The sequence below is a fragment of the Citrobacter gillenii genome (genome assembly GCF_013337685.1).
GTDB lineage: Bacteria > Pseudomonadota > Gammaproteobacteria > Enterobacterales > Enterobacteriaceae > Citrobacter > Citrobacter gillenii.
Window position 1 is genome coordinate 460768 of sequence record NZ_SUQN01000001.1, and the last position, 57671, is coordinate 518438.

Here is a 57671-nt window from a genome sequence, read left to right on the forward strand (position 1 = left end):
AACTATTTTGACTCGCCTCATAGAGTGAACGCTGTTCCTATACTCTGCTGCCGGTGTCTCTATTCTCCTTTTTTAATATCCCTTAGCGTGTCGCTATTAAAATAAGGGAGCCAAATATGTCGTGGATGAGAAAGAACGCACTATGGTGGGCATTCGGTGGAGCCGTTGCCATGGCCTTTGCCATTTGGGGAACGTGGCAAGGCGTGCATTACACCAGTAGCACCGAGTTTTGTTTGTCGTGCCATTCGATGCGTACGGTGGGGGAGGAATATCAGACCAGCATACATTTTCGCAATGCCTCCGGCGTGCGTGCCGAGTGTAAGGATTGCCATATTCCACCAGGCATCGTTCCGACGCTTCTGCGCAAAACGGAAGCCTTGAACGATCTCTACCATACGTTTATTTCACCGTCGATTGATACGCCTGAAAAGTTTACCGCCAAGCGGGCAGAACTTGCTCAGCGGGAATGGGCGCGAATGAGCGCCAATAATTCAGCGGCCTGTAAATCCTGCCATAGCTATGAGGCGATGGATCACGGCAAGCAATCGACGAATGCAGCGGCACAAATGACCGCAGCGGCGGCGAAAGACAGCAACTGCATTGACTGTCACAAAGGTATTGCCCATCACAAGCCTGATATGAGTAGCGGCTTTCGCGATCGGTTTAAGCAACTCCAACGCCAGGGAGAGACGCCGTCGGAGGCGACCACGCTGTTTTCGTTAGGCGAGAAAGCCCTGACGGCAACGGCTGGGAGTCCCGCCGGTAAAGCGCTACTTTTTCCGGCCACCGAAGTCAGAGTTCTGAAAAAAGAGGGCAGTAATGTCCAGTTGGAAGTGACGGGGTGGCGTGAAAGCAAAGGTCGTGGGCGGGTGATCACGCAGTTTATGGGCAAACGCGTTTTCTCCGCGGTGCTTGATGATTCCCTGATGGCAAACGTAAAAATTCTGCAAACCCAGGTTGACCCAGATTCGCACCAGCAGTGGCAGCAAGTGAGCGTGACCGCATGGACCTCCGTGCAGGGGCTTATCACCAGTATTGCACCGGTGTGGGAATACTCGGAACAAATGCTGCAATCCACCTGCAGCGCCTGCCACAGCACACCGCCGACCATCCGTTATACCGCCAATGGCTGGATTGCCGGACTAAAAGCGATGTCGACCTATTACCGGCTTAATCCGGTGGAAGAACGCACGCTGTTGAAATACCTCCAGACGCACGCCAGCGATGTGCCTGCCCCCCAATAATAAAGAGGATAATGTATGGATATTCACGATTTTAATCCGTCCCGTCGCCGTTTTCTGAGCGGTATGCTGGCGGTAGGTGCCGCCAGTGCGCTGGCGCCGAACCCGCTGATATCAAAGGTATGGGCGGCAGGAGAAAACCCTGAACAGTGGATCCAGTCCGGCTCGCATTACGGCGCTTTTGAAGCCAAAGTGGTCAACGGCGAGTGGACCGAAACCCGGCCCTTTAAACACGACAAATATCCGTGCGATATGCTGAATGCAGTACGTGAAGTGGTCTACAACCCTTCGCGAGTCCGCTACCCGATGGTCCGTCTAGACTGGTTACGTAAGCGTGAAAAATCAGACCGCAGCCAGCGCGGTGATAACCGTTTTGTGCGGGTCAGTTGGGATCGGGCGCTGGATCTGTTTTACGAAGAGCTGGAACGGGTGCAAAAAAACTACGGATCTTCCGGCGTATTTACCGGGTTGGCCGACTGGCAAATGGTGGGCAAATACCATAAAGCAGGTGGCGCAATGGACAGGGGGCTCGGCCTGCACGGGAGCTATGTCACCACCGTTGGCGACTACTCGGCGGCGGCTGCACAGGTCATCTTGCCGCATGTGATTGGTTCGCTGGAAGTCTACGAGCAGCAAACCTCGCTGCCGCTGGTGATTGAGAATACCCATACCATCGTGTTGTGGGGCTGCGATCCGATTAAGAATTTGCAGATAGAATTCCTGGTACCCGACCACGAAGCGTTTGGCTACTGGCAGCAGATTAAAGAGGCGGTCGCACAGGGCAAAATGCGCGTCATCAGCGTTGATCCGGTGCGCAGTAAATCGCAAAACTATCTGGGTGCTGAACAACTGGCGCTGCGACCGCAAACCGATGTTGCTTTGCTGCTGGCGCTCGCGCACACCTTGTATGAAGAAAAACTGTACGACACGGCATTTATTAACGATTACACCGTCGGCTTTGAACAGTTTTTACCGTACCTGACGGGCGAGACTGACAAGCAGCCGAAAAATGCCGAGTGGGCAGCCCAAATCTGTGGCCTGAGCGCAGAACAGATCCGCGACTTCGCTCGCCTGCTGGTGAAAGGCCGCACGCAGTTTATGGGCGGCTGGTGCGTCCAGCGTATGCACCACGGAGAGCAGTATCCCTGGATGCTGGTGGTGCTGGCGAGCATGGTCGGACAAATTGGTTTACCGGGCGGCGGCGTAGGATTTGGCTGGCACTACAACGGCGGTGGAACGGTAACGTCGGTCGGGCCTGTGCTGTCGGGGCTGGGAAGTATTAACAATCCCCCAGAGGCGAAATATAAAGCGGATTTTCGTGGCGCATCGGCGCATATTCCCACCTCGCGTATCGTCGACTGCCTGCTTGCGCCGGGTAAGAAAATTGCCTTCAACGGTGAAACGTTAACCTGGCCTGATATCAAAATGGCCGTCTACAGCGCGGCCAATCCGTTCCATGCGCAGCAGGATCGCAACCGCATGATTGAGGCATGGAAGAAGCTGGAAACCGTCGTGGTGTTAGATCACCAATGGACTGCATCCTGTCGTTTTGCCGATATTGTCCTGCCCGTCACCACGCGTTTTGAGCGTAACGACATTGAGCAGTTTGGCACCCATTCGAATAAAGGGCTGATGGCGCTGCATCAGGTAGTCAAACCACAATTTGAAGCGCGTCATGACTTTGATGTGTTTGCCGGGCTGTGTAAGCGCTTTGATAAAGAAGCGGTATACCGTGAAAACCGCGATGAAATGCAGTGGGTACAAGCGCTTTATGACGAAGGCGTGAAGATGGGCGCGTCTCTCGGCGTTACCTTACCGGACTTTAACACCTTCTGGAAAGGGGACGGATACGTTGAATATCCGGCGGGGCAGCCGTGGGTGCGTCACGGTGAGTTCCGCGACCAGCCCGATCTTAATCCGTTAGGCACCCCGTCGGGGCTTATTGAAATCTACAGTAAAACCATCGCGGGTTTTCAATATGAAGATTGTCCAGGACACCCGGTGTGGATGGAGCCGTTTGAACGTAGCCATCAGGGCAAGACGAATAAATATCCGCTGCATCTGCAATCCTGTCACCCGGACAAGCGTCTGCACTCGCAGTTATGCTCAAGCGAGGCGTTTCGTAACACCTACGCGGTGGCCGGCAGAGAACCGCTCTACATCAGCGAGCAGGATGCAACCGCCCGCGGTTTAAAAGCCGGAGATATTGCTCGCGTCTTTAACGCCCGAGGTCAGGTGCTGGCGGGCGTAGTGATTAGCGCCGATTTTCCCGCTGGCGTGATCCGCATTCATGAGGGCGCGTGGTATTCCCCGCAGGAAGGCGGGAAAGCCGGGACGCTATGCACCTATGGCGATCCGAATGTCCTGAGTGCGGATATTGGAACATCGCAGCTGGCGCAAGGCCCTTCCGCGCATAGCGTGCTGGTAGAAGTTGAACGCTACCAGCAGAAGGCCCCGCAGGTGACGGCTTTCGGTGGTCCTGAGACAGTGAAAGAGGAGGGGGCCAGTGCCGCATAATCACATTCATCAGCAACGGGCCGCGGTGTATCAGTGGTTTTCGCAACTGCTGTTTCGTGAGCTGGACGAGAAGCAATTAGCCCGTCTTGAGAGCGAGGAGAGCCGGGAGTGGATGACCTCACTGACGGGGATCCCCGGACTGGCTGCTGACGTCAAAAAGTTAGAGCGTAGTCTGGCTCAGATACTGCGGCGCGAATGCCGACAACTGGAGCTGGCGGCCGATTTTGCTTCACTGTTTTTGCTGGCCCCTCCACAGAGCGTGTCGCCTTATGCAGGGCATTACCCGCACACGACGGCACCTGAAGAACGACGGCAAATGAATGTGCTGTTAGTCGAACAGGGACTGGCTGCGCGGGAAAATGAACCTGCCGATCATATTGCGGTACAGCTGGCATTAATGGCGAGAATGGTGGGCAAAGAGCAGAGCGTCTCTGAGCAATATTACTTTTTGCATCATCATATTATGTGCTGGGCATCATTGTTCCGGGATAGCTGTAAGCATCGCGACGGCAAGGGCTTTTACCCTCAGGCGGTTAATGTCATCGTGCGTTTTATGCGCGAGGATGAGCAGTATCTGGAATCATTATTGATGGATGATTTTTATCTCAGCAGTCAGCGCTGAAAACAGCAAAGGGACAGCCTGTGCTGTCCCTTTTAGTCTGTGTCTTAGCAGAAACGTTAGTCTGCACGCCCCATATAACGGCGTTCTTCGATATGAATGCGGATTTTCTCACCGGCACTCAGATACTCAGGAACCAGGATCACCAGGCCGGTGGTCAGGGTGGCTGGCTTGTTACGTGCACTGGCTGACGCACCTTTAATGCCAGGTGAGGTTTCAACAATCTCAAGGTCTACGGTCTGCGGCAGTTCAAGCGCCAGCAGTTGGCCGTCCCAGGTCAGCACCTGCATGTCCGGCATTCCGCCTTCCGGGATAAACAGCAACTCTTCTTCGATCTGGTCTTTGGTGAAGGTATACGGGGTATAGTCTTCTTTATCCATAAAGACATATTCGTTGCCATCGACGTAAGAGAAATCAACGCCACGACGGCTCAGGGTGACGGTATCCACGATATCGTCGCCTTTGAAGCGCTCTTCGACTTTCAGGCCGGTACGGACATCAGAAAAACGCATTTTGTACAGCGTGGCTGCACCACGCGCGCTCGGTGATTGAATATCAATATCTTTTACAATCAGCAGCTTGCCGTTGTAGTTCAGTACCATACCTTTTTTAATTTCGTTCGCTCTTGGCATCGAAAAAATCCTGTAGTGAGGAGTGTCTAAAATATCGCGTCAAACTACTCGCGCCGGGTCATTCAGGCAAGCGGAATTCGCACTTTTGCGGGTGCAAAAAAGGTGGTACTGTTCGCTACCTACACAATCCGCGGGTTTACCTTAAAGAGAATATTGTATGGAATGCCGTCCGGATTGTGGCGCATGTTGCACTGCGCCTTCTATCTCCAGCCCTATCCCCGGCATGCCTGAGGGCAAGCCCGCCAATACGCCATGCGTTCAGCTTGATGAATTCCTGCGCTGTAAAATTTTTGGTTCCACACTGCGGCCAAAAGTGTGTGCAGGCTTACAGCCCAGCGCTGAAATGTGTGGTCAGACAACGCGCCAGGCTATGGTGTACCTTATTGAGCTTGAAGCGCTCACCGCACCTTAAACGTCTTTGATCCGCGCCAGGCAAAAGACCGTGGCGATAATCATCACCAGCGCAAACCAGAACACCGCATGGTAGTTCCAGATTTCAGCGGCAATACCGGCCAGCGATCCGGCAATAATCCAGCCCACGCGGATGGTGTTGGTGTAAAGAGTGGTTGCAGAACCCGCCTGTCCTGGCATTAAGTCCTGGAAATAGAGCATGCCAATACCGCCGAGGATACCGATGTAAATCGCGTTCAGCAGCTGCAAGCTGAGCAGAATGACCGGCGAATGCGCCAACAGCATTCCGGCATAAAAGAAGAAACCGGCGACCACGGCGATCCGCATCAACAAACGCTTGCCCAGACGTTTAGCAAAGTATCCGGCAATGAGCATCGTCGGTATTTCCAGCCCGGCGGCGGTGCCCATCATAATGCCTGCGAGTTTTTCCGGCAGATGCAGTTCGTTGATGATAAACAGTGGCATATTAATGATGTACAGGCTGTTGGTGCCCCACATTAATGTGCAGATAGCGAACAGCAACAGCGTATCGCGCCGGTTACGACGCGGGGCTTCCACCGCGCCCGTGGCGAGGGAGGCATTTTTGTTCATCGACGGTAAGAACAACCACACCATGACGCCGCAGACGATAAACGCAACGGCGGCACTCAGATACATCACCGTAAAGCTGAAACCCATAGCCAGCGCGTAAGCTAACGGCGGGCCAATCACCCATGCCAGCGAAACCTGAGCACGCAAAATAGAGCTGAACATGACGGCTTCCCGGCCCGTGCGGTCAGCATGCTCGCGGGCGAGGGCAAACATTTGCGGGTTAGCGGTCGATCCAAAGCTACTGAGGAAGACGCCGACAAACAGCAAAATAAAATAGTTACGGTTCCAGGCAAACAGCACACAGGCCAGCATCCCCAGTACGCAGCAAAAAACGATCAGATTTTTGCGATCGCCCTTCTTATCAGAACGCCCAGCTAAAAACTGGCTTACCAGGATGCCGATGACAGCGCTACCGGTAAAAAAGAAACCGACCATACCCGGACGGGCATGAACTTCATCGGTCAGAAAAAGGCTGAGCGTAGGGGTCTGCAATGCGCCGGCGATACCCGTAAGAAAAGCGACAAGCAGGAACGCCGAAGACGTTAAATCAAACGACTTGGGGGAGGCGGCTACCGGGGTGTTATGCATGTTTCAATATCTGTGATGTGAAGAGACGCGGAGTTTACGCTGCCTGTCAGAAAATAAACAGGGCGCGAAATCAAAATCGGCATGAAAAATCAAAATAGCATTTCAGTCTCTAAAAACAGTCTGCTGACGATGCTGAAATCGATAACTTAGCTTCCTTTCTATGTCAGCAATTATTGATGCACAGAAGAAAAAATGTGCGTTATATCTAAATTCAGCAAGCAAATTGCTAACTTTACTTGCGTGCTGAAGCAGAAAGCGCAAAACTTCTTGAAACGTTTCAGCGTCATCTTTTCTTAAGTGTTGGAGTTGGGTGGCGCCTTTTTTCTCATGTTAGCTGAATCGTTTCAATTCGGCAGGAGAGGAGAACCATGTTCCAGTTATCTGTTCAGGATATTCACCCGGGCGAACAGGCCGGAAATAAAGAAGAGGCCATTCGCCAGGTTGCTGCCGCGTTAGTGCAGGCTGGCAACGTGGCGGAAGGCTACGTCAACGGCATGCTGGCGCGCGAGCAGCAAACATCTACTTTCCTCGGCAACGGTATTGCTATTCCTCACGGTACCACGGACACCCGTGATCAGGTGTTGAAAACCGGGGTGCAGGTATTCCAGTTTCCGCAAGGTATTACCTGGGGTGAAGACCAGGTTGCATATGTGGCTATTGGTATTGCGGCCAGCTCCGACGAACATCTGGGTTTGCTGCGTCAGCTGACACACGTACTCAGCGATGATTCGGTGGCTGAACAGCTGAAATCCGCCACCACCGCAGAAGAACTGCGCGCGTTGCTGATGGGTGAAAAGCAGAGTGAACAGCTCAAGCTCGACAACGACATGCTGTCGCTGGACGTGGTCGCCGGTTCGCTGGTCACGCTGCAAGCCCTGAACGCCGCGCGTCTGAAAGAAGCGGGTGCGGTTGATGCTAACTTTGTTGCCACGGCTATCAATGAGCAACCGCTGAACCTCGGCCAGGGGATTTGGCTGAATGATTGTGCTCAAGGCAATCTGCGAAGCGCAGTTGCGCTCAGCCGAGCGGCAAATGCCTTCGACGTAGAAGGCGAGACGGCCGCGCTATTGGTGACCGTCGCGATGAATGACGATCAGCCCGTGGCAGTGCTCAAGCGCCTTAGCGATTTGCTGCTGGAAAATAAAGCTGACCGCTTGCTGAAAGCGGATGCAGCGACCGTACTGGCCCTGCTGACCAGTGATGATGCGTTAACTGATGATGTGCTGAGCGCAGAGTTTGTTGTGCGCAATGAGCATGGTTTACACGCCCGTCCGGGCACCATGCTGGTGAATACCATTAAACAATTTAACAGTGAAATTACCGTGACAAATCTTGATGGAACCGGAAAACCGGCAAATGGACGCAGTCTGATGAAAGTTGTGGCGCTGGGCGTGAAGAAAGGACATCACCTGCGCTTTACCGCCCAGGGCGAAGATGCTGAACAGGCGCTGAAAGCGATTGGCGAGGCCATCGCAGCCGGTCTTGGGGAGGGCGCATAATGAGCAGACGTGTCGCAACTATTACCCTGAATCCAGCCTATGACCTGGTCGGCTTTTGTCCGGAAATTGAACGCGGTGAAGTGAACCTGGTAAAAACGACCGGCCTGCATGCCGCGGGTAAAGGCATCAACGTTGCCAAGGTACTGAAAGACCTGGGGATCGACGTCACGGTGGGTGGTTTTCTGGGTAAAGATAACCAGGATGGCTTTCAGCAGTTGTTCAGCGAACTGGGGATTGCCAACCGTTTTCAGGTGGTGCAGGGGCGTACCCGTATTAACGTCAAGCTGACTGAAAAAGACGGTGAAGTTTCTGACTTCAATTTTTCCGGTTTTGAAGTCACCCCGGCGGACTGGGAACGCTTTGTGAATGACTCCCTGAGCTGGTTGGGCCAATTCGACATGGTCTGCGTCAGCGGCAGTTTGCCAACCGGCGTGAGTCCGGAAGCCTTCACCGACTGGATGACGCGCCTGCGCAGTCAGTGTCCATGCATTATCTTTGATAGTAGTCGTGAAGCGCTGGTTGCAGGTTTGAAAGCGGCGCCATGGCTGGTGAAACCCAACCGTCGTGAGCTGGAAATCTGGGCGGGCCGTAAGCTGCCAGAAATGAAAGATGTGATTGAAGCTGCGCATGCGCTGCGTGAGCAGGGTATTGCGCATGTGGTGATTTCCCTCGGTGCGGAAGGTGCATTGTGGGTTAACGCTTCTGGCGAATGGATTGCTAAACCGCCGTCAGTTGAGGTTGTCAGCACCGTAGGCGCAGGGGATTCGATGGTTGGCGGTCTGATTTATGGCCTGCTGATGCGTGAGTCCAGCGAACACACTCTGCGTCTGGCGACTGCCGTTGCCGCCCTGGCGGTAAGCCAAAGCAATGTCGGCATTACCGATCGTCCTCAGTTGGCCGCGATGATGGCGCGCGTCGACTTAAAACCGTTTAACTGACAGCAGGAGAGGCATAATGAAAACGCTGCTGATTATTGACGCTAATCTCGGCCAGGCTCGCGCTTACATGGCGAAAACCCTGCTTGGAGCGGCGGCACAAAAAGCGCATCTGGATATTATCGATAATCCGAATGATGCAGAGATGGCGATTGTCCTGGGTGACACCCTCCCTAACGACAGTGCGCTGAACGGCAAAAAAGTTTGGCTGGGAGATATCTCCCGTGCGGTGGCGCATCCTGAACTGTTCCTGAGCGAAGCGAAAGGTCATGCGAAACCCTACAGCGCACCGGTTGCGGCAGCGCCTGTAGCTAGCAGTGGCCCCAAACGCGTGGTGGCGGTAACGGCCTGTCCGACCGGCGTGGCGCATACGTTTATGGCGGCGGAAGCCATTGAAACTGAAGCCAAAAAACGCGGCTGGTGGGTGAAGGTTGAAACCCGTGGTTCAGTAGGCGCAGGCAATGCGATCACCCCGGAAGAGGTGGCGCAGGCCGATCTGGTGATTGTGGCGGCGGATATTGAAGTTGATCTGGCGAAATTTGCCGGAAAACCGATGTACCGCACCTCTACCGGACTGGCGCTGAAGAAAACCAAGCAAGAGCTGGATAAAGCCGTAGACGAAGCGACGCCGTACCAGCCTGTAGGGAATGGGCAGTCCGGAGCAACAGAAGGTAAGAAAGAGAGCGCAGGTGCATACCGTCACCTGCTGACCGGCGTGTCTTACATGCTGCCGATGGTGGTTGCCGGTGGTCTGTGTATTGCACTGTCTTTTGCCTTTGGTATTAAAGCATTTGAAGAGCCGGGCACACTGGCTGCGGCGTTGATGCAAATTGGCGGCGGTTCAGCCTTTGCGCTCATGGTGCCGGTTCTGGCGGGTTATATTGCATTTTCCATCGCTGACCGTCCCGGTCTGACGCCGGGTCTTATCGGCGGTATGCTGGCGGTTAGTACAGGTTCTGGCTTTATTGGTGGGATTATCGCCGGTTTCCTTGCCGGTTACGTGGCGAAACTCATCAGCACCAAGCTGAAGCTGCCGCAAAGTATGGAAGCGCTGAAACCAATCCTGATCATTCCGCTGCTATCGAGCCTGGTGGTTGGGCTGGCAATGATTTACCTGATTGGTAAACCGGTTGCCGGTATTCTGGAAAGCCTGACCCACTGGCTGCAAACCATGGGAACGGCGAACGCAGTGCTGCTTGGGGCGATTCTTGGCGGCATGATGTGTACCGACATGGGCGGTCCGGTCAACAAAGCGGCGTATGCTTTCGGTGTCGGCCTGCTCAGTACGCAGACGTATGCACCGATGGCGGCTATTATGGCGGCGGGGATGGTTCCCCCTCTGGCGCTGGGTCTGGCTACGCTGGTGGCGCGTCGTAAATTCGACAACGCACAGCGTGAAGGGGGCAAAGCGGCTCTGGTGCTGGGCCTGTGCTTCATCACCGAAGGGGCGATCCCGTTCGCCGCCCGTGACCCGATGCGTGTGCTGCCATGCTGCATCGTCGGTGGCGCGTTGACCGGCGCACTGTCGATGGCGGTGGGTGCGAAGCTGATGGCGCCTCACGGCGGCCTGTTTGTGCTGCTGATCCCTGGCGCGATTACGCCGGTAGTGGGATACCTGCTGGCGATTATTGCCGGTACGCTGGTAGCGGGTCTGTCTTATGCCTTCCTGAAACGTCCAGAAGAGGACGCGGTGGCGAAAGCATAATTTCTGCTGCTGATACAAAAGGGCCGAATCATCGGCCCTTTTTTATTCACTCAATCCACCCGATCAGGCGGCGGCAGAATCGGTTTGCTGTGCTTTCAGCCAGGCGATTTCTTCCGCCCAGATATCTGGATTGATGGTTTCCAGCACCAGCGGAATGCCGTCAAAACGGTCATCCTGCATAATCCAGCGGAAGGCGTCGTGACCGATATTGCCTTCACCTAAGCTGTGATGGCGGTCAACGCGGCTGCCAAACGTGCTTTTGGCATCGTTCAGGTGCATCCCACGTAAATAGTTAAAGCCGACAATACGTTCGAATTCGGCAAAGGTCTTTTCACACTCGGCGGCGCTTCGCAGATCGTATCCGGCGGCGAAGGCGTGGCAGGTATCAATGCAGACGCCCACGCGGGATTTATCTTCTACGCCATCGATAATGGCGGCCAGATGCTCAAACTTAAAGCCAAGATTGCTGCCCTGCCCGGCGGTGTTTTCAATAACTGCGGTTACGCCCTGGGTCTGCGCGAGGGCAATGTTGATGGACTCGGCAATGCGTGCCAGGCATTCGTCTTCCGGGATCTGCATTAAATGGCTGCCCGGATGAAAGTTAAGCAGGGATAACCCCAGCAGCTCGCAACGCTGCATTTCATCAATAAAGGCATCGCGTGATTTTTCCAGCGCCTCGCTGACCGGGTGGCCGAGGTTAATCAGGTAGCTGTCGTGAGGAAGAATTTGTGCGCTGCTAAAGTGATACTTTTCGCAGGCCGACTTGAAGTCATCAATGACGTCAGTAGTCAACGGCGCGGCGCGCCATTGGCGCTGATTTTTGGTGAACAGGGCGAATGCGGTGGCATCGATTTCTGCGGCGCGAATAGCGGCATTGGCCAGACCGCCAGCGGCGCTTACGTGCGCTCCAATATATTTCATAATTGATTCCCCAAATAGTTCGAGTTGCAGGACAAAACGCAATACGTTTTGAGCAGCGCCTGCAACTCGAAATATGACGGGAAAAACCCGCCATACTCAAATACAAAAGGGGAGAGTATAGCGGGTCAACGGGGGTTAGTCGTGTTTGATTATGCCATTACGCTGTGAATCAAAACGTTGATTGCACCACCACCGACAATCAGCCAGACAAACAGCACCAGCGCCATCAGTAACGGTTTGGCACCGGCCTTTTTCAGCGCGCTGACGTGAGTGGTCAGCCCAAGTGCGGCCATCGCCATTGCCAGCAGCACGGTATCGAGGGTGACCAGCATGTTCACCACAGACTGCGGCAGCAGGTGGAACGAGTTAAATATCGCCACCACAATGAACAGGATGGCAAACCACGGAATGGTGATTTTGCTCTTTTCGCCGCCGTTAGCCGGAGACAGTTGTTTCACACGAGCGGCCAGCAGGATGAGGAACGGAGCCAGCATCATGACACGCAGCATTTTGGCAATAACGGCTGCGTTTTCTGCATCCGGGTTAATCGCATGTCCGGCAGCGACAACCTGTGCGACTTCATGCATGGTTGACCCAATGTAAATCCCATAGGTTTCAGGGCTAAACCAGTGCGAAAGCAACGGATACATCGCCGGGTACAGGAAGATAGCAATGGTACCGAAGATGACCACGGTGGCGACAGCGACCGTCACTTTACTGGCTTCTGCTTTCACGACCGGCTCTGTTGCCAGTACCGCCGCGGCACCACAAATGCTGCTCCCGGCGCCAATCAGCCAACTGGTGTGTTTGTCCAGACCAAACACCTTCTGGCCGAGGAAGCAGGCAAGCATAAAGGTGCTGGTCAGCGTCAACGCATCGATCACAATCCCGCTGACACCCACGTCAGCAATCTGCGAGAAGGTGAGACGAAAGCCGTAAAGGATGATCCCCAGTCGCAATAAATGTTGTTTCGCAAACAGTACGCCGCCGTCACAGCTTTTCCAGATGTGCGGATAGACGGTGTTGCCGAGGACCATCCCCAGTAAAATGGCTAAGGTGAGGGCGCTGAACCCGGCCCCCGCAACCGCGGGGATAGAACCACCCCATAACGCGGCTCCGGTGATGACTGCGCTCAGGGCAAGCCCCGGAATAAAATGCCACACTGTACGTCGATGATTCTTTAGGGCGAGTTCGGTCATAACCCCTCCTGTCAATGGAATGATTTCTTGGAGAAAATAGTAAGGTGAAGTGGTTTAAAAATAAAATTGATTATATATTTATAATTAATCTGAATAAGTGGTAAACACGGGCCATCTAGAGGAAAACGACCATGCATATCACCCTGCGACAACTTGAAGTATTTGCCGAGGTACTGAAAAGTGGCTCGACAACCCAGGCCTCTGTCATGCTGTCATTGTCGCAATCCGCAGTGAGCGCAGCGCTGACTGATTTAGAAGGCCAGCTTGGCGTACAGCTGTTCGATCGCGTAGGTAAACGTCTGGTGGTCAATGAGCACGGGCGTTTACTCTATCCCCGCGCGTTGGCGCTGCTTGAGCAAACGGCCGAGATAGAACAGCTTTTCCGGGAAGATAATGGGGCGATTCGCGTCTATGCCAGCAGCACCATCGGCAATTACATTTTACCTGCCATGATTGCCCACTATCGTCATGATTTTCCCGATCTGCCGTTGGAACTGAGCGTGGGGAACAGCCTGGACGTAATTAATGCCGTACTGGATTTCCGGGTCGACATTGGACTGATAGAAGGGCCATGCCACAGTACGGAAATCATCTCAGAACCCTGGCTGGAGGATGAGCTGGTGGTGTTTGCTGCACCGACGTCACCGCTGGTAAAAGGTCCCGTTACGCTGGAACAACTGGCGGCTTCACCGTGGATCCTGCGTGAGCGCGGGTCCGGTACGCGTGAATTGGTGGATTACCTACTGTTATCTCATTTGCCGCGATTTCAGATGGCCATGGAGTTGGGTAACTCCGAGGCCATTAAGCATGCTGTGCGTCATGGGTTAGGGATTAGCTGCCTGTCACGTCGGGTGATTGAGGAGCAGCTACAGGCGGGAACGCTGAGTGAAGTGCCTGTACCGTTACCGCGTTTAGTCCGTACTCTTTGGCGTGTCCATCACCGTCAAAAACATCTCTCCAATGCGCTGCTGCGCTTTTTACGCTACAGCGACCAGCAGTAGGGCGGCGATATTTTTTCAGGCAGCATGCCGACTATTTTCGGCTTTACTTATAATCCACGGCCAGTCATGAAGGTCTCTTATAACAGCGTATTTGTGCCGGAAGAATGCCATTTCGTCTGCTACAATCGCGCCTCATTTTTTGGATGGATAGCATTTTCCCATGGTTTCCGAAACTAAAACCACAGAAGCGCCCACGCTACGTCGTGAACTGAAGGCGCGCCACCTGACGATGATTGCCATTGGCGGTTCCATCGGTACGGGTCTTTTCGTTGCATCTGGTGCAACCATTTCTGCGGCGGGTCCAGGCGGCGCGCTGTTTTCCTATATTCTGATTGGCCTGATGGTGTACTTCCTGATGACCAGTCTCGGTGAACTGGCTGCGTACATGCCGGTTTCTGGTTCGTTCTCCACTTACGGTCAGAACTATGTAGAAGAAGGCTTTGGCTTCGCGCTGGGCTGGAACTACTGGTACAACTGGGCGGTCACCATTGCCGTCGACCTGGTCGCTGCGCAGTTGGTGATGAGCTGGTGGTTCCCGGATACGCCAGGCTGGATCTGGAGTGCGCTGTTCCTGTGCGTCATCTTCCTGCTGAACTACATCTCTGTTCGCGGTTTTGGTGAAGCAGAGTACTGGTTCTCGCTGATCAAAGTCACCACCGTTATTATCTTCATCGCGGTTGGCGTGCTGATGATTTTCGGCATCTTCAAAGGCGCTCAGCCGGTGGGCTGGAGCAACTGGACTACGGGAGATGCACCTTTCGCCGGTGGCTTTGCAGCCATGATTGGTGTGGCGATGATCGTCGGCTTCTCCTTCCAGGGTACTGAACTTATCGGTATTGCGGCGGGTGAATCTGAAGATCCTGAGAAGAACATTCCGCGCGCGGTGCGTCAGGTGTTCTGGCGAATCCTGCTGTTCTATGTGTTCGCGATCCTGATTATCAGCCTGATTATTCCGTATACCGATCCAAGCCTGCTGCGCAACGATGTGAAAGACATTAGCGTCAGTCCGTTTACGCTGGTCTTCCAGCACGCGGGCCTGCTTTCTGCGGCTGCGGTAATGAACGCTGTGATCCTGACCGCGGTGCTGTCGGCGGGTAACTCCGGTATGTATGCCTCAACGCGCATGCTCTACACCCTGGCATGCGACGGCAAAGCGCCGCGTATTTTCGCCAAATTGTCTCGTGGCGGCGTCCCGCGTAATGCGCTGTATGCGACCACGGTGGTGGCAGGTTTGTGTTTCCTGACCTCTATGTTTGGCAACCAGACCGTGTACCTGTGGCTGCTGAACACCTCCGGTATGACGGGCTTTATCGCCTGGCTGGGGATTGCCATCAGCCACTATCGCTTCCGTCGCGGTTATGTGATGCAGGGGCGTGATATAAACGATCTGCCGTATCGTTCAGGCTTCTTCCCGCTGGGACCGATCTTTGCGTTCGTGCTGTGCCTGATAATCACCCTGGGGCAAAACTACGAAGCGTTCCTGAGAGACACCATTGACTGGGGTGGCGTGATGGCGACCTATATTGGTATTCCGCTGTTCCTGATTATCTGGTTCGGCTATAAACTGACCAGAGGGACGCGTTTCGTGCGTTACAGCGAAATGCAATTCCCGGATCGCGTGAAGAAATCGTCTTAAGCATTTTGGCAAGAAATAACAAAAAACCCCGGCAGGGTAAATGCCGGGGTTTTTTATTGCGCCAAACTTAGAAGTTATAGGTCAGGCCAACCGTGTAACGACGACCATCGAGTATGGTGTCATAGGTCTCGTAATCGATTTGCTTATCCAGCACGTTGTACACGCCAGCGGTGGCCAGCACATCCTTGCTCACGTAGTAACGCACACCAACATCGACTTGAGTATAGGACGGTGTCCCTTGAGCCATCGACGTACGGCTCAGGTACTCAGAGGTTTTCCCGCGCAGGTTCAGACGGCTCCAGAATCCGAGATCCTGCGTGGCCTGCCAGTCCAGCGTGGTGTTAAACATATGCTTCGGCATTTTGTTTAACGGCTGACCGGAGAACTGACCGCTTTTCTGTTCAGATTCGGTGAACGTGTAGTTTGCCGTCCAGTTGAGATCGGAGGTGATTTTCCAGCCGAAGGTGGATTCTACGCCGCGCATATTGGCTTCATCGACGTTAACGCGATCGCTGACAAAATCATAGTGGGTTCCGCCGATGGTACAGGCCGGATCGGCGCTGCTGTTACAGCGGCGAACTTCGGTGATCTTGTCTTTGAAGTCGGTGTTGAACAGCGTCACGCCCGCGTTGAGGTCGTTGCCGTTATCCCACAGCAGGCCGATTTCTTCGCTCAGGCTCTTTTCCGGTTTCAGATCCGGGTTGCCCACAATGATGCCGTTCAGACGACCACCGCCAGTCACCTGTCCCCAGCTTGCTGACGACTGGCGCAGATCCGGCGCGCGGTAACCTGCAGACACGCCGCCTTTCAGGGTCCATTGATCGCTGAGATGCCATACGCCGTAGCCGCGTGGTGTCCAGTTATCACCGTAGTTTTCATCTTTATCCATACGCAGGCCGCCGGTCAGCGTGAAGGTATCGGTTACGGCCCATTCATCTTCAGCAAACAGCGCCCAGCTCCAGCGGGTCAGCTTGTTCAGACCGTCTGCCGCTTCCAGCTGGTTACCATTATCGCGCAGTTTTTCATAACGGTACTGTCCGCCTGCCGTCAGGGTATGTGCCCCGAGGAAAATCTGGTTCTGATTGTTAAAAATAGTGTTATAGGACTTCATCTGACGACCCGGGTTATCGGTCTCTTCCTGCTGAATATAGCTGGTGGTGTTGAAGTCGTCGTAGTAACCGCTGTGGGTTAATGAATATGTCGTGTGCACATACTTGTTTTCGCTTTTGCTGTTTGGCTTACAGCTTCCGTTGCGACAGCTTTCTTCTGCTGTGGATTTACCTGGCGTACTGTCGCGATCCTGCAGTTCACGGGCGTAATCGAAGTCAATGTCGTTTTTATCATCCGGCGTAAGGTTCAGGGTTAATCCCCCATTACGCATACGCTGTTCGTTATAACCATTGACGATTTCATCTTCGGCACGGTGAGAGAATAACCCGGTGACTTTTGCGCCGAGTAATCCGTCAATCAGCGGCCCGGACGCATAGGCGTTAGTCTGGTAAATATCGCCGGAGTCACGGTCTTCCTGGAAGGTGGCGTCACCATGTAGAGAACCACTCCAGCCTTTGGTATTCGATACCTTTTTGGTGATCACGTTAATCACCCCGCCCATTGCATCGGAGCCGTACAGCGATGACATGGGGCCACGGATCACTTCGATGCGTTCAATGGATTCCAGCGGCGGCAGCCAGCCTTGTTCAATGCCGGAGTTATCGCTGTTCGGTCGCGTGCCGCGTGTGCTGATCCGCTTACCGTTGACCAGGAAGAGCGTGTACTGCGAGGCCATCCCGCGGATGCTGATATCACTGCTGCTACCGCCACCCGTGACGACGACGCCAGGCACGTCTTTGAGCGCATCGGTGACATCGCGGTAGGCTTTATCCTCAATTTGCTGCTTGGTGATCACAGAAATAGAGGCGGGGGCATCCTGAATCTTTTGCTCGAAACCGGTCGCGGTGACCACTACGGTATCCTGGTCAGCGGCATAGACGAGTGATGGGAGGCTGGCGACGCATACTGCGGCAGCAACGGCCCTAACGTGAGGTATAGTCATTTGTATCATTCCATTTAAATGAATCTAACTGCGTGTCATGTGAAAGGCCATGACAATTGTATGTATTTGTCTTTTAAGGACTCTTTTCAGTAAAGAAGCGGAGGGATTGTACAAAAGTATGAATTTTTGTAAACACAAATGATAATAGAAATCATTTGTGTTTGATGTGATATTATGGGAAGTGTTTATAAAATCAAAGAGATAGCTGTTAAATAAAAAAGGAGAAAAAGTGAAGGAATGATGGAGAAACAAAGAGGGCTTGCGCCCTCGGGGGGTTACTTCAGCAGATACTGCGCGTGGAAGCGCAGGTGATCTTCAATGAACGACGCAATAAAGTAATAGCTGTGATCAAAGCCTGGCTGGATACGTAACGTCATTGGCCACGCGGTCTGACGGGCTACCTCCGCCAGTACGGCGGGCTGGAGCTGATCGGCAAGGAACTGATCGCTATCACCCTGATCGATAAGCGTTGGAATTGCCTCTTCCGGTTTACTGGCTAACATTAATGCGCAGCTGTCCCATTCGGCCCAGGTCGATTTATCCTCGCCCAGATAGGCGCTAAACGCCTTCACGCCCCACGACACGCGACAGGGGTTAACAATCGGTGCAAAGGCGGAAACGCTGGTGTATCTGCCGGGATTTTTCAGCGCCATAATCAATGCGCCGTGACCGCCCATGGAGTGTCCGCTGATGGCGCAGCGCTCGCTGACGTTAAAATGCGCTTGGAGAAGCTGCGGCAGCTCATCCCGCAAATAATCATACATGCGGAAATGCGCGGCCCAGGGAGCCTGGGTAGCATTGAGATAAAAGCCGGCGCCCTGGCCTAAATCGTACCCGTCATCGTTCGCAACGTGTTCACCGCGTGGGCTGGTATCCGGCATCACCAGTACGATCCCCAACTCAGCCGCAATGCGCTGCGCACCCGCTTTGGTGGTAAAGTTTTCATCATTACAGGTCAGGCCCGACAGCCAGTACAGTACCGGAGGCGGCGTATTTTCGCACGGCGGTGGGAGAAAAATGCTGAAGGTCATGGTGCAATTTAAGGTGGCGGAATCATGACGCCAGCGTTGCTGCCAGCCTTCAAAACAGCGGTGCTCTTCGAGCATTTCCATGCACGGCTCCTTGTTGTGTTGAATCTGAATATGTTTGCGAATTCACCATAATACAGATAATTCATGATGCCGTGAGTAACTTTCACTTCCGCAATGGGCAAACATACATCATCATCTATATAACCTCGCGTTAACACTCCGTATCGACCCGATCGAGCGGTGCATGAAAGCCACACGCTGAAAGGCGGTGCCAATTTCAATAATTATCGCGGTGAATACTGGATTATGTGCGCAGCCTCACGCACAATGTTCTGGCTGTGACACAGCCTAAAAACTTTGCCCCACGCAGGGCAGAGGCGCCACACCTGCAGGAGAAGAATAAATGTCATCACTCAGTAAAGAAGCGGCCCTGGTTCATGAAGCGCTGGTTGCGCGTGGTCTCGAAACACCGCTGCGCCCGCCCGTGCAAGAGATGGATAACGAAACGCGCAAACGTCTTATCTCCGGCCATATGACCGAGATTATGCAATTGCTCAATCTCGATTTGAGCGATGACAGCCTGATGGAAACGCCGCATCGCATCGCAAAAATGTATGTCGATGAGATTTTTTCCGGTCTCGATTACGCCAATTTTCCTAAAATCACCGTCATTGAAAACAAAATGAAGGTTGATGAAATGGTCACCGTTCGTGATATCACGCTGACCAGCACCTGCGAACATCACTTTGTCACTATCGATGGCAAAGCGACGGTGGCGTATATCCCGAAAGAATCCGTGATTGGTTTGTCGAAGATTAACCGTATCGTGCAATTCTTTGCCCAGCGTCCGCAGGTGCAGGAGCGTCTGACCCAACAAATCCTGACCGCACTGCAAACCCTGCTGGGTACCAATAATGTGGCGGTGTCGATTGATGCGGTGCATTACTGTGTGAAAGCGCGCGGTATTCGCGATGCGACCAGCGCCACTACGACCACCTCACTGGGCGGATTATTTAAATCCAGCCAGAATACGCGTCAGGAATTCCTGCGCGCTGTACGTCACCACAACTGACAAGGGCAGGACCATGGAGCGTAATGTCACGCTGGATTTTATTCGTGGCGTTGCCATCCTCGGGATCCTGCTTCTCAATATCAGCGCCTTTGGTTTGCCAAAGGCGGCATATCTCAACCCGGCCTGGTCTGGCAGCATTACTTTATCGGATGCCTGGACCTGGGCGGTGCTCGATCTCTTCGCACAGGTGAAATTCCTCACGCTGTTCGCTCTGCTCTTCGGCGCGGGCCTGCAAATGCTGCTGCCACGCGGAAAACGCTGGATCCAGTCGCGACTCACGCTGCTGGTCTTACTGGGGTTTATTCACGGCTTACTATTCTGGGATGGCGATATCCTGCTGGCGTATGGCTTAATCGGCCTGATCGGCTGGCGGCTGATTCGTGATGCCCCATCGGTAAAAAGCCTGTTTAACACCGGTGCTCTGCTGTATCTGGTGGGGATCGGCGTACTGCTGCTGCTGGGTTCGATTTCTGGGGGGGAAACCAGTCGCGCCTGGACACCGGATGCCTCCGCGTTGCTGTATGAAAAGTACTGGAAGATTAATGGTGGCATGGAAGCGATGAGTAACCGCGTGGATATGCTGTCAAACAGCCTGCTGGCGCTGGGGGCGCAGTACGGTTGGCAACTGGCGGGGATGATGCTGTTGGGTGCCGCATTAATGCGCAGTGGCTGGCTGAAAGGGCAGTACAGTTTGTCGCATTATCGACGTTCAGGCATGCTGTTGGTGGTGACCGGTATGGCAATCAATCTGCCTGCGATTATGCTGCAGTGGCATCTCGACTGGGCGTACCGCTGGTGTGCTTTCCTGCTACAAGCCCCGCGTGAACTGAGCGCGCCGTTTCAGACCATCGGCTACGCTGCATTGATGTTTGGTTTCTGGCCGCAACTGAATCGCGTTAAGATTGTTATCGCTATTGCCTGCGTAGGACGCATGGCACTGACTAATTATCTGCTGCAGACGCTTATCTGCACCACGGTGTTTTATCAGTTCGGTTTGTTTATGCAATTCGACCGGCTGACGCTGCTGTTTTTCGTTATTCCCGTCTGGGCTGTTAACCTGCTTTTCTCCGTCATTTGGCTGCATTTTTACCGGCAGGGCCCGGTGGAGTGGCTATGGCGTCAATTAACCCTGCGTGCTTCAGGGACATCATTGCCGCGAACATCCAGATAACGATCTGGATCACATTCATTAACAAAATGGATGTAACCGTTTTCATTCCTGTGACATGACTCACGCAGTCCTGTACCTCGTGCTGACAAAATACACAGCCTGGGGTGTCCGTGGGCAACCGCAATCTTAAACAGGGCAGTGAATATGGTAACCATACGTGATGTGGCACGGCAGTCTGGCGTTTCTGTAGCGACGGTTTCCCGCGTACTGAATAACAGTGCGTTGGTGAGTCCTGACACCCGTGAAGCGGTAATGAAGGCTGTGACACAGTTAGGCTATCGACCCAATGCCAATGCGCAAGCGCTGGCGACGCAGGTGAGCGACACCATTGGGGTCGTGGTGATGGATGTATCAGATTCGTTTTTTGGTGCATTGGTGAAAGCCGTGGATCTGGTGGCTCAGCAGCACCAGAAATATGTGCTGATTGGCAACAGTTATCATGAAGCTGAAAAAGAACGTCATGCCATCGAAGTCCTGATCCGCCAACGTTGTAATGCCTTGATTGTCCACTCAAAAGCGCTGAGCGATCGCGAGCTAGGCGAGTTTATGGAACACATTCCGGGCATGGTGCTCATCAATCGCATTGTGCCGGGTTACGCCCATCGCTGTGTCTGCCTGGACAATATCAGCGGAGCTAAAATGGCCACCCGCATGCTGCTCAATAACGGTCATCAACGTATTGGCTACCTGGCGTCAAGCCACCGAATTGAAGATGATGCGATGCGCAAAGAGGGCTGGATGAGCGCGTTGCAGGAACACGGTATTACGCCAGCGGAAAGCTGGGTAGGTACCGGTTCACCGGATATGCCGGGGGGCGAATCAGCCATGGTGGAGTTGTTGGGGCGCAATTTGCAGCTGACGGCGGTTTTTGCCTACAACGACAACATGGCTGCCGGAGCGCTGACGGCGTTAAAAGACAACGGCATCGCCATTCCATTACACCTGTCTATCATTGGTTTCGATGATATCCCGATTGCCCGTTACACTGACCCTCAACTGACCACCGTGCGCTACCCCATTGCGTCAATGGCGAAAATGGCGACAGAGCTTGCGCTACAAGGGGCGGCGGGTACGCTGGATCCGGCGGCAACGCACTGTTTTATGCCGACACTGGTGCGACGTCATTCTGTGGCGTTGCGACAGAATGCGGTACCGATCACTAACTGATAATGTCACCTGATGTAACCGCTTTCAATCTGTGAGTAAATTCACAGTATCTTAACAATGCGATAGCTATGATGACACTGTTTGTTGCGCTGTAACTACTATGTAACGGTGAATAATCACTTTCATCGAGGTGTGGGCGTCTTAAACAACAATTAAAGCCTGTTTTTGGAGCGTTGCCAGACACGGAAGAAATATTTTTAAAAGTGAGCTTCGGCGTTCAGTAACAGTTTAGTAACGTTCTGTCCCGCCGAGCATTTATCTCAAGTACTACCCTGCATAATAAAACCGGAGATACCATGAATAAGAAGGTGTTGACCCTGTCTGCTGTAATGGCAAGCATGTTATTCGGTGCGGCTGCGCACGCTGCTGATACCCGTATTGGTGTGACGATTTATAAGTATGACGATAACTTTATGTCTGTGGTACGTAAAGCAATCGAAAAAGATGCCAAAACGGCGCCAGATGTACAGCTGCTGATGAATGACTCCCAGAACGATCAGTCTAAACAAAACGATCAGATTGATGTGTTGCTGGCAAAAGGCGTGAAAGCTCTGGCGATCAACCTGGTTGACCCGGCAGCAGCGGGCACGGTCATTGAGAAAGCACGCGGTCAGAACGTTCCTATCGTGTTCTTCAACAAAGAGCCTTCTCGTAAAGCGCTGGACAGCTATGACAAAGCCTTCTACGTCGGTACTGACTCCAAAGAATCCGGCATCATTCAGGGCGATTTGATTGCTAAGCACTGGGCGGCAAACCCGAACTGGGACCTGAACAAAGACGGTAAAATTCAGTTTGTTCTGCTGAAAGGCGAGCCGGGACACCCGGATGCTGAAGCACGTACCACCTACGTGATTAAAGAGCTGAACGACAAGGGCATTAAAACTGAGCAGTTGCAGTTAGATACCGCTATGTGGGATACCGCTCAGGCGAAAGATAAAGTTGATGCGTGGATGTCCGGTCCAAATGCTAACAAAATTGAAGTCGTTATCGCGAACAACGACGCTATGGCAATGGGTGCGATAGAAGCGCTGAAAGCACACAACAAAACCAGCGTACCGGTATTTGGTGTGGATGCATTGCCAGAAGCACTGGCACTGGTTAAATCTGGCGCAATGGCCGGTACCGTGCTGAACGATGCTAACAACCAGGCGAAAGCGACTTTCGATCTGGCGAAAAACCTGGCAGCCGGCAAAGGCGCAGCGGATGGCACGACCTGGAAAATCGAGAATAAAATCGTTCGTATTCCTTACGTCGGCGTCGATAAAGATAATCTGGCAGAGTTCACCAACAAATAAATACTCCGTCTGTGGGCGCAATTTGGTTGCGCCCTTAATAACACGCTTTGCAAGGCCAACAAGGTATAATTATGGTCAGCACTAATACTCAGTCGTCAGGCGAATACTTGTTGGAAATGAGCGGCATCAACAAGTCCTTTCCGGGCGTTAAGGCTCTTGATAATGTTAATTTAAAAGTCCGCCCACATTCTATTCATGCCTTGATGGGCGAGAATGGTGCTGGAAAGTCGACATTATTAAAATGTCTTTTTGGGATCTATCAAAAAGATTCCGGCAGTATTTTATTTCAGGGTAAAGAAATCGATTTTCATTCTGCTAAAGAAGCGCTTGAAAACGGTATTTCAATGGTACACCAGGAATTAAACCTGGTTTTACAACGTTCTGTGATGGACAACATGTGGCTGGGGCGTTATCCCACCAAAGGCATGTTTGTCGACCAGGATAAAATGTACCGTGATACCAAAGCGATATTTGATGAGCTGGATATTGATATCGATCCGCGTGCGCGTGTCGGTACGTTATCGGTTTCACAAATGCAGATGATAGAAATTGCCAAAGCATTTTCGTATGACGCCAAAATCGTCATCATGGATGAACCGACCTCATCGTTAACCGAAAAAGAGGTTAATCATCTGTTCACCATCATCCGTAAGCTGAAAGAACGTGGCTGCGGTATCGTATATATTTCTCACAAGATGGAAGAAATCTTCCAGTTGTGCGATGAAATCACCGTCCTGCGTGATGGCCAGTGGATTGCCACCCAGCCGCTTGAAGGGCTGGATATGGATAAGATCATCGCCATGATGGTGGGACGTTCGCTGAACCAACGTTTCCCGGACAAAGAGAACACGCCTGGTGAAGTGATTCTTGAAGTACGCAATCTGACGTCGTTACGTCAACCGTCAATTCGTGATATCTCTTTTGATCTGCATAAAGGGGAAATCCTCGGTATTGCCGGTTTAGTCGGCGCAAAACGCACGGATATCGTTGAAACCCTTTTTGGTATTCGTGAAAAATCATCGGGTACGATTACGCTCCACGGCAAAAAAATTAATAACCACAGCGCCAATGAAGCCATTAACCATGGTTTTGCGCTGGTCACGGAAGAGCGCCGTTCAACCGGTATTTATGCCTATCTGGATATTGGATTTAACTCGTTAATCTCCAATATTCAGAACTATAAAAATAAAGTGGGTCTGTTGGATAATTCCCGCATGAAGAGCGATACCCAATGGGTTATTGACTCAATGAGGGTAAAAACACCTGGCCATCGTACGCAAATTGGTTCCCTGTCCGGTGGTAACCAGCAAAAGGTGGTTATTGGTCGTTGGTTGTTAACGCAGCCAGAGATACTGATGCTGGATGAACCCACGCGAGGAATCGACGTTGGTGCAAAATTTGAAATTTATCAGTTAATTGCAGAACTGGCGAAAAAGGAGAAGGGGATTATTATCATCTCCTCTGAAATGCCGGAACTGCTGGGTATTACCGATCGTATTCTGGTTATGAGCAATGGTCTCGTGGCTGGAATTGTTGACACGAAAACAACAACGCAAAACGAAATCCTCCGTCTTGCGTCTTTGCACCTTTAAGATTAGGGGCTCCTCATGAGTGCGTTAAATAAGAAAAGTTTTCTTACTTACCTGAAAGAAGGCGGAATTTACGTTGTTCTTTTAGTTCTGCTGGCCATTATTATTTTCCAGGACCCCACATTCTTAAGTTTACTGAACTTGAGTAACATTCTGACCCAATCCTCGGTGCGTATTATTATCGCGCTGGGCGTAGCCGGACTGATTGTTACCCAAGGTACTGACCTGTCAGCCGGGCGTCAGGTTGGCCTGGCGGCGGTGGTTGCCGCAACGTTGCTGCAATCTATGGAGAACGCCAACAAGGTGTTCCCGGAAATGGCCACTATGCCGATCATCGTGGTGGTACTGATTGTTTGTGCCATCGGTGCCATTATCGGCCTGGTGAACGGTATCATCATTGCTTACCTGAACGTGACGCCGTTTATTACTACCCTTGGTACGATGATCATCGTGTACGGGATCAACTCACTGTATTACGATTTCGTTGGGGCATCGCCTATTTCTGGCTTTGACAGCGGGTTCTCCACCTTTGCGCAGGGCTTTATTGCGCTGGGCAGTTTCCGACTCTCCTACATCACCTTCTATGCGCTGATTGCGGTGGCCTTTGTTTGGGTACTGTGGAATAAGACCCGCTTCGGTAAAAACATTTTTGCCATTGGCGGTAACCCGGAAGCGGCGAAAGTGTCGGGTGTTAACGTTGCGCTGAACCTGCTGATTATCTATGCGCTGTCCGGGGTGTTCTATGCCTTCGGTGGTTTGCTGGAAGCAGGGCGTATCGGCTCGGCAACCAACAACCTCGGCTTTATGTATGAGCTTGATGCCATTGCGGCCTGTGTCGTGGGCGGCGTGTCGTTCAGTGGCGGGGTCGGTACCGTCTTTGGTGTAGTGACCGGTGTGATAATCTTCACCGTCATCAACTATGGCCTGACCTACATCGGCGTGAACCCTTACTGGCAGTACATCATTAAAGGCGGCATTATTATCTTCGCCGTGGCGCTGGACTCACTGAAATACGCGCGTAAGAAGTAACGATAGACAACAAAAAGCCCGGGGCAGAGAAATGACTGCACCGGGCTTTTTGTTACTTGTGTTACAGCGTTACTGCATGTGCTTTCTCACCTGTTTTGAATTTGACCTCGCCTAAATCGATGCAGGCGACCGGACAAACGTGACCACACAGCAAGCAGCCGACGCATTTTTCCGTGTCGCAGTGCGGTGTACGGGTCTGCTCATCCCACTCCATCGCCTGATGTCCTCCGTCATAGCAGGAGATATAGCAGCGTCCGCAGCCGACGCATTTTTCGAGGTTGATATGGGGGTAGACGATGTAACTACGGTCAAGATCTTCAGCCGGAATAATATTGGCATTGGCAAGACCGACCATCTCTTCCAGTGAGTTAAACCCCTGATCGGCAAGATAGTGTGACAGTCCGCTGGTCATATCTTCCACAATACGGTAGCCGTACTGCATGATCCCGGTGGTGACCTGCAGCGTGGCTGCGCCTAACAGCAAGAATTCGGCGGCATCTTCCCAGGTTTCAATACCGCCAATGCCGCTAATCGGGAAATCATGCAGTTCTGGGTGTGAACGCAGTTGTTGGATAAAACGCAGTGCGATGGGTTTTACCGCCTTCCCGGAATAGCCAGAAATACTGGATTTCCCGTTGACCACCGGCATGCCGATCTTCCGCTTCAGGTCGATATTGGTGATGGATTTTACGGTGTTAATGGTCGCGATACCGTCAGCGCCTCCGTGTTTAGCCGCCAGAGCGACTTCGCACATATCACCGATATTAGGCGTCATTTTGGCTAACATCGGTAGAGAGGAACCGCGTTTAACTGCCCGACAGTATTTCTCAACCAACTCCGGGCTTTGCCCGACATCGCTGCCCATCGCATGTGAAGTCATCTGCGGACACGAGAAGTTGCACTCAATCATATCTGCACCGGCTTCTTCAACCAGTCGTGCCAGCTCCTGCCATTGCTGCTCATTTTCGCCCATGATTGACGCAATCAGCACCTTATCAGGGTAATGTTGTTTCAGCTTACGAATGGCGGCCAGGTTCTCTTCCAGCGGATGTTCGGCAATCTGCTCCATATTCTTGAAGCCGATAAAGCCGGTATCTTCTTTTGTCAGATGGTCAAATCGTGGGGAGACTTCGTTGGCAATAAAAAAACCAATTGTTTTAAACACAATGCCGCCCCAGCCGGTGTCATAGGCTTTGGCGCACATCTCAAAGCAGTTGCCTACCGGAGAAGAAGAGAGGCAAAACGGGTTGGGGAATTTTACGCCGCAAAAGGTAATAGAAAGATCTTTCGTTAACATGAGCAAACCCCCTCTAAATAGTGATGAATTGCCTGAGCGGCTTCTTTACCGGTTTTCACGGCAGACACCACGGTTTTATCTCCTTTGACAATATCGCCAGCGGCGAAAATAACCGGATCGGCGGTTTGATAATTGTGGGTTTCAATAAGATTACGTTGCGCTGTTAACGCGTGAAACGCATCCAACTGTGCGTGTTGGCCGACGGCGAGAATAATATGCTCGGCTTCAAGAGAGAGTTCCCCTGGCAGACGCACGTGTTTAAAGGTGACTTTATTTCCGGCAACCGCTACCGGCGTAAAACCGTCGATGATCGACACGCCTAATGCCTGCGTGCTGGTAAACTCTTTGTCACTGGCGGGAAATTCAGCTAATTCTTCACGAGCGACACAGGTAACTGACGGGCAGCCGAGAAGTTTCAGCGTGCTGGCGACATCCATGGCGACATCGCCCCCGCCGATAATTAACGCACTCTGCGGTAAGGTGATATCACCGTGCGCCTGTCGCGCGCGTTGCAAGAAATCGACGGCGATCTCAACGTTATCCGCCTCATCAAACAATGGCAGGGTGGAACCATAAGACATCCCAACAGTCACCAGCACGGCGCGATTTTCAGCTTTGAGTTGTTCGACGGCGATCGTGTTGCCGACTTCGCAATCGCACTTGATGGTGACGCCCATTTCAACGATACGGGCAATCTCAAGATCCAACACGGATTGAGGCAGGCGAAACTCAGGAATGCCAAAGCGTAGCCAGCCACCCGGCTGAGCCTGCTTTTCGTAGATCGTTACGTCATAACCCAGGTTACTCAACGTCACGCTGGCCTGCAACCCAGCTGGCCCTGCGCCGATAATGGCGACTTTGCCACGTGTTTTGGTTGCCGGTTGATAAATTTTCATCGCAGTCTGCTGTTCAAAATCGGTAATAAAACGTTGCAGCCGTGCAATATCGATCGGTTTATCTATTCCTGAGCGCGTACATCCACGCTGGCATAATTTTTCGGTGGGGCATACCCGAGCACAAATGGCGCCGAGCGCATTATTTTCGCGAATAGTTTCGGCTGCCCCCTTAAAATTGCGAAAATAGATGGAGCGGATAAATTTCCCTGGGTCAGTTTGTGCCGGACAATCCTGACTACAGGGGGCATCGTGACATAATAAACAGCGCGAGGCCTCTTTTATTGCTAATAAGGGGGTGAAAGCGGGCGTTAGCTCATCCAGATAATTTTGTTGTGGCATCTTTTCTTCCTTAATGCTTGAGTAAATTAAGGCGAACTGTTAATAACAAAATATAAAAATAAAAAAGCCTTTCTTAAGGCTAAGCATTGCAGGAAGAGTATTCTGTGAAAGGTTTCACAAATAAAAGATGGTGTGAGGGAAATGCCGATAAGCAGCATTAATCCCTTATGTTAAAATAGGAATTATTATCATAATATTAGCTATTCTCAAGCGCTAATATTAATAACTGGATTTTATCGATAAAAGATTAAATAAATCACCATGCCAAAAGATAAACATCCGCATCCGGCGTAAACAAGAACGTATGACCAGAATTGCAGCGGTTCTTGATGACGATAGGCATAAACGGGTTCACGGGCGTTCTTCTTTATTTTATCCACCGCACCTGTACGCCAGCCCTTCCAGGCTTCACGAAAACAAAATACAGGGATTAACAGAAAGGCTAAAACGACGAAGAGGGTTTGCACATCCATGCTTATTTTCCTTGTTTCTTTTGTAATTCTAACAATTGTTCAGGCGTGACCGCCGGGTAGCCCTGCGCATCATCCGGAACCTGGTGCAGGGCCGGGATGGGCACCAGCGGACCTAAAAAACGCGGCTCACGTTTAAAAAGATAGAGATCGGCCAGGGCGCCAAAACGTGCGCCAAATTCGCGTACGCGTACGGTCAGCATATCTTTTGGCGACGGTACCGCGTAGCACTGGGCTTGAATGCCCATATGCAGCGCAATAAACAACGCGCGCTCGCAGTGGAATCGCTGAGTGATAATGATGAAATCGTTGGTATCAAATACTTTGCGGGTGCGCACAATGGAGTCAAGTGTACGGAAACCGGCGTAATCAAGCACGATGTCGGCAGGATCGACGCCAGCGGCAATCAGATCTTTACGCATCGTCATCGGTTCGTTGTAGTTTTGCTGGGCATTGTCGCCGCTGAGCAGCAGATAATTCACCTTACCGCTGTTATACGCGTTTAATGCGCCCTGAATGCGGTAGCGGTAATACTGGTTAATCACGCCGGTGCGATAGTATTTCGCGGTGCCTAATACCACGCCGACCTGACGGTAGGGTAAATCCTGCAATTCGTCGTAGATATAGGGTGCCGTCTTCCAGCTCATCCATCGGTCGAGGCCAAGCACCGTCAACAGCAGTAAGCCTATCAGGACTAACAAGCTGTAAAACACGCGCTTTAACATGTAGATAACTCGGCAATGGGATGGAATGTTAATCAGGCTACTGTACTCGACGGCGTAGCGCAAGAAACAGCAGTCTGATTGAGGGGATTTTCAGCAATACTGTTTAGAGCATGTAGGTCAGATAAGACGCTAACGCGTTGCCATCAGGCTATGGCGATAATGCCGGATGGCGGCGTTGGCTTATCCGGCCTACATGACGACCTTTTTACGCTAGCAAAACGCGCTCGATGCGGTTGCAGCCCAGAGCTTTCAGGGTAGCGGCAGTGGCATCCCACTGGATCAACGGCGCATCGGCTTTTTCTGCCAGTACGGCGCGTTGAATATCCGGATAATCGTAGCCGTTCAGATTCAACAGGTTTAATGCACCCTGCAGCGGAGGCAGAGTGGGGTTAAAGGCGGCGTTTTCAGCGTAGCTACCGCTGAAGATTTGACCGTCTTTGCATTCCAGTGCCACACCGCTTGGGGCGTTGCTGTACGGCATATGGCAGCGGTTGGCTGCGGCGATCGCCGCCTGCGTCAGCGCGTCACCTTGCAGCGCAAAGCCGTGATCCTGCTCATCCATCAGCAATGTTTTGATGTCGAGATCTTTCGGACCAAAAGCATCCGGCAGGTAGTCACGCAGCGCGTGCGGCTCACGACCCGGCAAATGAATGCGTAAATCCAGCCCGCTGTTCAGCTCGTTCATAAACTGACGGCAGTGGCCGCAGGGGGTGTAGTTGACGGTAATGGCGGCGAGTCCCTTTTCTCCGCGCAGCCAGGCGTGACTGATGGCGCTTTGCTCGGCATGAACGGTTTGCTGCATCGTCGCGCCGAGGAATTCCATATTGCCACCAAAATACCAGTTGCCACTGACGCCGCGCGCAATGGCACCAACGTTAAAATGGGACAGATCGGTACGTGCGCAGGCGGCAGCCAGCGGCAGCAGAGCGAATGCCAGCGCGTCTTCGTCCAGTCCCGATTCGCGTTTCAGCAAAGAGACCTGCTCCGCAGTCAACATGGCGGGGAAATGGACATCCGCCAGAAGGGGGGCCAGGGCTGATTGCACGTTACCCGCGAGTTGGGCGAAAGCAGTTTGAAAACGTGGATGCATGGCGATGCCTCATAACAATGTAATGGAATCGTAGTTTACGGGCCTGTTACGGCTTTATATGTGATCCAAATCTCACTGTGTATGCAACTCATGAAACTTAAATGAAAAATGTGCAACGCATCGCAAATAAATGAACTAAAAATGGCGCTAACCGACTACAGCCAGAATCACCGGGAACAGGAAGGGGGCCACCAGCGAGGTGATGATCCCGCAAATAACCAGTGCCAGGGAACTGAACGCACCTTCCTGGTAATCAAGCTCCGCGCAGCGTGCCGTACCCAGGGCGTGTGACGCGGTCCCCATTGCCAGTCCACGCGCCGCCTTGGTGCGTATGCGCATCGCATTTAACAGTGTGTGGCCAAACACGGCACCCAGGATCCCGACAAAGATGACGCAGACGGCGCTGATAGCAGGAATACCGCCGATGCTACCCCCCACCGCCATGGCGATCGGCGTGGTGACCGATTTAGGCATTATAGATGCGGCAATTTCTGGCGATGCCCCCATCAGTAACGCAATAGTGGTCCCGGTGACCATCGCCACAATGCTACCAGCAAAGCAGATGGCAATAATGGATTTCCAGCGGGCGCGGATTTGGTGCAGCTGTTCGTACAGCGGGTATGCCAACGCGACCACGGCAGGTTGCAGTAAATCGTTCAGCACTTCGCTACCTTTGAAATAGTGATCGTAGGGAATGCCGGTCAGGATCAGAAAAGGAATAATCACCACCATGGCAACCAGCAGCGGGTTCAGCAGCGGCATTTTGATCCGCATTGCCAGCTTACGTGCGCCAAAAAATACCGCCAGCGTGAGGGGTAACGACCACCAGATATACGCCATCATTCTTTTGATCCTTTTTGCCCAACGATTTTGCGTTCACCGTGCACAAGGTGTGAGCTCCAGCTCACCACCAGGAAAACGACCAGCGTACTGATGGTGCAGGACACTACGACCGGTCCAAACTGCGCGCGCAGCAAGTCAAAGTACTGCATGATCCCGACGCCAATCGGGACAAACAGCAGCGCCATGTAACGAATCAGGACGTAGCAACCGGGGTTAACCCATTTCGCTGGCAGTATCTGTAATGCCAGCAGAACAAACAGAATCAGCATGCCAATAATGCTACCCGGGATGGTGATAGGCAGCAGTGAGGCAAGAAAAATACCCGCATACAGGCAGGCATAAATCAGGATAAACGCGCGTAAATATTGCCAGATAATGTTCAGTGACTTGCTCATAGTAGAAACCCTTGACGAGACCTATTCATCATACAATTAAACTTAAAAACGTGCTACCGATCACATCATGAATTCTAAGCATAGTGGAAATAGATAACTGGAACATCAGGCAATAGCCCCAATCGACAGGGCGATGCCTGTGTGCTGCTGACAGTGCTTTGATCTCTTGTACGGAGACGCTACCATAGCGCCTCTCTTTTTTGCAGGTAACAATATGCGTGTTTTACTGGCGCCGATGGAAGGCGTGCTCGACTCACTGGTGCGCGAGCTGCTGACTGAAGTTAATGATTATGATCTGTGCATCACCGAATTTGTGCGCGTGGTGGATCAGCTCCTGCCAGCAAAAGTATTTCATCGGATCTGCCCGGAGCTGCATAACAACAGCCGTACCCCATCCGGCACGCAGGTGCGCATCCAACTGCTGGGGCAGCATCCACAATGGCTGGCAGAGAACGCGGCCCGCGCGGTTGAGTTGGGGTCGTACGGTGTCGATCTGAACTGTGGCTGCCCGTCAAAACTGGTTAACGGCAGCGGTGGCGGCGCAACGCTATTGAAAGATCCTGAACTTATCTATCAGGGTGCGAAGGCGATGCGCGAGGCGGTGCCGGGTCATTTGCCGGTAACGGTGAAAGTGCGCCTGGGCTGGGACAGCAGCGACCGGCAGTTTGAAATCGCCGATGCCGTTCAGCAGGCGGGTGCCAGCGAACTGGCGGTTCATGGCCGCACCAAAGAGCAAGGGTATAAAGCGGAGCATATCAACTGGCAGGCTATCGGTGAGATCCGCCAGCGTCTTACGATTCCGGTTATCGCCAACGGTGAAATCTGGGACTGGCAGAGCGCGCAAAATTGTATGGCGGTCACCGGATGTGATGCGGTGATGATCGGACGCGGGGCGCTAAATATCCCGAATCTGAGTCGGGTGGTGAAATACAACGAACCGCGGATGCCGTGGCCCGACGTGGTGACATTACTGAAAAAATACACCCGACTGGAAAAACAGGGGGATACCGGGCTATATCATGTGGCGCGTATTAAGCAGTTGCTGGGATATTTACGCAAAGAATATGCCGAAGCGACGACGCTGTTTCAGGAGATTCGCGCTCTCAATAATTCGCCGGATATCGCGCGGGCGATTCAGGCCATTGAGATTTAACCGGTTATTATATTACTGGCCGGAGACGGCGTTTACGCCGCCATCCGGCATTGATGTCAGAAAATCATCTTAAACACGCCAGTCACCACCAACAGTCCAATCAGAAAAATAATTAAAATAGCCCACAGCAGAATTTTCATTAGCCTTCCCTTTTTGGTAAGTTCAAATTTAGTATAGGAAACTATTGAAAACTCTGCCTGCAGGCACAGTTATGCCGGCTTACGTGCGCTGAGCAGAAACACCATCGGGCGCTCTTTCTCTTCATCCAGCGCGGGGTTGGCGGCAATCTGTTCAGCAGACGGTCCCCACTCGTCAACACAGACAATCTCAAACCCGGCGCCAATAAGCGCGTTGATCCAGGTTGCCAGCTTGCGGTGTTGTTTTTTTACCCCTTCAGCAAACCAGTTGCTGATGCGTTCACCTTCCTGCTGATAGTGATTCACCGGCCAGGAGAGTTGCCCGGTTTTGTCTTTTATCCAACCTTGGGTGAGGGGCGCTGTATAAATTGGGTGTTCTGCCGAAAAGACCAACATTCCGCCTGGTGTTAACGCCTGGTAAATGGTTACCAATAATCGCTCTATATCCTGCAAATAGTGCAAGGCGAGCGAGCTATAAACCAGCTCAAAGGAATCCGCGGCCAACGTCAGCGCGTCAAGATCTTCGCGCTGGTACGAAATACCCTCTCCGGTGGTCATGTTGCGAGCCTGGGTTAACATTTTCTCTGAAATATCTAAGCCCACGACGCTTGCCGCGTGGTTATCGCGTGCGTAGCGGCAAAACCAGCCGTATCCGCAGCCTAGATCGAGAATGCGCTGACCTTGTAACGGAGGGAGCATGGCCTGTAATGCTGGCCATTCGGGCGCGCCGTCGAGTCCTTTTACGGAGCGGTCCAGCGTGGCATATCCGGCAAAGAAGTGCGGATCATCATAGATATTTTGTGACATCGTGCCTCCATTCATAAATTATTAGAATTATTTTATCCGTATTATTAAACGGGAATATATTTTTCTAATTATATATTTTGATGTCCAAAGATGTATTGCCACGCGTAACTAAAAAAGCATCTGCGACAAGTCGTACTCTTTGCACATCATTTCTTACCAGTATATCCCCATGAATCGTAATTCTGTGCTTCTTGCAGCGGCATGCTTGCCGCTTTTTATTCTGCTGCCCGGTTGTGCCCCAATGCACGATACCCGCCAGTCGCTCTCACAGCAGACGCCCGCTGAAAATGTGGATTCTACGTTACCCGCGGCATTAAAAAATGGTTGGCCGGATAGCCAATGGTGGAAGGCATATCACGATCCCCAGTTGAATGCGTTGATTGACAGCACATTAAAGAATTCGCCTGATATGCAGGTGGCAGAGCAGCGTATCCAACTGGCAGAGGCGCAGGCGAAGGCCGTTGAGGCGCAGGATGGTCCGCAGATTGATTTCTCGGCAGACGTCGAGCGCCAGAAAATGTCGGCAGAAGGCTTGATGGGACCGTTTGCCCTCACCGATCCGGCGGCGGGCACCACCGGGCCGTGGTACACCAATGGCACCATGGGATTAACCGCTGGCTGGAACCTGGATCTGTGGGGTAAGAATCGGGCGGAGGTAACAGCACGCATTGGTGCAGTCAAAGCGCGTGAAGCTGAGCGCGAGCAAACCCGACAGCTGTTGGCGAGCGGTGTCTCCCGCTTATACTGGGAATGGCAGACGCAGGCGGCGCTGAAGACCGTGCTGACGCAAATCGAAACCGAGCAGCAAAATGTGATTACCGTCGATCGCGAGCTGTACCAAAACGGGTTGACCTCCTCGGTAGAAGGCGTTGAAACCGATATTGATTCCGGTAAAACGGAGCAGCAACTCAACGACGTCAACGGGAAAATGAAGGTCATCGAGGCGCGGTTGAGCGCGCTGACCAACACGCAGTCCACCTCGCTGAAGCTGCATGCCACCACGATGCCGGTCGTCGAAAGCCAGTTGCCGTCCCAGTTAGGTTATTCCTTGCTGGCCCGCCGACCGGATCTGCAGGCGGCTCACTGGTACATTGAATCTTCTCTGAGCAGTATTGATGCGGCAAAAGCGGCATTTTATCCCGACGTTAACCTGATGGCCTTCCTGCAGCAGGATGCTTTACATCTGAGCGATCTGTTCCGCCATTCTGCCCAACAAATGGGGGTCACAGCCGGATTAACGCTCCCGATCTTCGACAGCGGCAGGTTGAATGCGAATCTCGACATCACCAAAGCGCAAAGTAACCTGACCGTGGCCAATTACAATAAAGCGGTGGTTGATGCGGTGAATGATGTCGCGCGTGCGGCAACGCAGGTGGATACGCTGGCGCAGAAGAATCAGCATCAGCTGCAGATCGAACATGACGCGCAGCGGGTAGTGGGGCTTGCGCAGGCGCGGTTCAACGCCGGGATTATCGCCGGCTCCCGCGTCAGTGAGGCAAAAATTCCGGCACTGCGTGAACAGTGTAACGGCCTGATACTACAAGGTCAGTGGCTGGATGCGTCTATTCAGCTCACCAGCGCCCTGGGTGGCGGATACCACGCATCCTGAGAGTCTGGCCCGGCAGATTCAGGCTGTCGGGTCGGTTTTTTGTTTATTGCGCCGTTTCATCCACCAGCGGACCGCCACCACCAGCCCAACAACCAGAATCAGCCATACCCCATGCTTGATATGCTGGTCGAGGCTGTGCAGCCACGGCGCGACCACTTCTCCACCCACATAACCAAGGGTAGTAAACAGCAATGCCCAGACCAGTGCGCCGAGAATATTCAGCGGTAAAAAGATTTTCGGCGGCAGGTGACTGGCACCAATCAGCAAGGGGCCAATGACCCGAAAGCCATACATAAAACGTGTCCCGACCACGAACAGGTATGGGCGCCGCTGGATCATTTTCTGTGCATACTGAATTTTTGCCCGATGACGCGAGAAGCGACGGAGAATGTTGCCGCCGTAACGACGACCAAGCAGATACAGCAACTGATCGCCAATCATTCCCCCCAGCGCGACAGAGACAACAACCAGCGGAAATTTGAGTAATCCCTGATGCGCCGCCACGCCGCCCAACAGGGTAATGGTTTCGCCTTCGGCCAGGCTGCCAATGATGAGCGCCGCATAGCCGTACTGGGCAATAAGATTGTTTATATCCATACGTCTGTATGACCTCCACAACCATTAGCATACACCTGATGAATTGTTGATGCCGGAAAAGCCGTCACCCAGCGCATCGGTATTTTTACCGTGTACATAAAATAATCAAAAGCTGAATTATACTTGAAGTGTTGAGGTCTGGAGCTGACAAGAAGGGGGCGGTATGAACCATGTCTGGGGGCTATTTTCCCATCCCGATCGTGAAATGCACGTGATCAACAGCGAAAACGAAAGTGTTTCGCATCACTATACCCACCATGTTCTGCTGATGGCGGCCATCCCGGTCATTTGCGCATTTATTGGCACCACGCAAATTGGCTGGAGTTTTGGCGACGGCAACGTATTGCAGTTATCCCTGTTGACCGGATTTGCGATGGCAATTCTGTTTTACGGTGTGATGCTGGCCGGCGTGGCCGTGATGGGCAGGGTTATCTGGTGGATGGCACGTAACTATCCGCAGCGTCCGTCGCTGGCACATTGCATGGTCTTTGCCGGCTATGTCGCCACACCGCTGTTTTTAAGTGGGTTGGTGGCGCTGTATCCGCTGGTCTGGCTGTGTGCCTTAGTCGGAACTATAGCGCTGTTTTACACCGGCTATTTGCTGTATCTCGGCATCCCGACATTCCTGAATATCAGCAGAGAGGAAGGACTCAGCTTTTCCAGCTCAACGCTGGCAATTGGCGTCCTGGTGCTCGAAGTTCTGCTGGCGATTACGGTTATCCTGTGGGGGTACGGATACCGATTGTTCTAAGCTAACAACCTGTCTACTCTGCGTTGCTGGTGTAAAAGCCAGCAACGCAGCATTTCGAGATGATTCTCCGGTGGCGGCAATGCTGCCGGGTGGTTATGATGCCTGCGCTAGCTTGAGATTATTCTCTATCTCGGGCGGTGTGCGTTGTGACGTGCGTGAACCATTATCAGAAATCTCATCATGCTTAAATTTCGAGTTTCATTATTAAGCCTTGCCCTGGTGCTGGCAGTTCCTTTTGCACCCCAAGCCGTGGCGAAAACGGCGGCTACCGCAGCGGCCTCTCAACCCGAGATTGCGTCTGGTAGTGCGATGATTGTTGATTTGAATACCAATAAGGTCATCTATTCGAACCATCCGGACCTTGTGCGTCCGATTGCGTCGATCACCAAATTAATGACGGCGATGGTGGTGCTGGATGCACGACTGCCGCTGAACGAAAAGCTGAAAGTAGACATCAGCCAGACGCCAGAAATGAAAGGCATCTATTCTCGTGTACGGCTGAACAGTGAAATCAGCCGCAAAGACATGCTGCTGCTGGCGCTGATGTCATCGGAAAACCGTGCGGCGGCAAGCCTGGCGCATCATTATCCTGGCGGTTATAACGCGTTTATCAAAGCGATGAATGCCAAAGCGAAATCACTGGGGATGACTAAGACCCGCTTTGTGGAACCGACAGGGTTATCCATTCATAACGTGTCGACCGCCCGTGACCTCACTAAATTACTGATTGCCAGCAAACAGTATCCGCTGATTGGTCAGTTAAGTACCACGCGTGAAGACATGGCCACCTTTGCCAACCCGGCCTATACGCTGCCGTTCCGCAACACCAACCATCTGGTGTATCGCGATAACTGGAATATCCAGCTCACCAAAACCGGCTTTACCAACGCGGCGGGTCACTGTCTGGTGATGCGCACGGTCATCAACAACAAACCGGTGGCGCTGGTGGTGATGGATGCGTTTGGTAAATACACCCATTTTGCCGATGCCAGCCGTTTACGTACCTGGATAGAAACTGGCAAGGTGATGCCGGTTCCGGCGGCGGCACTGAGCTATAAAAAGCAAAAAGCCGCACAGATGGCGGCGACGGGTGAACAAACTGCGCAGAACGATTAAACCGTAGGCCGGGCAAGCGAAGCGCCCCCGGCAACGTGCCCGATGGCGCTTACGCTTATCGGGCCTACGATTCTTTCCAGAACTTCTGTTTACTGGTTTTACCGATCCCTGGGTTCATGCTGTTGGTCGGATCGTTGGCGCGATAAAAACGCGTCAAGGTTTCCGGCGCTTTGTACAGGTGTCCCACATTGTGCTCTGCCGGGTACTGCGCCCCGCGAGCCTGCAACAGTTCCAGCATTTGCTCTTTCAACGCATGCGCATCCACACCTTTCTTCACAATGTAATCCTGATGGAAGACATAGCACATAAAGTGTCCGTAATAGAGCTTATGCACCAGCTTACTGTCGATCTCGGGCGGCAGATGCTCATACCATTCCGTGTCGTTACGGCGCAACGCAATATCCAGCGCCAGAATATCTTCGACCTCATCGGCATGGACGGCCTGATAGCGAATCGCCGCTCCGGCTGCAGCAAAGCGGTGTAAAAAGGCTTTACTGCCTTCTTCCGGCGTACAGGCAAAGAAATCGCCCTCGGCCGTTTTGAAAAACTCGGTCAACCAGCTTTGTGCTTCGGCCACGCCGCCACCGGCCATTTTTAACAGCAGGTGGTGTTCGTATTTATCGCGCCAGCTTTTCATCCGCGCCGGTAAATGGCTGGGGAATAAATGGCCAAATTTCTGCATGGCACGGTCGGTAAAGTGCGGGCGGAAAATTTTCACTTTTTCCAGCATCGCGTCGGTGCGACCTTTCAGGGTAAAGAAGAACGGCATTTTGTCGGTGCCGAGCTTGTCTATCATCAGAAACGTATCTTTGCCGTACTGCTCGGCGATATCGTAGATATCACGGTGCATGTACTCACCGGCGACCGGCAGGTGTTCGAACTTTGCCAGAATATGACGGCGGATCTCCGTCAGCACCTCTGGCTGATTGGTACCGATATAAAACACCTGCTGATTTTTCTCGGCTTCAAAGGTGTCGAGGCGCACCGCAAACACCGCCAGTTTTCCCGCGCAGCCGGAAGATTCAAACAGCCGGTCCGGGTCGGCGTTATAGCGTGCGGGAGTATCGGCTTCGATATCTCTGACGCGGGTAACGTAATCGTGATCGTGCGCGTGACGCCCGTCGTGATGCACATCGTCATCTTTAATGCGTTCGTCATCAAGTTTGCTGAGGATCTGTTCCGGCGTCTGGCCAAGTTCGATACCCAGATGGTTGACCAGCTGTAATTTGCCTTGTTCGTCAATTCGCGCAAACAGCGACATCTCGGTATATGCCGGGCCGCGCTGTACCAACGAGCCGCCGGAGTTGTTGCAAATCCCACCAATCACCGATGCGCCAATGCATGAAGAGCCAATCACCGAATGCGGTTCGCGACCAAATGGCTTGAGTGCTTTTTCCAGCGAATAGAGCGTGGTGCCGGGATACGCCAGAACCTGTTCGCCTTTGCCGATGACGTGCAGTTTGTCGAGGCGCAGGGTGCTGATAATAACAATCTCGCGATCGTAGTCATTGCCGCTGGGCGTAGAGCCTTCGGTTAGCCCGGTGTTGGCGGCCTGCATCAGGATAATTTTGTCGGCGACGACGCAGGCGTTCAGCACACGCCACAGTTCCAGCAATGAGCCAGGAAAGACAACGGCTAACGCCTCGCCCTGACCTGAGCGGAAGCCCTTGCGATAGCGGGCCGTTTTAGACGGTTCGGTAAGCAGGTGCGAATGACCCACCAGACGGGCCAGTTCGTTAAGCAACGCTTTATTATCGGTTGTTGTAATGGAAGACATTCTCCACTCCTTGTGGTGGGCAAAAATATCAGAAACAAGCATAGCGCTCTGTATGACAATACGCTTTCTCATTCAGGTTGTCTCTGAATTGGCTGTGCTTCATTCATCCCGGATTTCAAAATTAGGAGAATAACCTTAGCTTTCTTTATCTCTCCCGTTTAGGCTTACGGCAAACTGCGGTTTTTGTTATATTTTCGCTGCCTCGTCGGGAAAAAATAAAGAGAGAATCAACATGAAATGGCTTTGTTCTGTAGGTATCGCGGTGAGCCTGGCGTTTCAGCCAGCGCTGGCGGACTCCTTGTTTGGTAACCATCCTCTGACCCCTGAAGCACGGGATGCATTTGTTACCGATTTACTCAAACAGATGACCGTCGATGAGAAGATCGGCCAACTACGTTTGATAAGCGTCGGGCCGGATAACCCGAAAGAAGCCATCCGTGAGATGATCAAAGACGGGCAGGTTGGGGCGATTTTTAACACCGTTACCCGCGAGGATATCCGTAAAATGCAGGATCAGGTGATGGAACTCAGCCGCCTGAAAATCCCTCTCTTTTTCGCCTATGACGTACTGCACGGTCAGCGCACCGTGTTCCCGATAAGCCTCGGTCTGGCGTCATCGTTTAATCTGGATGCGGTCAGAACGGTGGGGCGCGTTTCTGCCTATGAAGCCGCAGACGATGGCCTGAATATGACCTGGGCGCCAATGGTTGATGTCTCGCGCGATCCGCGCTGGGGACGCGCCTCAGAAGGTTTCGGGGAAGATACTTATTTGACCGCCACGATGGGCAAAACCATGGTCGAAGCGATGCAGGGTAAAAGCCCGGCCGATCGCTATTCGGTGATGACCAGCGTCAAACACTTCGCCGCCTATGGCGCGGTAGAAGGCGGAAAAGAGTACAACACCGTGGATATGAGTCCGCAGCGGTTGTTTAACGACTATATGCCACCGTACAAAGCCGGGTTAGACGCCGGGAGCGGGGCGGTGATGGTGGGTCTTAACTCGCTGAACGGCACCCCTGCGACTTCTGACGCCTGGCTGTTGAAAGATGTGCTGCGCGATGAGTGGGGCTTTAAAGGGATTACCGTTTCCGATCATGGCGCGATTAAAGAGTTGATCAAACACGGCACCGCCTCCGATCCGGAAGACGCGGTGCGCGTGGCGATCAAGTCCGGCATTAACATGAGCATGAGCGATGAGTATTACAGTAAGTATCTACCGGGCCTGATTAAGTCAGGTAAGGTGACGATGGCTGAACTGGACGATGCCGCGCGTCATGTGCTGAACGTCAAATATGATATGGGGCTGTTTAACGATCCGTACAGCCATCTGGGGGCCAAAGAGACTGACCCGCAGGACACCAACGCGGAAAGCCGTTTACACCGTAAAGACGCGCGTGACGTTGCCCGCGAAAGTCTGGTGCTGCTGAAAAACCGTCTGGAAACGTTGCCGCTGAAGAAATCGGGGACTGTGGCAGTCGTGGGACCACTGGCGGACAGCAAGCGTGATGTGATGGGCAGTTGGTCGGCAGCAGGCGTTGCCGAACAGTCAGTGACGGTGCTGACGGGCATTAAAAATGCGCTCGGCGATAAGGGCAAAGTGGTGTACGCCAAAGGGGCGAATATCACTAACGATAAAGGCATTGTCGACTTCCTCAATCTGTATGAAGAGGCGGTGAAAGTCGACCCACGCTCGCCGCAGGCCATGATTGATGAAGCGGTCAAGGCCGCGCAGCAGTCTGATGTGGTGGTCGCTGTGGTCGGCGAAGCGCAAGGTATGGCACATGAAGCCTCCAGCCGGACCGATATCACGATTCCGCAAAGCCAGCGTGACCTGATTACCGCGCTGAAAGCCACCGGCAAGCCGCTGGTGCTGGTGCTGATGAACGGGCGTCCATTGGCGCTGGTGAAAGAAGACCAGCAGGCCGACGCGATTCTGGAAACCTGGTTTGCCGGGACGGAAGGCGGCAACGCCATTGCCGATGTCCTGTTTGGCGATTACAACCCGTCAGGTAAACTGCCGATGTCTTTCCCGCGCTCTGTCGGGCAGATCCCGGTCTATTACAGCCACCTGAATACCGGTCGTCCGTATAACGCCGATAAGCCGAACAAATACACCTCACGCTACTTTGACGAAGCCAACGGACCGCTGTATCCCTTTGGCTATGGTCTGAGCTACACCACCTTTACCGTTTCTGATGTGAAGCTTTCTGCACCAACGATGAAGCGTGATGGAACGGTCACCGCCAGCGTGCAGGTCACTAACACCGGCAAACGCGAAGGAGCGACGGTGATTCAGATGTATTTACAGGATGTGACCGCCTCCATGAGTCGCCCTGTCAAACAGCTGAAAGGATTTGAGAAGGTGAATCTCAAACCGGGCGAGACGCAAACGGTCAGTTTCCCGATTGATATTGAGGCGCTGAAATACTGGAACCAGCGTATGCAATACGATGTGGAGCCGGGCAAATTCAACGTCTTTATCGGCGTAGATTCTGCCAGAGTGAAGCAGGGCGAGTTTGAACTGCTGTAATGATCAGGTGAATTTGCGTCAGACCTGATGGCTCCACACGTGTCAGGTCCATCGATTCATCCCCACCGGCAAAGCCCCTGAGGTTTTGCCGGTCTTTTTATATTTATCACCGAGTTACTGCTAATCCTTCCCTGCGTTACCCCTCAATTGCCAGGTTAAGGTCAGATTTTTCGACTATGCTTTTCCCTCTATGTCCTGAAAAGGACAGTCAAAGGATGAGGAGAGCAGCATGATAATCTCAAAGGTCTGGGCGGGCTCGCTGGCGCTGTTTGCCGCGATGAGCTTACCCCTGCAGGCCGCATCACCCGTCACAGTGGGATCAAAAATTGATACGGAAGGGGCGCTGCTCGGCAATATGATTTTGCAGGTGCTTGAAAGCCACGGCGTGAAAACCGTCAATAAAGTCCAGTTGGGAACCACACCAGTGGTGCGCGGGGCCATCACCTCCGGCGAACTGGATATTTACCCGGAATATACCGGAAACGGGGCTTTCTTCTTTAAAGATGAAAATGACCCGGCATGGAAAAATGCGCAGGCCGGTTATGAAAAAGTCAAAAAACTGGATGCGGAACAGAACAAACTGGTCTGGCTAACGCCTGCGCCCGCCAATAACACCTGGACCATTGCCCTCCGTCAGGATGTTGCCGAAAAGAATAAGCTCGTTTCGCTGGCTGACCTGGGACGCTACCTGAAAGACGGCGGCACGTTCAAACTGGCCGCCTCGGCAGAGTTTATCGAACGTGCGGATGCGTTGCCTGCGTTTGAAAAAGCTTATGGCTTTACGCTCAATCAAAATCAGCTTTTATCGCTGGCAGGGGGAGACACTGCGGTAACCATTAAAGCCGCTGCGCAGCAAACCTCAGGCGTCAATGCCGCGATGGCCTACGGGACCGACGGCCCTGTTGCGGCGCTGGGACTGCAAACGCTCAGCGATCCAAAAGGTGTCCAGCCGATCTATGCTCCTGCGCCAGTGGTGCGTGAATCAGTACTGCAGGCCTACCCACAAATGGCGGAATGGCTGCAGCCGGTCTTTGCCAGTCTCGATGAAAAAACGCTGCAACAGCTTAATGCCAGTATCGCCGTTGAAGGGCTGGATGCGAAAAAAGTCGCAGCAGATTACCTGAAGCAAAAAGGATGGGTGAAGTAACGGAGTTTGCATCAGGTGAGTGCTGTATCAACGATGTCTGTTAATCGAGTGCTGTTGCTGCTGGTATTTCTGCTAATGGCGGCAGCCGCGCTGCCTTTCATCAGTTATGCCCCCAATCGTCTGGTCTCTGGCGAAGGTCGACAACTCTGGGAACTCTGGCCCGGTTTTGCGTGGGGGCTGGCGGCGATGTTTCTGCTACTGGTGGCGCTGTGTTTTATCCCCGGTCGCGCCGGCAACGTGTTAACCCTGATCGTAGTGCAACTGCTGCTAATAGCGGCGTTGATTGCCGCCGGTAAAACGGCAAGCGGGCTGGCGCAGACGGGAAGTCCGCTGGCGAGAACCAGTCTGGGTAGCGGATTCTGGCTTGGGCTGGGACTGATGCTGCTGGCGCTCAGCGACGCGATTCGTCGTCTCACCGCGAGGCCACTGTGGCGTTGGTTACTGCATATGCACATTGCCATCGTCCCCGTTGCGCTGCTGCTGACCGGGATGTTCAACGACCTTTCGCTGCTCAAAGAGTATGCCAATCGTCAGGATGTCTTCGACGATGCGCTGGCGCAACATCTGACTATCCTGCTCGGAACCGTGCTGCCAGCGCTGGTGATTGGCATCCCGTTGGGCATCTGGTGCGCCTTCTCTACGTCGCGCCAGGGGCCGGTATTTGCCGTACTGAATATTATTCAGACCATTCCTTCCGTGGCGCTGTTTGGCCTGCTGATTGCCCCGCTTGCTGGGCTGGTTCAGCATTTTCCCTGGTTACGTGCATTGGGCATTGCCGGAACCGGGCTGGCCCCTGCGCTGATTGCGTTGGTGCTGTACGCGCTACTGCCGCTGGTGCGCGGCGTGGTGGCGGGGCTGAACCAGGTTCCTCGCGATGTGCTGGAAAGCGCCCGGGCAATGGGAATGAACTCACGTCAGCGCTTTTGTTCGGTACAACTCCCGCTGGCGTTACCGGTTTTCTTGCGCAGTTTACGTGTCGTGATGGTGCAGACGGTGGGGATGGCCGTTATTGCCGCACTGATTGGCGCGGGGGGATTTGGCGCATTGGTTTTTCAGGGATTGCTCAGCAGTGCCGTCGATTTAGTACTACTGGGTGTCGTCCCGGTGGTGGTGCTGGCGGTGCTGATCGATGCCCTGTTTGATTTAGGTTTAGCTCTGCTGAAGGTGACCGTTGATGATTGAATTTAGCCATGTCTGTAAAACCTTTGGCCAACAACACGCGGTCAACGATCTCAATCTGCATTTTCGCGAAGGCAGCTTTTCCGTCTTGATTGGTACGTCGGGGTCGGGGAAGTCCACCACGCTCAAAATGATTAACCGTCTGGTGGAGCATGACAGCGGGACGATTCGCTTTGCTGGCGATGAGATCCGCAGCGTGCCGGTGCTGGAATTAAGACGACGGATGGGATACGCCATTCAGTCTATAGGACTGTTTCCGCACTGGACCGTTGCACAGAACATTGCCACCGTATTGCAGCTGCAGAAATGGTCGCGTTCACGTATTGATGACCGAACAGATGAACTGATGGCGTTGCTGGGGTTGGAAGAGGGGTTGCGTCATCGTTATCCTCATCAGCTTTCCGGTGGGCAACAACAGCGGGTGGGAGTGGCGCGTGCGCTGGCCGCCGATCCCCAGGTGCTGCTGATGGATGAACCTTTTGGTGCGCTGGATCCGGTAACGCGCAGCGCGTTGCAGCAGGAGATGACCCGCATTCACCGGCTGTTGGGACGCACCATTGTGCTGGTTACCCATGATATTGACGAAGCGCTGAGGCTGGCGGAACACCTGGTGCTGATGGACGCAGGTCAGGTGGTGCAACAAGGCACGCCGCTATCGATGCTCACAGCACCGGCTAACGACTTCGTGCACACCTTTTTTGGCCGCAGCGAACTGGGTGTTCGGCTGCTGGCGCTGCGCACTGTCGGTGATTTTACCCGCCGCCATGAGCAGCTCAGCGGCGAGCCGCTGGTAGACGAGATGACACTGCGCGATGCGCTCTCTATTTTTGTGGCGCGGGGGTGCGACGTTCTGCCGGTGGTTGACGCAAAGGGCGGAGCCTGCGGGACGCTCCATTTTCAGGATTTACTCTCACCGAGGCCGCACCGTGAAACGTCTGACTGATCCGCTGTTGTGGCTGGTTATCTGTTTTCTGCTACTGCTGGCGGGGTTGCCTCATAGCCAGGCGCTGTTTAGCGCGCTGTTCCCGCAGCTGCCGCGACCGGTTTATCAGCAGGAGAGTTTTCTGGCGCTGGCGTTGGCCCATTTTAGTCTGGTGGGGATTTCGAGCCTGGTGGCGGTGATCATTGGCATGGGGGCGGGGATCGTGGTCACGCGTTCATGGGGAACTGAATTCAGACCGCTGGTGGAAACCATTGCCGCCGTGGGGCAAACTTTTCCGCCGGTCGCCGTGCTGGCCATCGCTGTTCCGGTGATGGGGTTTGGTCCACAGCCGGCCATCATCGCGCTGATCTTGTACGGCGTGTTACCGATTTTACAGGCGACGCTGGCGGGGCTGGGCGGGATATCAGCCAGCGTGCTGGATGTTGCCAGTGGAATGGGGATGAGCAGCGGTCAACGGCTGCGCAAAGTGGAGCTGCCGCTGGCCGCGCCGGTTATTCTGGCTGGTATTCGCACGTCGGTGATTATTAACATTGGCACCGCCACGATCGCCTCAACCGTGGGGGCAAACACGCTGGGTACGCCGATAATCATCGGGCTGAGCGGGTTTAATACTGCCTATGTGATACAGGGGGCGCTGCTGGTCGCGTTGGCGGCCATCATTGTCGATCGCGGGTTTGAGCGAGTCGCGCAACACCTTACCCGGCACGTAAAATAAAGGTATAGCCTGCAAGCATCACACCGCCGATTCCGCCGATGGCCATCAACAGGAAGAGGGTGATCACGCCGATTTTAGCTGCGCTCATGATGTACTCCTTATGGTATATAAAAGGATTGTACACGTTTGTTAATGGAATATTAAATACCGAGTGGATAAATATCGTGGCCTAGCGCACGCCACTCGGTTAATTGTTGGTGTTGAGCGGCCGTCTGGTTATCGCCGCACCACACCAGAAGTGTCCGGCCCTCAAACAGTTCCGGTCGCAGTTGATTGAGCGAGTGAGCCAGTACGTCAACCCGCCATCCTTGCTGGCTGGCGACCCAGCCCTCCAGCCATAACCGGGTGGTATCGTGAATATTCCAGCCGACGACCAGCGCGTCTTTACCTTGTTTCTTACGGGCTGAGGCGAGGCAAATCGCAATGTAGTTAATCAGCACGCCGTCAAGAATGCCGAGCAGTGCCTGAAGAATAGGTTGCTGACATTGCAGGCGTCGCCGCAGCGGAATGAACAGATGGGTGTTCAGCGTCTGGGCGGGATAATCCTGGCCACGTTCTTTGATCCACAATCGCAGACTATGCAAATTATTACTTTGCAAATAGCTCAACAGCGTTTCTTGCTGCTCGCGCCAGCCGTTGTGCACATCAATGCTCTCATTGCTGAGCAACATTTTAACCTTACTGACCTGCACACCGTTGTTTATCCAGCGTTTGATCTCGCGGATCCTGTCGATGTCCGCGTCGTTAAACAAACGATGACCGCCGTCTGTGCGCTGCGGTTTCAGTAATCCATATCGCCGCTGCCACGCACGTAAAGTGACAGGGTTAATATCACAAAGCAAAGCCACTTCACCGATGGTGTAAAGCGCCATTTGTTGTCTCACTCTTGCTCGCGAGGTCCCAGTTTTACTTTAGACGCTCTTTTGCGAACCAGGTAGTTTTGTCTGTTTTTTGCTCACGGAATGGGTGATTTTGTAGTCATACCCACGCTTTTGAGTGACCGTTCTCACAAATTCCTCATTTTTTGCAACAGTTCAAAGAAAGTTACGCGCAGCCCATGTATGTTACGCGCTTTTAAGAAGACTGTGGTTGGCGGGTATGTACGAGTTTAATCTGGTGTTGCTGCTGCTACAGCAGATGTGCGTGTTTCTTGTTATTGCGTGGTTAATGAGCAAAACGCGTTTATTTATCCCGCTGATGCAGGTCACTATCCGGCTGCCGCACAAACTCCTTTGCTACGTCACCTTTTCCATCTTTTGCATTCTGGGTACCTACCTGGGGCTGCATATTGAAGACTCCATTGCCAACACCCGTGCGATTGGCGCGGTGATGGGTGGCTTGCTTGGCGGCCCGGTGGTTGGGGGGCTAGTCGGGTTGACTGGCGGCCTGCATCGTTATTCGATGGGCGGAATGACCGCGCTGAGCTGCATGATCTCGACCATTGTTGAAGGACTGCTCGGCGGGCTGGTACACAGCGTACTGACCCGTCGCGGTCGCACTGATAAAGTCTTTAGCCCGCTGACGGCGGGCGCGATCACCTTTTTTGCCGAACTGGTGCAGATGCTGATCATTTTATTGATTGCGCGTCCCTTTGATAATGCGCTGCATCTGGTGAGCAATATTGCCGCGCCGATGATGGTCACCAATACCGTGGGTGCAGCCTTATTTATGCGTATTTTGCTCGACAAACGGGCCATGTTCGAAAAATACACCTCGGCGTTTTCAGCCACTGCGCTAAAAGTTGCCGCCTCAACGGAAGGCATATTGCGCCAGGGGTTTAACGAGGTTAACAGCATGAAGGTGGCCCAGGTACTGTATGAGGAGCTGGACATTGGTGCAGTGGCGATAACCGATCGCGATAAGCTGCTGGCCTTTACCGGAATTGGTGACGACCATCATCTGCCAGGTAGGCCGATTTCATCCTCTTATACCCAAAAAGCGATTGATACCGGCGAAGTGGTGTATGCCGACGGCAACGAGGTACCTTACCGCTGCTCACTGCATCCGCACTGCAAATTAGGCTCGACGCTGGTGATCCCTTTGCGTGGTGAAAACCAGCGGGTGATGGGGACCATCAAACTGTATGAAGCCAAAAACCGCTTATTTAGTTCGATCAACCGCACGCTTGGCGAAGGGATTGCGCAGTTGCTGTCAGCGCAGATCCTTGCCGGGCAATATGAACGGCAAAAAGCGATGCTCACACAGTCAGAAATTAAGCTTCTGCATGCGCAGGTGAATCCCCATTTTCTGTTTAATGCGCTCAATACCATTAAAGCGGTGATTCGCCGCGACAGCGAGCAGGCCAGTCAGTTGGTGCAATATCTGTCGACCTTCTTTCGCAAAAACCTCAAACGGCCGTCAGAAATTGTGACGCTGGCAGATGAAATTGAACACGTTAACGCCTATCTGCAAATTGAAAAGGCGCGCTTTCAGTCGCGCCTGCAGGTCACTTTAACGGTACCGGATGAACTTTCGCATCAGCAATTGCCAGCATTTACGTTGCAGCCCATTGTCGAGAATGCGATTAAGCACGGTACCTCTCAGCTACTTGATACCGGTGAAGTCTCCATTACCGCCCGGCGAGAAGGGCAGTATCTGATGCTGGATATCGAAGATAATGCCGGCCTGTATCTGCCGACAACCGAGGCCAGCGGGCTGGGGATGAATCTGGTGGATAAGCGACTACGTGAACGGTTTGGCGATGATTTTGGCATCAGCGTAGTGTGTGAACCTGACCTCTTTACCCGAATCACTTTACGACTTCCCCTGGAGGAACTGGCATGATCAAAGTGTTGATTGTGGATGACGAACCGTTAGCGCGGGAAAATCTGCGGATCCTGTTGCAGGAGCAAAGCGACATTGAGATTGTGGGGGAATGTTCGAATGCCGTTGAGGCCATCGGCGCGGTGCATAAATTGCGCCCTGATGTGCTGTTTCTCGATATCCAGATGCCACGTATTAGCGGTCTGGAAATGGTGGGCATGCTCGATCCTGAACACCGTCCGTATATTGTTTTTCTCACCGCATTTGATGAGTATGCGGTGAAAGCCTTTGAAGAGCATGCCTTTGATTATTTGCTCAAGCCGATTGAAGAAACCCGGCTGGAGAAAACGCTGATCCGTTTACGCCAGGAGCGCACGAAGCAGGATGTGTCGGTGCTGCCGGAAAACCAGCAGGCGCTAAAATTTATTCCGTGTTCCGGTCACAGCCGCATTTATCTGCTGCAAATGGACGATGTTGCGTTTGTCAGCAGCCGCATGAGCGGCGTTTTTGTCACCAGCAGCGACGGCAAAGAAGGCTTTACCGAACTTACGCTGAGAACGCTGGAGAGCCGCACGCCGCTGTTGCGCTGCCATCGACAATATCTGGTGAACATGGCGCAGCTGCAGGAGATTCGCCTGGAAGATAACGGCCAGGCCGAGTTGATTTTACGTAACGGCCTGACCGTGCCGGTGAGCCGCCGTTATCTTAAAAGCCTAAAAGAGGCGATTGGTCTGTAAAACTGGTACACTGCGCGCCATTGCATCACCGACAGTTGAAGGCTCTATGCTAAGTAACGACATTCTTCGTAGCCTGCGCTACACCCTGAAAGCGAACAATAACGACATGGTGCGGATCCTTGCGCTTGCTGACATGGAATCCACCGCCGCAGGTTTCGACACCTGGATGACGAAAGAAGATGAAGACGGGTTTATTCGTTGCCCGGACATCATTCTCTCCGGTTTTCTAAACGGCCTGATCTACCATCTGCGCGGTAAAGATGATTCGGCGCCGGAGCTGGCGCTTGAGCGTCGGGTGAACAACAATACGGTGCTGAAAAAGCTGCGTATTGCCTTTTCACTGAAAACCGATGATATTCTGGCCATTATGACCGAGCAGAAATTCCGCGTGTCGATGCCGGAAATTACCGCCATGATGCGTGCGCCGGAACATAAAAACTACCGCGAGTGTGGAGACCAGTTTTTACGTTATTTCCTGCGTGGTTTGACTCACCGGGTACATCACACGAAAGCGTGATTTAATACCCGCAGGTCCGTGCATGCGTAGCGCTAACGGGCAAAAAAAAGCCGGATAATAATCCGGCTTTTTTTGTTTATTTCACCTGTTGGCCAGGTTTGGCGCCTTCGTCAGGGCTTAACAGGAAGATGTCTTTCCCGCCAGGGCCGGCGGCCATCACCATGCCTTCAGAAATGCCGAAGCGCATTTTACGCGGTGCCAGGTTAGCCACCATAATGGTCTGACGACCAATCAGCACCTGCGGGTCCGGATAGGCTGAACGGATGCCGGAGAAGACATTACGCTTTTCACCGCCCAGATCCAGGGTCAGGCGCAGCAGTTTGTCGGAGCCGTCAACGAACTCGGCGTTTTCGATCAGCGCCACGCGAAGGTCAACTTTGGCAAAATCGTCAAAGGTGATGGTTTCCTGAATCGGGTCGTCCGCCAGCGGGCCGGTAACCGGTGCGGCAGCCGCTTTCACTTCTTCTTTTGATGCTTCAACCAGGGCTTCAACCTGTTTCATGTCGATGCGGTTGTACAGCGCTTTGAAGGTGTTGACCTTGTGGCCGAGCAGCGGCTGCTGGATGGCATCCCAGGTCAGTTCGCTGTTCAGGAATGCTTCGACACGCTCGCTCAACGTTGGCAGAACCGGTTTCAGGTAGGTCATCAGGACGCGGAACAGGTTAATACCCATGGAGCAAATCGCCTGCAGATCGGCGTCACGGCCTTCTTGTTTGGCGACAACCCACGGAGCCTGTTCGTCAACGTAGCGGTTAGCCACGTCGGCCAGCGCCATAATTTCACGAATGGCTTTACCGAACTCGCGGCTTTCCCACGCTTCGCCAATCACTGTCGCGGCGTCGGTAAAGGTCTTGTACAGTGCCGGATCGGCCAGTTCAGCTGCCAGTACGCCGTCAAAACGCTTACTGATAAAGCCCGCGTTACGGGACGCCAGGTTGACCACTTTGTTGACGATGTCGGCGTTAACGCGCTGAACAAAATCTTCGAGGTTCAGGTCGATGTCATCGATACGTGAAGAAAGCTTCGCCGTGTAGTAATAGCGTAGGCTGTCGGCATCAAAGTGCTTCAGCCAGGTGCTGGCTTTAATGAAGGTTCCGCGAGATTTTGACATCTTCGCGCCGTTCACCGTCACATAACCGTGGACGAACAGGTTAGTCGGTTTACGGAAGTTACTGCCTTCCAACATGGCAGGCCAGAACAGGCTGTGGAAATAAACGATATCTTTACCGATGAAGTGATACAGCTCGGCGTCAGAATCTTTTTTCCAGTATTCATCAAAGCTTGTGGTATCGCCGCGCTTGTCACACAGGTTTTTGAACGAGCCCATATAGCCAATCGGCGCATCCAGCCAGACATAGAAGTATTTGCCTGGCGCATTCGGGATTTCAAAACCGAAGTACGGTGAGTCGCGGGAAATGTCCCACTGCTGCAGGCCGGATTCAAACCACTCCTGCATTTTGTTCGCAACTTGTTCCTGCAACGCGCCGCTGCGCGTCCATGCCTGCAGCATTTCGCTGAATGACGGCAGGTCAAAGAAGAAGTGTTCGGAGTCACGCATGACCGGCGTCGCGCCAGACACCACGGACTTCGGCTCGATAAGTTCGGTTGGGCTGTAGGTCGCGCCGCACACTTCGCAGTTATCGCCGTACTGATCCGCTGCCTTACATTTCGGGCAAGTGCCTTTAACGAAACGGTCCGGCAGGAACATGCCTTTTTCCGGGTCGTACAGCTGGGAGATCGTGCGGTTTTTAATAAAACCGTTTTCTTTCAGGCGCGTGTAAATAAGCTCGGACAGCTCCCGGTTCTCATCGCTGTGCGTGGAGTGGTAGTTGTCGTAGCTGATATCAAACCCTGCAAAATCAGTCTGATGCTCCTGACTCATTTCACCGATCATCTGCTCTGGTGTAATGCCAAGCTGCTGAGCCTTCAGCATGATTGGCGTACCGTGTGCGTCGTCCGCGCAGATGAAGTTTACCTGGTGGCCGCGCATTCGCTGGTAACGGACCCAGACATCAGCCTGGATGTGCTCCAGCATATGGCCGAGGTGGATGGAGCCGTTGGCGTACGGCAGCGCGCACGTTACCAGAATTTTCTTCGCGACTTGAGTCATAGTGGGCAATTACTTCTTTTGTAGTGAAAAGGGCTTTGATAGTACCAAAATGGTAATTACTGCGCCAAGTGATAAGGGCATTTATCCGTAAATGAATAATTGTCGCGGTTGGAGTAAACTAGCTGGTGACAATCGTCTTTCAGAACAACAAAAAGGAGTCGGGATGAACGCACAATCCCAGGCCAAATCACCAGAAACCCTGCGCGCTATGGTCGCCGGGACGCTGGCGAATTTTCAACATTCAACCCTGAAGCATAATCTGACGACGCTAAAAGCGTTGCACCATGTCGCCTGGATGGATGACACGCTGCACGTTGAGCTGGTGATGCCGTTCGTCTGGCACAGCGCGTTTGAAGTATTAAAAGAGCAATGCAGTGCCGATCTACTGCGTATCACCGGCGCGAAAGCCATTGACTGGAAACTGTCGCACAACATTGCGACGCTGAAGCGCGTGAAAAACCAGCCGGGTATTAATGGTGTGAAGAACATCATTGCCGTTAGCTCGGGCAAAGGTGGCGTAGGCAAGTCCTCAACCGCCGTTAACCTGGCGCTGGCGCTTGCTGCGGAAGGGGCGAAGGTCGGTATTCTCGATGCCGATATTTATGGCCCGTCTATCCCGACGATGCTCGGTGCAGAAAATCAGCGCCCGACCTCACCGGACGGCACCCATATGGCGCCGATTATGTCTCATGGCCTGGCAACCAACTCCATTGGTTATCTTGTCACCGACGATAACGCCATGGTGTGGCGCGGCCCGATGGCCAGTAAAGCGCTGCTGCAGATGCTGCAAGAAACGTTATGGCCAGATCTGGATTATCTGGTCCTGGATATGCCGCCGGGCACCGGTGACATTCAGCTGACGCTGGCGCAGAACATCCCGGTAACGGGGGCGGTTGTAGTAACCACACCGCAGGACATTGCGCTTATCGATGCCAAAAAAGGCATTGTGATGTTCGAAAAGGTAGAAGTGCCGGTTCTGGGCATCGTTGAGAACATGAGTATGCATATCTGCAGCAACTGTGGTCATCATGAGCCGATCTTCGGCACCGGTGGCGCGCAGAAGCTGGCGGAGCAATATCGTACTCAACTGCTGGGACAAATGCCTCTGCACATTTCTCTGCGTGAAGACCTCGATCGCGGTACGCCGACGGTTATTAGCCGTCCTGACAGCGAATTCACGGCGATTTACCGTGACCTGGCAGGACGTATCGCCGCACAGCTGTACTGGCAGGGTGAAGTTATTCCGGGCGAAATTGCCTTCCGCGCGGTGTAATTTATAGTGTTACAGATATTCACCGCATCAACGTATTATTGATGCGGTGAATGCTTAGAGTGAAAAGACTTCGTAATATTGTTTATCCTGCCTGTATAATTCATGTCTTTTTCCGAATAAATCACCTCAATGCATCATTGCAATTGATCAAATCAAACCAATTAATCTACAATCTCAATTGGTTTTAGCAAGGAAGTTAACCCATAATTAACCGGACCGACGGCGAATGCGCTGTTTTCCACCCATACAGGAATAATGAATGCAATGAAAATTGGTTTATTGTTGGGACTTATTACTCTGGCTTATGGAATGAGTTCTTCTGTCTTCGCTTCTGATACTGCCACATTAACCATCAGTGGCAGGGTGACTGAATCGACGTGCAGCGCTGATGTTGTTAACAATAAAGTGCAGCAACGCTGCGGCGGCACCACCTTGACTCCAAACATCCACGAGGTTGCGTCTCATCCTGTAAGAGGCGTGGTGACCGAGCTTGTGCCCCTGGGAGGGGATGCCGCTCGGCAAATAGTGTTAAGCCGTTACGATTAATATACGGAAAATACTATTAAGCACCAATCATAATTATGAATGATTGGTGCTTTTTTATTATCCTCAAGAATAATATCGAATGATTAATTACGCTAATTTATTAAATGCTAAAATAGTATTCGCTATTACTTATTTGTTGTAATTATATTGCGGTTTATAATTTGTTTTAAATCAATAAAACAAGGTGTTTACATTGCGGTAACGTTTCTGATGTGAGAATTTAATTTCAGGAGTTGAACCCTCTTAACAAATAGAAATTAATTCATTAAGGAAGATACTATGAAACGTTCAATTATTTCTGCTGCTGTGCTGTCTGTTGTATTTATGAGCGCTGGGGTTTTTGCTGCTGATACCGATCAGGGGGAATTGATTATTACTGGTAAAGTGGTCGGAACAACCTGTAAATTTACGGGGGATAGCACGGCGACTATTGGTATGAACCAAATTGGTACTGATAGATTAAATGCCTTAACTGCTGGCGGTGTTTATGACGGATACTCAAATAAAACTACCGTGCCATTATCTGTAGAATGTACGGGGAATACAGCACCGAAAATTACTTTCTCCAGTTCCCAATTTGATAGCGCTAATAAGTATATTACACGAAACACTGCCGCAAATAATGGTGCTGGCTTCTCCGTTTACTATGGTGATGATTTTACTAAACCGGTTAACCCTGAAGAAGGTATTACGCTAACTAAAACTGCAGACAATAAATATACTCTGAACTTTAGTGCACGCTACGCGAAAATTGGCACTGCCGCTGTCTCTGCTGGTGACGTTGCCTCTTCACTGACGATGACCGTTGTTACTGATTAAGATTACTATTCTGTTTATCGGCGGCTCTGGTCGCCGATTATTCCCGTAGTAAGGATAGTTATAATGAAAAAAATATTAGCATTATTATTGGCTGGCACAGTATTGCCTGCGTGGGGAGGGGTTTATATTTACGGCACGCGTGTCATTTATCCGGCACAGAAAAGAGAAATTACCGTACAGTTAATGAATGAAGGTAGCCGTAGTTCCCTGGTTCAGTCCTGGATAGATGATGGAGACACTAGCCTGCCACCAGAAAAAATCCAGGTGCCATTCGTGATGAATCCTCCTGTGGCTAAGGTCAGCGGAGGTTCTGGTCAACAATTGAAAATTAAGCAACTGGCAAATACGCTGCCAAAAGATCGTGAAAGTCTTTTTTTTCTTAATGTGTTAGATATTCCTCCTAATTCTGCGGAATCAGAAGGTAAGAATATGATTAAATTTGCTATGCAGAATCGCATCAAATTTATATATCGTCCGCAGGGTATTGCCGGTGTAGATGAAAAAAGCTTTTCTCGCTTAAGCGTCAGATATGTCAGTGGTGGCATTAATATCAAAAACAATTCCGCCAACTGGATAACGATACCTGAGTTAGTGGGTAATGCGAAAATAAACAGCGAGACAGTGTTACTTGCTCCGTGGTCAGATAAAAAGGTTGTTACCGCTGCTGTCGTTAATCATTACAAGATCACTCTTATTGATGATCACGGGAACTACCTAAGTGAAAAAATAAAAACGGAAAGATAGTCAAGGACTGATTATGTCAAAGATAAACTCCATTACACTGGCAATCCTGTCGGTGTTGGCCACTTCATCCGCATGGGCTGAAGAAGACACATTTGATACCCACTTTATGATCGGCGGTTTGAACGGTGAGAAAATATCCCGCTATCAAATTGATGATGGTAAGCCAATGCCTGGCATATATGAAATGGATATTTATCTTAATAATCAGTGGCGTGGTCGGTACGATATTAATATCAAAGCCGATCCTGATGCGACATGTTTATCCTTGGCACAATTGCAGCAAATTGGTATTCGCACCGAGAATATTAAAACGGATAAAAAAGAGGGGGGCGTGTCGCTACGTGCAGCAGTGCAGGGCGGCAGTGTCGGTTATGACATTGGGCAATTTATTCTGAATTTAAGTGTGCCGCAGGCGTATGTGCTTGAATATGAACCAGGATATATGCCGCCTGAAGCCTGGGATCGTGGGGTTGATGCGTTTTATACATCTTATTACGCCAGCCAGTATTACAGTAGTTATAAACACGGTGGCGATGATAAAAGTAGCTATGTGAACCTGAATAGCGGATTGAACCTGCTGGGTTGGCAGTTGCACTCAAATGCCAACTATACGAAAGGTAACGAGGACAGCGGCAATTGGAAAAGCAACACGCTATATATGGAGCGCGGTATCCCGCAAATACTTGGCACGCTACGTACCGGAGATATGTACACCGGTTCGGATATTTTTGACGCGGTACGTTTTCGTGGTGTACGTATCTGGCGCGATATGCAAATGTTACCGAACTCAAAACAGAATTTTACCCCAGTAGTCCGTGGGATTGCCCAGAGTAACGCGCTGGTAACCATCGAACAAAACGGCTTTGTTATTTACCAGAAAGAAGTACCACCAGGCCCATTTGCTATTGATGATCTACAGCTCGCTGGCGGCGGCGCGGATTTAGATGTGAGCGTGAAAGAGGCCGACGGTTCGGTATCTCATTATTTGGTGCCTTATTCATCTGTGCCGAATATGCTGCAGTCGGGCGTATCGAAATATGATTTTGCTGCAGGGCGTAGTCATATTGAGGGGGCTGGCAATCAGTATGATTTCCTACAAGGCAGCTATCAGTATGGTCTGAACAATCTGCTAACGGTCTATGGCGGTACAATGCTGTCGCAGAACTATTTTTCATTTGTGCTTGGGACCGGCTGGAATACGCCCATTGGTGCGGTATCGGTAGATGCCACGCGATCGCATAGCGAGCAAGACAATGGCGATGTATTTGATGGCCAGAGCTATCAGGTTGCGTGGAACAAGTATGTCGCCCAGACCGGCACGCAGTTTGCGCTGGCAGCTTTACGTTATTCCTCGCGGGATTATCGTACCTTTAATGACTACGTATGGGCGAATAACAAAAATCACTATGACCGCGATGAAAATGATGTTTACGACGTTGCGGACTACTACCAGAACGACTTTGGCCGTAAGAACAGTTTTTCCCTGAACATCAACCAGGCACTGCCTGCTGATTGGGGATTTCTGGCCGTCAGCGGTTTGTGGCGCGACTACTGGCAACGTAGTGGGACGGGTAAAGATTATCAGTTGAGTTATTCGAATACCTGGCAGCGTGTCAGCTATACCTTTGCTATTAGCCAGACCTATGATGAGGATAACCACGAGGATAAGCGTTTTAACCTGTATATATCGATTCCGTTTTCCTGGGGGGACGGTATTTCCACGCCGCGGCGTGATTTGTTCGTC

At 52.4% G+C, this 57671-nt stretch carries 52 protein-coding genes (1 of these 52 running past the window's edge); 32 read left to right on the forward strand and 20 right to left on the reverse strand.

The window, feature by feature from the left end; translation table 11 throughout:
• The first annotated feature begins 116 nt into the window (after positions 1–116).
• Genes torC through torD form a run of 3 tightly spaced genes read left to right on the forward strand, consistent with a single transcriptional unit; the run spans position 117 to position 4380 of the window.
• The gene (gene torC / locus FCH32_RS02150; RefSeq protein WP_174360408.1) at positions 117–1244 is read left to right on the forward strand and encodes a pentaheme c-type cytochrome TorC; all 1128 of its coding nucleotides are present in this window, start codon (positions 117–119) and stop codon (positions 1242–1244) included.
• A 15-nt stretch (positions 1245–1259) separates the two neighbouring features.
• Positions 1260–3758 carry a trimethylamine-N-oxide reductase TorA gene (gene torA, locus FCH32_RS02155; protein ID WP_174360409.1) on the forward strand — a complete coding sequence of 833 codons (2499 nt, stop codon included), beginning with the start codon at positions 1260–1262 and terminating at the stop codon, positions 3756–3758.
• The gene (gene torD, locus FCH32_RS02160; RefSeq protein ID WP_174360410.1) at positions 3748–4380 is read left to right on the forward strand and encodes a molecular chaperone TorD; all 633 of its coding nucleotides are present in this window, start codon (positions 3748–3750) and stop codon (positions 4378–4380) included. The genes torA and torD overlap by 11 nt, the downstream gene beginning before the upstream one ends.
• A 56-nt stretch (positions 4381–4436) precedes the next feature.
• Here torD and yeiP read toward each other — a convergent pair whose 3' ends face one another.
• Positions 4437–5009, reverse strand: coding sequence for an elongation factor P-like protein YeiP (yeiP, locus tag FCH32_RS02165; RefSeq protein WP_096756467.1), 573 nt, complete (start codon positions 5007–5009; stop codon positions 4437–4439).
• A gap of 157 nt (positions 5010–5166) precedes the next feature.
• Here yeiP and FCH32_RS02170 point away from each other — a divergent pair, with 157 nt between their 5' ends.
• Positions 5167–5421 carry a YkgJ family cysteine cluster protein gene (locus FCH32_RS02170; RefSeq protein ID WP_115258019.1) on the forward strand — a complete coding sequence of 85 codons (255 nt, stop codon included), beginning with the start codon at positions 5167–5169 and terminating at the stop codon, positions 5419–5421.
• Here the strand turns inward: FCH32_RS02170 and setB are convergent.
• Positions 5418–6599 (reverse strand): sugar efflux transporter SetB, encoded by a 1182-nt coding sequence (gene setB / locus FCH32_RS02175; RefSeq protein ID WP_117343457.1) that lies wholly within the window; start codon positions 6597–6599, stop codon positions 5418–5420. The genes FCH32_RS02170 and setB overlap by 4 nt on opposite strands.
• 368 nt (positions 6600–6967) lie before the next feature.
• Here setB and fruB point away from each other — a divergent pair, with 368 nt between their 5' ends.
• From fruB to fruA, 3 genes are read left to right on the forward strand one after another with little or no spacing between them, the layout of a single operon-like run.
• Entirely contained in the window at positions 6968–8098 is a 1131-nt protein-coding gene (fruB, locus tag FCH32_RS02180) for a fused PTS fructose transporter subunit IIA/HPr protein (RefSeq protein ID WP_096756470.1), read from the forward strand.
• The gene (gene fruK, locus FCH32_RS02185) at positions 8098–9036 is read left to right on the forward strand and encodes a 1-phosphofructokinase (protein ID WP_003834544.1); all 939 of its coding nucleotides are present in this window, start codon (positions 8098–8100) and stop codon (positions 9034–9036) included. The genes fruB and fruK overlap by 1 nt, the downstream gene beginning before the upstream one ends.
• A gap of 16 nt (positions 9037–9052) precedes the next feature.
• Positions 9053–10738: a PTS fructose transporter subunit IIBC gene (gene fruA / locus FCH32_RS02190; RefSeq protein ID WP_117343459.1), complete on the forward strand. Its 1686-nt coding sequence runs from the start codon at positions 9053–9055 to the stop codon at positions 10736–10738.
• A gap of 63 nt (positions 10739–10801) precedes the next feature.
• On the opposite strand, the gene nfo is transcribed toward fruA, so the two are convergent.
• Both nfo and FCH32_RS02200 read right to left on the reverse strand, forming a co-directional pair.
• Positions 10802–11659: a deoxyribonuclease IV gene (nfo, locus tag FCH32_RS02195; protein WP_115258023.1), complete on the reverse strand. Its 858-nt coding sequence runs from the start codon at positions 11657–11659 to the stop codon at positions 10802–10804.
• Between the two features lie 149 nt (positions 11660–11808).
• On the reverse strand, positions 11809–12858 hold the full coding sequence (locus tag FCH32_RS02200) for a YeiH family protein (protein WP_117343461.1): 1050 nt from the start codon (positions 12856–12858) through the stop codon (positions 11809–11811).
• A gap of 131 nt (positions 12859–12989) precedes the next feature.
• On the opposite strand from FCH32_RS02200, the gene yieE reads away from it, so the two are divergent.
• Positions 12990–13859, forward strand: a complete 870-nt coding sequence (gene yieE, locus FCH32_RS02205; RefSeq protein ID WP_115258025.1) for a DNA-binding transcriptional regulator YeiE — start codon at positions 12990–12992, stop codon at positions 13857–13859.
• A 160-nt stretch (positions 13860–14019) separates the two neighbouring features.
• Positions 14020–15495, forward strand: coding sequence for a lysine-specific permease (gene lysP, locus FCH32_RS02210; protein WP_096756479.1), 1476 nt, complete (start codon positions 14020–14022; stop codon positions 15493–15495).
• Positions 15496–15562: 67 nt separating this feature from the next.
• Here the strand turns inward: lysP and FCH32_RS02215 are convergent, their stop codons facing one another.
• Both FCH32_RS02215 and fghA read right to left on the reverse strand, forming a co-directional pair.
• Positions 15563–17548 carry a ligand-gated channel protein gene (locus FCH32_RS02215; protein WP_174360411.1) on the reverse strand — a complete coding sequence of 662 codons (1986 nt, stop codon included), beginning with the start codon at positions 17546–17548 and terminating at the stop codon, positions 15563–15565.
• A gap of 275 nt (positions 17549–17823) precedes the next feature.
• On the reverse strand, positions 17824–18660 hold the full coding sequence (gene fghA / locus FCH32_RS02220) for an S-formylglutathione hydrolase (RefSeq protein WP_174360412.1): 837 nt from the start codon (positions 18658–18660) through the stop codon (positions 17824–17826).
• 322 nt (positions 18661–18982) lie between these two features.
• Between fghA and folE the strand changes: the two genes are divergently transcribed.
• The 6 genes from folE to mglC all read left to right on the forward strand — a co-directional run bounded on the left by folE (position 18983) and on the right by mglC (position 25902).
• Complete coding sequence (folE, locus tag FCH32_RS02225) at positions 18983–19651, forward strand: GTP cyclohydrolase I FolE (RefSeq protein ID WP_096756482.1); 669 nt, start codon at positions 18983–18985, stop codon at positions 19649–19651.
• Between the two features lie 13 nt (positions 19652–19664).
• Complete coding sequence (gene yeiB, locus FCH32_RS02230; protein ID WP_174360413.1) at positions 19665–20822, forward strand: DUF418 domain-containing protein YeiB; 1158 nt, start codon at positions 19665–19667, stop codon at positions 20820–20822.
• 144 nt (positions 20823–20966) lie between these two features.
• On the forward strand, positions 20967–21989 hold the full coding sequence (gene galS / locus FCH32_RS02235) for an HTH-type transcriptional regulator GalS (RefSeq protein WP_174360414.1): 1023 nt from the start codon (positions 20967–20969) through the stop codon (positions 21987–21989).
• Between the two features lie 296 nt (positions 21990–22285).
• Positions 22286–23284 carry a galactose/glucose ABC transporter substrate-binding protein MglB gene (gene mglB / locus FCH32_RS02240; RefSeq protein ID WP_096756485.1) on the forward strand — a complete coding sequence of 333 codons (999 nt, stop codon included), beginning with the start codon at positions 22286–22288 and terminating at the stop codon, positions 23282–23284.
• Between the two features lie 71 nt (positions 23285–23355).
• Positions 23356–24876 carry a galactose/methyl galactoside ABC transporter ATP-binding protein MglA gene (gene mglA, locus FCH32_RS02245; protein ID WP_096756486.1) on the forward strand — a complete coding sequence of 507 codons (1521 nt, stop codon included), beginning with the start codon at positions 23356–23358 and terminating at the stop codon, positions 24874–24876.
• 15 nt (positions 24877–24891) lie between these two features.
• Complete coding sequence (gene mglC, locus FCH32_RS02250) at positions 24892–25902, forward strand: galactose/methyl galactoside ABC transporter permease MglC (RefSeq protein ID WP_115258030.1); 1011 nt, start codon at positions 24892–24894, stop codon at positions 25900–25902.
• Positions 25903–25963: 61 nt separating this feature from the next.
• On the opposite strand, the gene preA is transcribed toward mglC, so the two are convergent.
• From preA to FCH32_RS02285, 7 genes are all read right to left on the reverse strand, one after another.
• Positions 25964–27199, reverse strand: coding sequence for an NAD-dependent dihydropyrimidine dehydrogenase subunit PreA (gene preA / locus FCH32_RS02255; protein WP_096756488.1), 1236 nt, complete (start codon positions 27197–27199; stop codon positions 25964–25966).
• Positions 27193–28434 (reverse strand): NAD(P)-dependent oxidoreductase, encoded by a 1242-nt coding sequence (locus FCH32_RS02260; RefSeq protein WP_146717026.1) that lies wholly within the window; start codon positions 28432–28434, stop codon positions 27193–27195. Before FCH32_RS02260 ends, preA begins: the two co-directional genes overlap by 7 nt.
• 233 nt (positions 28435–28667) lie before the next feature.
• Positions 28668–28907 (reverse strand): DUF2542 family protein, encoded by a 240-nt coding sequence (locus tag FCH32_RS02265; RefSeq protein ID WP_096756490.1) that lies wholly within the window; start codon positions 28905–28907, stop codon positions 28668–28670.
• A gap of 2 nt (positions 28908–28909) precedes the next feature.
• Positions 28910–29629, reverse strand: coding sequence for an outer membrane permeability protein SanA (sanA, locus tag FCH32_RS02270; protein WP_117343464.1), 720 nt, complete (start codon positions 29627–29629; stop codon positions 28910–28912).
• 205 nt (positions 29630–29834) lie between these two features.
• Complete coding sequence (gene cdd / locus FCH32_RS02275; RefSeq protein ID WP_135911733.1) at positions 29835–30719, reverse strand: cytidine deaminase; 885 nt, start codon at positions 30717–30719, stop codon at positions 29835–29837.
• Between the two features lie 147 nt (positions 30720–30866).
• Positions 30867–31562 carry a CidB/LrgB family autolysis modulator gene (locus FCH32_RS02280; RefSeq protein ID WP_096756493.1) on the reverse strand — a complete coding sequence of 232 codons (696 nt, stop codon included), beginning with the start codon at positions 31560–31562 and terminating at the stop codon, positions 30867–30869.
• Positions 31559–31957, reverse strand: a complete 399-nt coding sequence (locus FCH32_RS02285) for a CidA/LrgA family protein (RefSeq protein ID WP_096756494.1) — start codon at positions 31955–31957, stop codon at positions 31559–31561. Before FCH32_RS02285 ends, FCH32_RS02280 begins: the two co-directional genes overlap by 4 nt.
• Positions 31958–32171: 214 nt before the next feature.
• Between FCH32_RS02285 and dusC the strand changes: the two genes are divergently transcribed.
• Positions 32172–33110, forward strand: a complete 939-nt coding sequence (dusC, locus tag FCH32_RS02290; RefSeq protein ID WP_174360415.1) for a tRNA dihydrouridine(16) synthase DusC — start codon at positions 32172–32174, stop codon at positions 33108–33110.
• 56 nt (positions 33111–33166) lie between these two features.
• Here the strand turns inward: dusC and yohP are convergent, their stop codons facing one another.
• Positions 33167–33250, reverse strand: a complete 84-nt coding sequence (gene yohP / locus FCH32_RS23390) for a small membrane protein YohP (RefSeq protein WP_000698460.1) — start codon at positions 33248–33250, stop codon at positions 33167–33169.
• Between the two features lie 69 nt (positions 33251–33319).
• Entirely contained in the window at positions 33320–34054 is a 735-nt protein-coding gene (locus FCH32_RS02300) for a class I SAM-dependent methyltransferase (protein WP_174360416.1), read from the reverse strand.
• A gap of 169 nt (positions 34055–34223) precedes the next feature.
• Between FCH32_RS02300 and mdtQ the strand changes: the two genes are divergently transcribed.
• Entirely contained in the window at positions 34224–35663 is a 1440-nt protein-coding gene (gene mdtQ, locus FCH32_RS02305; protein WP_153879887.1) for a multidrug resistance outer membrane protein MdtQ, read from the forward strand.
• Between the two features lie 18 nt (positions 35664–35681).
• On the opposite strand, the gene FCH32_RS02310 is transcribed toward mdtQ, so the two are convergent.
• Positions 35682–36260, reverse strand: coding sequence for a DedA family protein (locus tag FCH32_RS02310; protein WP_115258037.1), 579 nt, complete (start codon positions 36258–36260; stop codon positions 35682–35684).
• Between the two features lie 163 nt (positions 36261–36423).
• Here FCH32_RS02310 and FCH32_RS02315 point away from each other — a divergent pair, with 163 nt between their 5' ends.
• A complete protein-coding gene (locus FCH32_RS02315) occupies positions 36424–37011 on the forward strand; it encodes a Yip1 family protein (RefSeq protein WP_117343470.1) in 588 nt (195 codons plus the stop codon).
• A 180-nt stretch (positions 37012–37191) separates the two neighbouring features.
• Positions 37192–38127 carry a D-alanyl-D-alanine endopeptidase gene (gene pbpG, locus FCH32_RS02320; RefSeq protein ID WP_115258039.1) on the forward strand — a complete coding sequence of 312 codons (936 nt, stop codon included), beginning with the start codon at positions 37192–37194 and terminating at the stop codon, positions 38125–38127.
• Positions 38128–38191: 64 nt separating this feature from the next.
• Here the strand turns inward: pbpG and dld are convergent, their stop codons facing one another.
• Positions 38192–39904 carry a D-lactate dehydrogenase gene (dld, locus tag FCH32_RS02325; protein WP_135911736.1) on the reverse strand — a complete coding sequence of 571 codons (1713 nt, stop codon included), beginning with the start codon at positions 39902–39904 and terminating at the stop codon, positions 38192–38194.
• Between the two features lie 232 nt (positions 39905–40136).
• On the opposite strand from dld, the gene bglX reads away from it, so the two are divergent.
• The 5 genes from bglX to FCH32_RS02350 all read left to right on the forward strand — a co-directional run bounded on the left by bglX (position 40137) and on the right by FCH32_RS02350 (position 46418).
• A complete protein-coding gene (gene bglX / locus FCH32_RS02330) occupies positions 40137–42434 on the forward strand; it encodes a beta-glucosidase BglX (RefSeq protein ID WP_137399843.1) in 2298 nt (765 codons plus the stop codon).
• A gap of 229 nt (positions 42435–42663) precedes the next feature.
• On the forward strand, positions 42664–43581 hold the full coding sequence (gene osmF / locus FCH32_RS02335) for a glycine betaine ABC transporter substrate-binding protein OsmF (RefSeq protein WP_115258042.1): 918 nt from the start codon (positions 42664–42666) through the stop codon (positions 43579–43581).
• Between the two features lie 33 nt (positions 43582–43614).
• Complete coding sequence (locus tag FCH32_RS02340) at positions 43615–44763, forward strand: ABC transporter permease (RefSeq protein WP_174360417.1); 1149 nt, start codon at positions 43615–43617, stop codon at positions 44761–44763.
• Positions 44756–45703, forward strand: a complete 948-nt coding sequence (locus tag FCH32_RS02345; protein WP_174360418.1) for an ABC transporter ATP-binding protein — start codon at positions 44756–44758, stop codon at positions 45701–45703. The genes FCH32_RS02340 and FCH32_RS02345 overlap by 8 nt, the downstream gene beginning before the upstream one ends.
• Positions 45687–46418, forward strand: coding sequence for an ABC transporter permease (locus FCH32_RS02350; RefSeq protein ID WP_135911741.1), 732 nt, complete (start codon positions 45687–45689; stop codon positions 46416–46418). Before FCH32_RS02345 ends, FCH32_RS02350 begins: the two co-directional genes overlap by 17 nt.
• Here FCH32_RS02350 and FCH32_RS02355 read toward each other — a convergent pair.
• The gene (locus FCH32_RS02355) at positions 46399–46506 is read right to left on the reverse strand and encodes a protein YohO (protein WP_003027354.1); all 108 of its coding nucleotides are present in this window, start codon (positions 46504–46506) and stop codon (positions 46399–46401) included. The genes FCH32_RS02350 and FCH32_RS02355 overlap by 20 nt on opposite strands.
• A 52-nt stretch (positions 46507–46558) precedes the next feature.
• The gene (gene mlrA / locus FCH32_RS02360) at positions 46559–47290 is read right to left on the reverse strand and encodes an HTH-type transcriptional regulator MlrA (protein ID WP_115258046.1); all 732 of its coding nucleotides are present in this window, start codon (positions 47288–47290) and stop codon (positions 46559–46561) included.
• A 226-nt stretch (positions 47291–47516) separates the two neighbouring features.
• On the opposite strand from mlrA, the gene FCH32_RS02365 reads away from it, so the two are divergent.
• From FCH32_RS02365 to FCH32_RS02375, 3 genes are read left to right on the forward strand one after another with little or no spacing between them, the layout of a single operon-like run.
• Positions 47517–49202, forward strand: a complete 1686-nt coding sequence (locus FCH32_RS02365; RefSeq protein WP_096756509.1) for a sensor histidine kinase — start codon at positions 47517–47519, stop codon at positions 49200–49202.
• Positions 49199–49918, forward strand: coding sequence for a two-component system response regulator BtsR (gene btsR / locus FCH32_RS02370; protein ID WP_115258047.1), 720 nt, complete (start codon positions 49199–49201; stop codon positions 49916–49918). Before FCH32_RS02365 ends, btsR begins: the two co-directional genes overlap by 4 nt.
• Positions 49919–49964: 46 nt before the next feature.
• On the forward strand, positions 49965–50435 hold the full coding sequence (locus tag FCH32_RS02375; protein ID WP_115259919.1) for a YehS family protein: 471 nt from the start codon (positions 49965–49967) through the stop codon (positions 50433–50435).
• 76 nt (positions 50436–50511) lie between these two features.
• Here FCH32_RS02375 and metG read toward each other — a convergent pair whose 3' ends face one another.
• Positions 50512–52545 carry a methionine--tRNA ligase gene (metG, locus tag FCH32_RS02380; RefSeq protein WP_115258048.1) on the reverse strand — a complete coding sequence of 678 codons (2034 nt, stop codon included), beginning with the start codon at positions 52543–52545 and terminating at the stop codon, positions 50512–50514.
• Between the two features lie 163 nt (positions 52546–52708).
• On the opposite strand from metG, the gene apbC reads away from it, so the two are divergent.
• From apbC to FCH32_RS02405, 5 genes are all read left to right on the forward strand, one after another.
• The gene (apbC, locus tag FCH32_RS02385; RefSeq protein WP_096756512.1) at positions 52709–53818 is read left to right on the forward strand and encodes an iron-sulfur cluster carrier protein ApbC; all 1110 of its coding nucleotides are present in this window, start codon (positions 52709–52711) and stop codon (positions 53816–53818) included.
• A 264-nt stretch (positions 53819–54082) separates the two neighbouring features.
• A complete protein-coding gene (locus tag FCH32_RS02390) occupies positions 54083–54364 on the forward strand; it encodes a DUF2574 family protein (protein WP_174360419.1) in 282 nt (93 codons plus the stop codon).
• A 279-nt stretch (positions 54365–54643) separates the two neighbouring features.
• Positions 54644–55183 carry a fimbrial protein YehD gene (yehD, locus tag FCH32_RS02395; RefSeq protein ID WP_174360420.1) on the forward strand — a complete coding sequence of 180 codons (540 nt, stop codon included), beginning with the start codon at positions 54644–54646 and terminating at the stop codon, positions 55181–55183.
• A gap of 63 nt (positions 55184–55246) precedes the next feature.
• On the forward strand, positions 55247–55927 hold the full coding sequence (locus tag FCH32_RS02400) for a fimbrial assembly chaperone (RefSeq protein WP_153244956.1): 681 nt from the start codon (positions 55247–55249) through the stop codon (positions 55925–55927).
• A gap of 13 nt (positions 55928–55940) precedes the next feature.
• Positions 55941–57671 carry the 5' portion of a fimbrial biogenesis outer membrane usher protein gene (locus FCH32_RS02405; protein WP_174360421.1) on the forward strand. 756 nt of this gene lie beyond the right edge of the window, so 1731 of the gene's 2487 nt are visible here — the first part of the coding sequence; the start codon lies at positions 55941–55943; the stop codon falls past the right edge of the window.

Coding starts and splice junctions, on each gene's coding strand:
- torC (WP_174360408.1), top strand. CDS start 117: ATGTCGTGGATGAGAAAGAACGCACTATGGTGGGCATTCGGTGGAGCC.
- torA (WP_174360409.1), top strand. CDS start 1,260: ATGGATATTCACGATTTTAATCCGTCCCGTCGCCGTTTTCTGAGCGGT.
- yeiP (WP_096756467.1), bottom strand. CDS start 5,009: ATGCCAAGAGCGAACGAAATTAAAAAAGGTATGGTACTGAACTACAAC.
- FCH32_RS02170 (WP_115258019.1), top strand. CDS start 5,167: ATGGAATGCCGTCCGGATTGTGGCGCATGTTGCACTGCGCCTTCTATC.
- setB (WP_117343457.1), bottom strand. CDS start 6,599: ATGCATAACACCCCGGTAGCCGCCTCCCCCAAGTCGTTTGATTTAACG.
- fruB (WP_096756470.1), top strand. CDS start 6,968: ATGTTCCAGTTATCTGTTCAGGATATTCACCCGGGCGAACAGGCCGGA.
- fruK (WP_003834544.1), top strand. CDS start 8,098: ATGAGCAGACGTGTCGCAACTATTACCCTGAATCCAGCCTATGACCTG.
- fruA (WP_117343459.1), top strand. CDS start 9,053: ATGAAAACGCTGCTGATTATTGACGCTAATCTCGGCCAGGCTCGCGCT.
- nfo (WP_115258023.1), bottom strand. CDS start 11,659: ATGAAATATATTGGAGCGCACGTAAGCGCCGCTGGCGGTCTGGCCAAT.
- FCH32_RS02200 (WP_117343461.1), bottom strand. CDS start 12,858: ATGACCGAACTCGCCCTAAAGAATCATCGACGTACAGTGTGGCATTTT.
- yieE (WP_115258025.1), top strand. CDS start 12,990: ATGCATATCACCCTGCGACAACTTGAAGTATTTGCCGAGGTACTGAAA.
- lysP (WP_096756479.1), top strand. CDS start 14,020: ATGGTTTCCGAAACTAAAACCACAGAAGCGCCCACGCTACGTCGTGAA.
- FCH32_RS02215 (WP_174360411.1), bottom strand. CDS start 17,548: ATGACTATACCTCACGTTAGGGCCGTTGCTGCCGCAGTATGCGTCGCC.
- fghA (WP_174360412.1), bottom strand. CDS start 18,660: ATGGAAATGCTCGAAGAGCACCGCTGTTTTGAAGGCTGGCAGCAACGC.
- folE (WP_096756482.1), top strand. CDS start 18,983: ATGTCATCACTCAGTAAAGAAGCGGCCCTGGTTCATGAAGCGCTGGTT.
- yeiB (WP_174360413.1), top strand. CDS start 19,665: ATGGAGCGTAATGTCACGCTGGATTTTATTCGTGGCGTTGCCATCCTC.
- galS (WP_174360414.1), top strand. CDS start 20,967: ATGGTAACCATACGTGATGTGGCACGGCAGTCTGGCGTTTCTGTAGCG.
- mglB (WP_096756485.1), top strand. CDS start 22,286: ATGAATAAGAAGGTGTTGACCCTGTCTGCTGTAATGGCAAGCATGTTA.
- mglA (WP_096756486.1), top strand. CDS start 23,356: ATGGTCAGCACTAATACTCAGTCGTCAGGCGAATACTTGTTGGAAATG.
- mglC (WP_115258030.1), top strand. CDS start 24,892: ATGAGTGCGTTAAATAAGAAAAGTTTTCTTACTTACCTGAAAGAAGGC.
- preA (WP_096756488.1), bottom strand. CDS start 27,199: ATGTTAACGAAAGATCTTTCTATTACCTTTTGCGGCGTAAAATTCCCC.
- FCH32_RS02260 (WP_146717026.1), bottom strand. CDS start 28,434: ATGCCACAACAAAATTATCTGGATGAGCTAACGCCCGCTTTCACCCCC.
- FCH32_RS02265 (WP_096756490.1), bottom strand. CDS start 28,907: ATGGATGTGCAAACCCTCTTCGTCGTTTTAGCCTTTCTGTTAATCCCT.
- sanA (WP_117343464.1), bottom strand. CDS start 29,629: ATGTTAAAGCGCGTGTTTTACAGCTTGTTAGTCCTGATAGGCTTACTG.
- cdd (WP_135911733.1), bottom strand. CDS start 30,719: ATGCATCCACGTTTTCAAACTGCTTTCGCCCAACTCGCGGGTAACGTG.
- FCH32_RS02280 (WP_096756493.1), bottom strand. CDS start 31,562: ATGATGGCGTATATCTGGTGGTCGTTACCCCTCACGCTGGCGGTATTT.
- FCH32_RS02285 (WP_096756494.1), bottom strand. CDS start 31,957: ATGAGCAAGTCACTGAACATTATCTGGCAATATTTACGCGCGTTTATC.
- dusC (WP_174360415.1), top strand. CDS start 32,172: ATGCGTGTTTTACTGGCGCCGATGGAAGGCGTGCTCGACTCACTGGTG.
- yohP (WP_000698460.1), bottom strand. CDS start 33,250: ATGAAAATTCTGCTGTGGGCTATTTTAATTATTTTTCTGATTGGACTG.
- FCH32_RS02300 (WP_174360416.1), bottom strand. CDS start 34,054: ATGTCACAAAATATCTATGATGATCCGCACTTCTTTGCCGGATATGCC.
- mdtQ (WP_153879887.1), top strand. CDS start 34,224: ATGAATCGTAATTCTGTGCTTCTTGCAGCGGCATGCTTGCCGCTTTTT.
- FCH32_RS02310 (WP_115258037.1), bottom strand. CDS start 36,260: ATGGATATAAACAATCTTATTGCCCAGTACGGCTATGCGGCGCTCATC.
- FCH32_RS02315 (WP_117343470.1), top strand. CDS start 36,424: ATGAACCATGTCTGGGGGCTATTTTCCCATCCCGATCGTGAAATGCAC.
- pbpG (WP_115258039.1), top strand. CDS start 37,192: ATGCTTAAATTTCGAGTTTCATTATTAAGCCTTGCCCTGGTGCTGGCA.
- dld (WP_135911736.1), bottom strand. CDS start 39,904: ATGTCTTCCATTACAACAACCGATAATAAAGCGTTGCTTAACGAACTG.
- bglX (WP_137399843.1), top strand. CDS start 40,137: ATGAAATGGCTTTGTTCTGTAGGTATCGCGGTGAGCCTGGCGTTTCAG.
- osmF (WP_115258042.1), top strand. CDS start 42,664: ATGATAATCTCAAAGGTCTGGGCGGGCTCGCTGGCGCTGTTTGCCGCG.
- FCH32_RS02340 (WP_174360417.1), top strand. CDS start 43,615: ATGTCTGTTAATCGAGTGCTGTTGCTGCTGGTATTTCTGCTAATGGCG.
- FCH32_RS02345 (WP_174360418.1), top strand. CDS start 44,756: ATGATTGAATTTAGCCATGTCTGTAAAACCTTTGGCCAACAACACGCG.
- FCH32_RS02355 (WP_003027354.1), bottom strand. CDS start 46,506: ATGAGCGCAGCTAAAATCGGCGTGATCACCCTCTTCCTGTTGATGGCC.
- mlrA (WP_115258046.1), bottom strand. CDS start 47,290: ATGGCGCTTTACACCATCGGTGAAGTGGCTTTGCTTTGTGATATTAAC.
- FCH32_RS02365 (WP_096756509.1), top strand. CDS start 47,517: ATGTACGAGTTTAATCTGGTGTTGCTGCTGCTACAGCAGATGTGCGTG.
- btsR (WP_115258047.1), top strand. CDS start 49,199: ATGATCAAAGTGTTGATTGTGGATGACGAACCGTTAGCGCGGGAAAAT.
- FCH32_RS02375 (WP_115259919.1), top strand. CDS start 49,965: ATGCTAAGTAACGACATTCTTCGTAGCCTGCGCTACACCCTGAAAGCG.
- metG (WP_115258048.1), bottom strand. CDS start 52,545: ATGACTCAAGTCGCGAAGAAAATTCTGGTAACGTGCGCGCTGCCGTAC.
- apbC (WP_096756512.1), top strand. CDS start 52,709: ATGAACGCACAATCCCAGGCCAAATCACCAGAAACCCTGCGCGCTATG.
- FCH32_RS02390 (WP_174360419.1), top strand. CDS start 54,083: ATGAAAATTGGTTTATTGTTGGGACTTATTACTCTGGCTTATGGAATG.
- yehD (WP_174360420.1), top strand. CDS start 54,644: ATGAAACGTTCAATTATTTCTGCTGCTGTGCTGTCTGTTGTATTTATG.
- FCH32_RS02400 (WP_153244956.1), top strand. CDS start 55,247: ATGAAAAAAATATTAGCATTATTATTGGCTGGCACAGTATTGCCTGCG.